Source organism: Sphingobacterium mizutaii (assembly GCF_900187125.1).
GTDB classification, from domain to species: domain Bacteria; phylum Bacteroidota; class Bacteroidia; order Sphingobacteriales; family Sphingobacteriaceae; genus Sphingobacterium; species Sphingobacterium mizutaii.
In genome coordinates this window covers 634,388-692,058 of the sequence record NZ_LT906468.1, presented here as the reverse complement: position 1 = coordinate 692,058, position 57,671 = coordinate 634,388, and the positions used below count along the sequence as shown (strand labels likewise).

Here is a 57,671-nt window from a genome sequence, read left to right as displayed (position 1 = left end):
GCAGGAACAAACACTGCAAAAGCAAGGACCAAAATCCCTACCGCCAAAAATAATATCGAAACCTTAAACATAACGTTGATTTCCAACAAAATAATAAAATCTCCGCGATTTTTAAAATACGATTATGATCATAAAATTGTATAAATTTTGAATGTTTGACAATCAAAAGGGCATTACGGCATAAGTATTTGCCTTTCCTTTTCCATAGTTCTTTGGAACGAACCCCTTTATTATTATCTTTAACAGAAGCAATTAAAACATAATGACGACTTATAAACTCCCTCTTCCTAAAGACTTTGAAGGTAAATTGAATGGCAAAAACACCCATCTCATCACCCTTACCAACCGAGCAGGAATGCAAATCGCATTGACCGATTATGGTGCTAGACTGGTAAGCGCATTGGTTCCCGACAAAAACGGCGACCTCATCGATGTGGTTTTAGGGTTTAATGGCATACAAGAATACCTTCAAGCAAAACAATATTATCATGGAGCAACAGTCGGAAGATTCTGTAACCGTATTGCCAATGGTAAATTCGCCATTGATGGAAAGGAATATACCTTAGCGCAGAACAATGGCAGTAATTGCCTGCATGGCGGAGTCGATGGTTTTCACAACCGTGTATGGGACAGACAGGTCAGCTTCAATAAACAAGTCGATTTCTATTATGTTTCTCCAGATGGAGAGGAAGGATTTCCGGGTGAATTAAAAACAACCATTTCCTATGAATTGAGCAATGAGAATGAAATCATTATCAAGTACAGAGCCACTACAAATGCGCCAACTGTCCTCAATCTGACCAACCATGCTTATTTCAATTTAAATGGAGAGGGAAATGGAGATACCTTGAACCACGAGGTTACCATTCTTTCGGATGAATTTCTCCCACTCAATGAAAATCAAATCCCAACGGGCGATATCTATCCTGTCGAAGGTACCGCTTTCGACTTCCGCCAACCCAAACTCTTGGCAACAGATATCAATAGCCCCGAGGAACAGATCCAAATAGCTAATGGCTATGACCATAGCTTCATCAATAAACAACCCATCAGTGAGCCAATTGCCAAAACCTTTTCCAAAGAATCTGGCATCGAACTCCAAGTCTTTACTACCGAACCTAGCCTCCACCTCTACAGCGGAAACTTCCTAGACGAAGATCAAGGGAAATCCGGCAAGAAATACTTGCGCTATGGCGGACTTTGCTTCGAAAGCCAGCACTATCCCGATAGCCCTAACCAGGAAAAATTCCCATCAGTTAGACTGAATCCAGGAGAGGTGTTTGAAAGCGAAACAAGATATAAGTTTTGTATAAAAAAGTCTTGAGACTTTTTTAGGACATTAGATAATAGACATTAGGCAAGAGATCTTTGGCGTCTTGGATTCAAGGTAAGATTTGAACCAGGATTCAAGGGATTGGAGGATGGACCAAGATCACACCGGAATGATAGCAAGGTTGGTAGACGTATTGCAAACACCCGCTGGATATTAAACCAGGATTTGCTTCACTCGATAACCATCGAGACTCGGCACAAGATTAAAGGACCAAGATCCGGATTTCAACTCAGCTTATTAATATTAATAAAAAAGACATTAGACGCTGATAGGTCTAATGTCTTTTGTCTATTGTCTTATGTCTCCCTTACGGATCCAATGGCTCATCGGCATCAATGGTCATGGACTCCAGCTTTGGTTTAAATTCCAATACGACATCATTGATACGTTTTCCTAATTCATAAGGCACATAGCCTAATTCCTTGATACATCGGTCAGCCATCTTCTCTACAAAGTCTATATGGGCCTCGCTACTGGTCACCATGGCATATTTTCCCTCTGGAAAGCCATACTTTAACATGATCCTAGCTGTATTTCTCAGGTTTGTCGTGGTATGCCTTGCATGGGGATCTATAATTATCGCTTCTTCAGGGACAAATAGGTTTTCCACCAAATACTTTTTCATTTCGATGGCCTCAATATATGGGGTCTTGTACGGATGAACCCTACCGCCTGACAGAACAATAAATGGCGCTTGCTTATCAAAATATGCTCTTGCAGCCATTCTAGCTCTTAACATCCCGCCTGGACTGATAGGTTGATCGTATACATTGGGTCCCGCTCCTAAAACCAATAAAAGACTATAGGGATATTGTTCAAAATCTACCGATTTAATTGCCTCAAAAGCCTTCTTGTTTTCTCCATCCATCAAAGGTTCTAATTGTGCTGCATCCATCCGCTCATTGATCTCCAACAGCCTAACCGCTGTAAACATGCTCATAAAAGCAAATTGATAGGGCTCCTTACAATCCTTCAACACATCTTGGCGAACATCTTTCAACAAAGTCAAAAAAACCTTGTTTGTGACATCAAAAGAAATGGAATCAATCTTGGGATAATTCGGTTTTTGACCACCTGCATAAACATCGATTACATAATTCTGGAATTTCATGTCTTGGGCAATGGCCTTCACCAAATAAGCCTTTGGATCTTCTTTCCCTCCTAGACCATAGGTATTGGAAGGAACCAATTTATCCTGAACCAACTGCCTTAGCGCTGGCATAGAAACCATTAATTTCTCAAATGCCGACTTCATGCCTTCTATCTCTCCATCCGACCATTTAAAGGCCATCAACATGCAGTTTAAATCCGCACATGATTTTGATTGGTTAAACCTTTGCTCGCGCTTGCTCAGCAGCTCCTTTATTTGGGCATCTGTGAACAGCTTTTTGCTCAGTTCAGGATCCTTTAACAACAAATAGCTAGCATAGTAATTCTTAGAAATCACCCAGTCTTGTGGGGTGGCTTCCGTTCGAATATCTTGCGCATTAGAGGTCTGCACGAAATAGACCCCTAACAGCATGATTATTATTCTGTTAACAATGTTTTTCATCCCTATTAATATCCTGGGTTTTGATACATTTTCTCTGGGTTTAATTTGTATTCATCAAATGGAATTGGATAGTAACGATCCTTCGTACTGATGTTTGACAACTTGGCATTGCCATAATCATCCTGACTTTTCTTTTTGAAATAGTTCACCAATTCCTGAGCATTATAGTTTCTTACTAAATCAAACCAACGATGGTTCTCAAAAGCAAGTTCAGCCCTTCTTTCATGCAAGATCGCCTCTTTTAAGCTTGGATATTTTGATGCATAATCAGCGTGTTTCATGGCATCCTGATACGATGGCAAACCAGCTCTAGAACGCACTTCATTCAACAAGGTTATAGCCTCCGCATTCTTACCTAAGTTCATTTTGGTTTCAGCCAATAACAACATAACATCTGCATATCGAATCAAGATCCAGTCATTTCCTCCCCATCCAGTCGTACCTGCTGCTGTGCTAACATCCCTAAATTTGGTCACGAAGTAATCCTTCACCTGTGGGCTTTTTGCAAACTTCACAGAGAAATCCTTACGCACATCCTTATCCTCATAGTCTTTCACTAAATCCAATTTTACGACCTCTCCTGAACCAGTGGATTTAAATTGAGAGTTGATGGTCTCACCACGAGCCTGATAATTCCTGGCAATACTGGAACTATAAGTCTGATCACCTGCCAAGTATTGTACTTGGAAGATCAATTCCTTACAGGTACTTTTTTGGTTTACATCAAAGACATCCGAATAAGGGATTTCAGTCAACTTACCAAACTTTCTCAATCCATAAGAAGCAGTCAGATATTGCTCAGCCTTTTGGAAATTCGCTTGCTTGTTCTCCGCCATGGTGGACCCCATGGTTAAATAGACCTGACCAAGAATAGCATTCACCGCCGCCTTAGAAGTTCTTCCTACAGCATAGTCATGTTGTGTATCTGGTAAATCTGTAGCCAAGGCTTCAGTGAGGTCCTTCACAATCTGATCATAGACCACTTTTTCTTTTTGTCTGAAGGCCAACTCCTCTGCTTGTTCTTTCGTCGTGATCTCCACCGTCGACAAAGGAATATCGCCAAACTTCCTAACCATGTGGAAATACAAAAGTGCACGGACAAACTTCGCCTCGGCTTTGTATCTTTCTTTCAGATTCGCGTCAGAAAACTCCACCTTATCAACATGCGTCAACAGCACATTACATCTCGAAATCGCGTCATACATTGCTGACCAATGCGTTTTCAGATAGGTATTACTAGGGAGAATCGAAAAATCATTGAATTGAAAAGGTTCACCAGCAGAAGATTGGTTATCATTCCTTCCTGAATTATCAGATCGTTCTTCATTATACATTGTACTGCCTTCTCCGATCGTCGATCCCAATCGAAGACCTTGATAAAGCCCATTGACAGCTAGTAAAACATCATTTTCAGTTTTATAATAATTTTGAATAGTAACGGCATTGGGGTCATCTTGATTCAAAAAGTCTTTCGAACAAGAACTAAACAACAACAACGCTAGGGGCAATAAATATCTCTTTTTCATAAAATTCTTTTTAAAAGGTTACTTTCAATCCAAGGTTATAAGTGCGCACCAATGGGTACAAACCATAATCAACCCCAGGTGTCAAATTTCCACGTTGATCATAATCCGGCTCAGGATTATATCCCTTATATTTTGTTAGGGTAAATGGGTTATCCACACTTGCATACACCCTAACTCCAGCTAAGGTCCATTTTTGAGCAACTGCTGATGGTAAGGTATAGCCAAGGATAATATTGGTCATCCTCAAATAGGATCCGTCTTGCAGATAAAATGTAGATAGGCGGGTACTGTTACTTTGGGTACCACCACGAGCAGCACGGTAAACCTTTCCATTTCCAGGGTTTTGAGCTGAGCGATAGCGTTGTGCCACATCGGCATATTGGTTTCCTGATCCTTCCATGTTGTATAGATAATAATCATATCCATCAAGCACCTTGTTCCCTTGCGAACCATTAAAAGAGGTCCTGATATCAAAATTCTTATAGCGCGCATCCAATGCAAATCCATAAGTGAAATCAGGATGTGGATTTCCTATTATTCGTTTATCCTCATCGTTTACTACGCCATTTCCGTCCACATCCTCAAAATATAGATCACCCGGTTGTAACGGAGTGGTTGAAGCGGATGAAGGGGCAACAGTTTTGTAATTCTCCTCAGTAGCAATTCCCGCTACTTTAAATCCGTAGAACATCCCGATTGGACTACCCTCTTGTGTGATGTGCGTCAAATACGAACGTTCAGCACCATTGGTCATAATGGTTGAAGCGCCACCTAGATCCAGTACCTTATTTCTGTTGACATTGATATTTCCGCTAAAGCCAAAATCAAAGTTTTCTTTTCTAATGATTGCCGCATCTAGCTGCACATCAAAGCCTTTGTTTTCCACCTTACTGTTCGGTAGGTTGGTCAAAATTGTTGTTGTACCGGATACCGCTGTGGTTGGTTGGTTAAATAATAAGTTCGACGATTGACTTAAATAGAAGTTGGTCATCACATTCAGCGTTCCCCTTAACAATCCTATATCAAGACCCACATTGGACTGCGAAGTGGTTTCCCAACTTAGGTTCGGGTCGCGCATGGCATCTGGCCAATATGCGGTAGCCACTTTATTTCCAATAATTACGCCACCTGGATTGCTGTAAACAGTAATGGCTCTATAATCTCCAATATTGTTGTTCCCGCTCTGGCCCCAACTTGCACGCATTTTCAAGGTAGACCCTGCACCTAACCAATTATCATAGAACTCTTCATTTGAAATGGTCCATCCTGCAGAAAAAGAAGGGAAATCCGCCCATTTACTGTTCGGACCAAACCTCGACGAAGCATCTCTACGATAGGTTGCCGACAAGAAATATTTTGATTTGTAGGAATAGTTTACCCGACCAAAATAAGACATCATGGTCGTCCTACGCTTAAAGGTATTATCTGCCAATAATTGAAAATTAGAAGGATCAGCACCTTTATTGGTAATCTCGTCTATGGCATCATTTTGAAAACCCCTTGCTCTCACCCCTACATAATCTAAATCTGTTTGCTGTGCTGAATAGCCTAGTAAACCCATGATATGGTGTTTCTCTCCAAAAGTTTTATTATAGTTTAAAGTAGCCTCTAATAATTTATCTATTGAACTTTTGGTCAATGCATCGGCATAAGCAGCTGTCTTAGCTTGATCACTGTATGGCGCATAGTTTCCACTTGAAATGCTGGTCGGACGGTAATAGTCATATTTCTCATCGTAGGTAGACAAACCACCATTCAATTTGAAATTCAAACCTTCCATAAGCTTAAAGTCTGCAAATGCATTATAAAGCCCTCTTTTTCCTTTACGGTTATTCTTTACTTCAGACACATAAGCCATTGGGTTTTCAGGGTTTTGGATCCCATAATTATTGGCGCCCAATTCAGCCATCAGGTATTTGGCATAGGATCCATCCTCGTTGTATGCTGGCAAGGTAGGCAGATAGATCAGCGCCGCCATCGATGGACTACGGTCATAACGACCCGTGGTTACTTCATTATTATCATTATACGTGAAGGATACGTTCGCACCGATATTCAACCAATTGGTCACTTTAGAATCCACATTGGTTCTAAAATTGAATACTTTTTGGCCAGTAGCCAACATGATTCCATCTTGGTTCTGATATGATCCACTTACAAAATATCTGTTGTTTTCATTTCCTCCAGATACTGAAACATTATGTCGTTGAAAAGGCGCATTTCTATACAACTCATCTTGCCAATCTGTATCATACTTTGCTTTTTTGGGCGTCCCAGTAGCAAAATCATAGTACTCTTCAGGAATAGTGATGGCGCCTGCATTTCCGACTTTGGATACCCGAAGTTCATTACTGTCAAACCTCATATTATCGGTCCAAGTTTGTCCCCTTCCCAATACTAGATCTTTGTAGGTATTGTTTCTACCATCAATCAATAAGTCGATAAACTCTTCTGAATTCAACAAGTCTACTTTCTTCGACAATTGACCGAATCCAGCAAGAACTTCATAATCTATATTATTCTTTCCTTGCTTTCCTCTTTTGGTTGTGATCAATACAACCCCGCCTGCCGCTCTAGATCCATAGATGGCAGCAGATGCCGCATCTTTCAAGACATCAATGGATTCAATATCATTAGGATTTATGTTTAGGTTGTTCCCAGCAGGGTATCCATCAATGACATATAAAGGATCGGAACCCGCATTTACGGAACCTACACCACGAACACGGATTTTAGTACCATCATAAGGCGCACCAGAAGTCTGGGAAACTTGAACCCCTGCAACCTTTCCCACCAAAGCTTGCGATAATTTAGGCGAAGTCAAGTTTAACTCATCAGCTTTCACACTGGCAATCGCCCCGGTCAAATCAGACTTACGGATCTTTTGGTAACCAATGGAAATCGTAATCTCTTCCAGTGCATTCTCTGCACTTTTCATCTCAAATAAGTTGCCTGAGGTTTTGCTGATCGTTTGAACCAAGCTTTCAAAACCAACATAGGTTACTCTAATTTGGTCCCCCTCTTTTCCCTCAATTGAAAAATTACCGTACTCATCAGATTGAACCACCTTTTGATTGGTAAGATTAGAAATTGATGCCCCAGCTACGGGGTTGCCATCCTGGTCTACCACACGACCACTGATCTGGTTTTGCTTTACTACCTCGGTTTGGTTGGAGATCGGTTTTAGGCCTGCCTCTGCAAAAGTTGGAGTAATAGCAACGGCGCACAAAAGCCAAAAAAGCTTTGTAAATTTTGGTTGCATAAGAATATTAATAATTGTAAATATTGTTGCGCAATGTTAAACCTCTTATGTTAATCGAACTTTAAGCCATGATTAATAAAAGAACAAGTTTGCTAGGAAACTAATGGGGGAATTGGGGGGATTTGAACCAGGATTAAAGGGATAAGAGGATGGACCAAGATCTGGGAAAGAACCAGGATTCATGGGATAGGAGGATGGAACAAGATTATACCGGAATGGTAGCAAGATTGGTTGGTGAGTATTGCATAAGCCGACTGGATATTGAACCAGGAGTGGAATCGACGGTTATCTAGCGAAGCCGAGATGCCGCTCAGCTTACAAAAAAAAGACATTAAACCTTTCCAGGTCTAATGTCTTATGTCTTGTGTCTTATGTCTAAATCTAATACCTACTCTGCTAAAAGGCTTTCCAAAGCAGCTTCTACTTTTTCAAAACCGAAATCTGCTTTCACTTCTTTAAACATCCTTTCGATCTGGTCATTGCAAAGGTTGCCGATACTGCCTTCGTGGGTATGGTTTACTTCTTTAGCTGGTTGGAATTTACCTTCTTCGATATCCAGACCGATTTTGCGGTAAGCTTCGCGGAATGGCACTCCGTTCAACACTTCATTATTTACCACCTCCACCGAGAATAAATAATCGTATTTCGGATCATCCAGGATATTATTTTTGATGGTAATATTCTCCAACATATATTTTGCTATTGCCAAGCAATCATTCAGGGATTGGAATGCTGGGAATAGATTTTCTTTCAATAACTGCAGGTCACGATGGTAGCCAACCGGAAGATTGGTGGTCATCATCGCAATTTCATTAGGCAGAGCCTGTATCTTATTGCAACGCGAACGGATCAATTCAAACACATCGGGGTTCTTTTTATGTGGCATAATGGAAGAACCTGTTGTCAGGTGTGCCGGAAAGGAGATAAACCCAAAATTCTGGTTGATGAAAAGGGTAACATCCATGGCAAATTTTGCCAATGTTGCGGCAATCGAACTCATGGCTTGCGCAAGGATCCTTTCGGTTTTTCCCCTACCCATCTGTGCATAAACCACATTATAGTTAAGGTCTTCAAATCCCAATAAATTGGTGGTCATCGTTCTGTTCAATGGAAAAGATGATCCATAGCCTGCTGCTGAACCCAGAGGATTCTTGTTGCAGACATTCCATGCCGCTTTCAACAGTTGCAGATCATCCACCAGACTCTCCGCATAAGCACCGAACCATAAACCAAAAGATGATGGCATAGCGATCTGAAGGTGCGTATAACCGGGCATCAGAACAGCTTTGTACTGATTGCTCAGGCTGATCAATTGATTGAACAGTTCTTCGGTATTCTTAAAGATGCTTTCGATTTCGGACCTGAAATACAATTTAAGGTCAACTAGAACCTGATCATTCCTGGAACGGCCTGAATGGATCTTTTTACCGGCTTCACCAATGCGTTCGGTCAGCATCATCTCCACTTGGGAATGCACATCTTCAACGCTATCCTCGATCATGAAATTTCCGGCCAATATTTCTTTGTAGATATTCTTGAACTCTTTTTGCACCTCGACTAAATCTTGTTCGGTCATTAAGCCTATGCTGTTGAGCATTTTGGTATGAGCCAACGAACCAAGTACATCGGCGGCTGCCAAGTTCATGTCCATTTCACGGTCTTGTCCTACGGTAAAGGTTTCCACAAAGGAATCTACATCAATATTTTTTTGCCAAATCTTCATGTTCAAAATCTTGTCGAACAAAAGTACCAATATCTAAGGAAAATGCAAGGCAACAAGCCCTTTGCATTTTTAGTATTTCCAACAATAATTACAATTACTTATTCATTTCAGCAATTTTATTTTTCCGACTTTCAATAATTTTTTAAAAAAACCTTGTGAATTTTCTGTTCTTTTTTGGTTAATTTTTGGAGAACTCCGCTAGAATTTCCCGCAAAAGCAAAATGTTAATTATTGTTAAAGCTTTTCCGTTTTAGCATAGTGTTAAACAAGCATTTACAGATTTTCAACCGGAAAATTTTCAGCGCTTTTTTATTAAGAAACGATGAATAAATCATGAAGAAATAGGACAAAAAATCCCTTTTTACAATTAAGTAATCACTTACTTTTTTTTAAAAAACATCTTGTGTCATCGTAATTAAAGCTCTATGTTTGTGATGTAAAGGGGAATGAATGATATTAATAAGTGAGCTTCCACTCACGGTTAATAGCCAACTACAAATTACTAAACATGATAGACCGGAAAGTCTTAAAACTACGAAAAGAATTATTCTATCCAATTATAAACTAATTTTGATTAAAGACTTGTCACCATGCCCACGACAAGTCTTTTTTTTGTGCTTTTTTTTCGCATTAGCGATGATAATTTTCAATGTCAATATTCGGGACAAGTCTTACTCTCATTCGAGACATATTCGGGGAATCAGCAAAAAATAATCGGCTCGAATTGCGAAAATTCGGAATGAGTCTCGAATAAGGTCAATATTGTATCCATAATGTGTCTTCTGTTTTTTTATTAGGCCAAGGCAAGCTGGATTTTAGGGGATTCTAAGGTGTGGTAGGGAGATTTAAACATTGGATTGGTTTATTAAGAAGTAAAAACAAGGATTGCATTGGCGTACAGGTCCTGCACCTTCGGTGCAGCATGACAGGATCAGTGTGGGAGAAACGCACAGATTCTTCACGAATCGTTCAGAATTAAAAATGTGTTTGGGAGGGAATTGGCGCAAGAAAAAGGAAGAACAGGCACTTTTCTTCAGTGCCACCCTGAGAAGTAAAAATTTGAGCTAAATTTATTGAAAGGTGATAACAGGAAAGTGGAAGGCAAATTTTTTTTTAAATTTTAGAGATACAACCCCTTTTGGGGTTCCATTATTTTAGCAGACATGGCACGTTAGCCTGAAAGTCGCGCAAAAACGATGTTCGATTAATCGAACATCGTTTTTGCATTAGCCCTATATTGTTCGATACCATTGCTAAAATAATTCTGCCCTTCCAGGGCAGTATGTCGAAAAAAGAGATTTTTCTGGAAAATAAATATTGGGCTAAATACCTAGAAACATAGATTTAACAAACTTGCCATTGGTAGAACGAAAAGCCTCAGGACAATACAAATAATGATTGCATTGGCGTACAGGTACTGCACCTTCGGTGCAGCATGACAGGATCAGTGTGGGAGAAACGTACAGATTCTTCACTCATCGTTCAGAATTGAAAGTTTCCAGAGAGGGATTCAGAGCGCAGCGAAGAATCTATTTTTTTATTTTTTTAAGGGATTGTTGTCATCTCGAATCGTAAGATGAGAGAACCATTTTTTATTGTTTTATGCTCGTAATGGGGATTCGTAGAAAAATATTTCAATCCCGCTAGGGGTTATACGTTATAGCAATTCATTTTCTACAAAGATTTCACCCACGCTGTGGGTTCTCCATGGGGAATCCCTTGGATCTACAAATATTTCACCCCTTCCAGGGGTTCCCAATTTTACAAACATCAATCCTTCCGCAGGAAGTCTTTAGCCTCCGGCTCATTTCCTTGGCGGAAAAATGGATAGAATGCCGATGACCCGTGCGATGGGATTGGCCTTGGAATGCTTTCAATAGATCATCCCATTAAAAGGGATGATCTATTGAAAGATATTCCCGACAACAAGGCATTCTATCCATGTGCGGATGATTGTGCGAAAAGCCACCTTAAATGGGCCGAAGCCTTTTGGTTACTTTTGGGCTTCAAAAGTAACGAAGGGAATTGATATCCCTGAGCTCCTTCGTCGGTTTTGGTTACTTTTGGGCTCCAAAAGTAACGAAGAGAATTTGCTTATCAACCAAGCAAAGCTTCCACCCTGCAATATATTAGTTCATAGAAAAGCCCTATATTTGTAATAGGAAATGCAATGCAGCTTTCCACAATCAAATCACAAGATGGGAACAGAAAGTAAAAGACAACAACGATTTGCTGGAGTAATACAACAAGACCTTGCAGAAATGTTTCAACGTGAGGGCAACTCTTGGGCTCCCGGTGCTTTTATTACCGTTACCAGGGTACGCGTCACTCCTGACTTAGCCATTGCTAGGGTTTATTTGAGCTTCTTGAACACCAAAACTGCCAAAGCAGACATGGACAGCATCAAATCTAAAACCAACGAAATCCGCTATAAACTAGGGGCACGTATTAAGAATCAAGCCCGCATCGTTCCACAGTTGGAATTCTTCTTAGATGACACCAACGAATACGTTGAACATATGGACAAGATCTTTGATGAGATCAGCAAGGAACCAAGACAGCCTGAATAGGCCAAACAGCATAGCATGCCATACGTATTGGATGAAAACAGATTGGTTTTCCCCCACCCTTCACTAGCCGACGAAGACGGCCTTTTGGCAATTGGCGGCGACCTGCGTACAGATAGGTTGATGCTGGCCTATGAAAACGGCATCTTCCCATGGTACAATGAGGACAGCCCCATCTTATGGTATGCGCCATTAGAAAGATTTGTTTTACGGCCTTCGGAACTGAAGGTTTCCAAAAGCTTGAAACAGGTCTTAAAGTCAAACAAATTTCAGGTCAGCTTTGACAGGGATTTTAAAGCTGTCATTGAGGGCTGTGCCAATATCCCTAGAAAGGACCAAGATGGAACCTGGATCATTTCAGATATGCAGGAAGCCTATCTACAGTTGCATGAGGAAGGATATGCGCATAGCATAGAAGTTTGGCAAGAGGATGATTTAGTGGGTGGACTTTATGGTATAAAGATAGGCAATGTTTTCTGTGGCGAGAGTATGTTCTCCATGGTCTCCAACGCTTCAAAGGTTGCGCTATACCACTTAGCCAAAAATTTTGGACTTGAATTAATCGATTGTCAGATCCCCTCAGATCATTTGCGTAAAATGGGGGCAGAAATGATCAGTCAGCAAGAATATTTATCCATTCTAAACGAACAAGAAATTTTGCCTTATGACTTTGAAGGAACACTTTAACCTTCCAAATGATGTTGTTTACTTAAACACTCCTGGCAATGGTTTGTTGCCTAAGGTTACCTTGGATTGGAGAAAGACCTGGGAACAGGAATTCTTTGATATCAACTCCAATCTAAGGGATGAACAACCGGAATTTATCAATGGAGTGCGGGAAACCGTCGCTGATTTTTTCGCGACGAAAACCGAAAACACTTTCTTGACACCGAATTTCTCATTTGGTTTCTCCAGCTTGGTAGACTTGCTACCAAAGGACCTGACCTATTTGGTACTGGAGGATGAATATCCATCCCTTCAATATCCCATAGTCAACAGAAAGCTAAATTATACTTCAGTTGCTGTATCGGCACAAGTTGAAGAAGACCTGCAGAAAGCAATAGAAAAAAACAAGCCTGATGTTCTGATCTTGAGCATAGTGCAATATATATCAGGTCTGATGATCGACTTGGATTTTATTAAGCGCATAAAAGCTGCCCATCCAAACCTTTGGATCATTGCTGATGGCACCCAATTTTTAGGGACATGCCCCTTTAATTTTCCAGAGTCAGGTATTGATGCCTTAGGGGCTTCAGGTTATAAATGGCTATTATCTGGATTTGGAAATGGTTTTTTGCTGATCAGTGACAGCTTCAAACTGATGCTGGAAGACTTGAAAGCTGAGGTTCCATTACCGAAAGTAGCCATGTGGAAGCAAAAGAGCATCTTGGACACCTTTTTTGAGCCGGGCCATCAGGATACCTTAAGCCATGGGACCTTGCAAAGCAGTCTAAAGTTCTTGAAAGCACAAGGGCTGGAAAATATCCAGCAGCATATCAAAGAATTAACGGATGAAGCGTATCGACTGCTATTGGAAAGGGATCTGATCCTGCCATACATCGCAGAGCGTAAAGTGCGTTCTTCGTTGATCAATGTCCAGATCCCACAGGAACTTTATCCGAACCTGATGAACATGGGCGTGAAATGTTTTCCCCGTGGAACAGGGATTAGGATAGGAATACATCTTTACAATGATTTAAGGGATATTCATAATTTTGTTAATATTATTGAGAGTTTACGATGAAATTTAAAATAGGAGATTTAGTAAGGTTTGTAGATGAACCAATTGAGGGACACATCACTGCATTTTTGAGTAATGGCCTAGTTGGGGTTACCGATGACACAGGATTCGAGATTCCAGTGATGGAAGACAAGATCACACTGGTGCATGGCAACATGCGCATGGAAGAGGACGAGGAACCAACGAATGTGGTGCAAACAGGCAAGTTTCTAGAAAAGGGCATTTTCTTGGCCCTGACCGGTGAACAGAAAGAAGGATTGGTGAAGTTCTTTATCGTTAATGAAACTTCCTTTGAATTGTTGGTTACGGTATCTGACTCATCCGGAAACAAACGCACAGGGATCTTTGCCAATATCGTCCCTGCTCGGGAATACAATCAGATCTATACCGGTAATTTTTCTGCCATCAACAAATGGCCGAATTTGGAGTTCCAGATCTTGCGGACCTCAAGAAGGCAACACAATGCCTTCCCACCAATCGAGAAAACCATTAAGGTGAAGCCTCTAGACCTGATCAATTCCAAAGAAAACCTGGAGGTCTTACCAGAGAAAGCCTGGGTTTATGAATTGGACAAAGTGGAAGAAAACATTGGTCTAGATAAATTGAAGCAACATTTTATCTCGCATAGACCGGGGTAGAGATAAGACTGGAGACCCCAGAGCATTAAAGGATTAATTCTTAACCCTAGGTCGTTGAAGGGATGAATTGCGTTTTGAACCAGGATGGAAGGGATGGGAGGATAGACCAAGATCAAAATTCCTGGATATATTCGGCATATTTGGTAGAGTGTATCGCGGGGGCCTGCCACCTACTAGCCAGTAAAGCATTATTTTGCCCCTATTTCTGCTGTCATTCTGACGAAGGGAGAATCTCGGAAAATGCAGGCATAATTGTAAAAAGATAAGGATTATATCAACGTACAGTTCCTTTACCTTCGGTAAAGGATGACAACTTCTAGAGTAAGAGAACCGTACAGATTCTTCACTATTCGTTCAGAATTGGAATGTACTAAGAGGGATTCAGAGCAAAGCGAAGAATCTATTTCTATTTTTTTAAGAGGATTTTGTCATCGTGAGCACAGCGAACGAACTATTTTTTTAAAGGTCTTTCAGAAAAATATTTCACCCTCTCTGTGGGTTATCCGTTTGAAGATTCGATTATCTACAAATATTTCACCCCCGCTAGGGGTTCTATCCCTTAACCGACCCAGTATCTATTACCCTTTCAAAATCTATAATAAATCCTACCAAATAAACAGCATTCAGGTAGGCGCAAGAAAATTCTTATGCCTATTGTCTTTCTTCCACTGTCTTATGTTTATTCTTTCCTACGGAAAATAGGATCAACAATGCACCTAAAAACAATACTCCCCAACCCCATTTGATATTTAGGGTTTTAGATAGCAGGCCATCGATTAGTTTGAAACCGAGGTAATTGTTGATTTGGAAGAACACCAATATAAAGGACAGGATAATCCATGCGATGAGTACCCATGCGGAGATGCGGAAGGCACTTAATTTACGCATAAAGAAAAGCAGGACACTGAGTCCAAGCAAACCGTTGGTGATCATGAACAAGGCGGTATCAACTTGATAAAGGTTCCAATTTGCCTGAAGGGGAACTTTAAGGAATGGGCAGAAAATTGCAGAAAAAAACACCACAAAAAATCCTATTAATGCCAAAGGTTTGTTTAAACTTCTCATGATTCAAAATATAGTTCAAAGATGAGCATTTGATGGGATTTAGGAAAGTAAATTTTGGGATTTAAACGGATTAAAGGCGGAAAAAACCAATAATTTATCGATAATCGTTAAGTCTAAACTGTAATTTATGTCATTTATTATCAACGCAAGATATGATTGTTATCACAATATTAGCGCTTTAACAAACCTATAACACTGTGCTTCAATTCATTAACATATTTTTAACACTATTTATAATCGTTCTAAATTCACTGTATTGACACATTCTTGACAATAGCAACGTGGTTTTAATCTACATTTGCAGTACAAAATTATTGGAGAAATAATTAGGCTTTGAAGAATTTAAAAGTTATAGCGTTTACCCATAAACATGTCGATCTAAAAGATTTGGGGAATCTGGTGATATGCAATGAAGAATTGGATAGTCGCCTTATTAACCTAAAAAACAATTTAGATATTCCTGAGATATTCTACATCGGTACTTGTAACCGGGTGGAATTTGTGTTCTATGGTGCGCATGAGTTGAACGATGATTTTGTAGTGCAGTTTTTGGACAGCATGAATTTCTGTGTTCCAGCGGAGCGTATGCAATGTTATTTGGGACAGGTAAACAGATATTCAGGTCTTGATGCCTTGAACCATCTATTCCGCACTTCATGTTCGATGGAGAGCTTGGTCGTTGGGGAGAAAGAAATCTTAGCACAGATCCGTCGTGCATACGACCGTTGTAAAGCGGCAGGATTTACTGGGGATTTCTTGAGGCTGATGATGGACCGTCTTGTTAAAACGGCAAAAGAAGTATACACCTACACCAATATTTCACGCAACCCTATTTCGGTAGTATCTCTAGCTTACCGTAAGCTTCGTGAAGTAAAATTAAAGGATAACCCTAGGATCTTGGTGATTGGATCTGGGGAGACCAACCAAAATTTAGCAAAATACCTTAAAAAACATAAGTACAGCAATTTCACTATCTTCAACAGAACAGTTGCCAATGCGCAGGCATTAGCGGAAGAGTTACAGGCACCTGTTTATCCTCTGAGCGAATTGAAAAATTACAAAAAGGGATTTGATATGATGATTACCTGTACCGGTGCGCCTGAAGCCATTATCCATGAAGATCTATACGAATCTCTATTGAATGGTGAAGAGGATAAAAAGGTAATTGTTGACTTAGCTATTCCAAACGATATTGATGCAGCGGTGATTGCAAAACACCAAATCCACTACATCGAAGTCAGCAGTTTGCAGCAGATCGCAGAGAAGAACATTCAAGAGCGTTATGCGGAATTGGATAATGCTGAAAAGATCATTGAGCAAAACATCAAAGAATTCTTACCGATCTTGAAACAACGTCGTGTTGAGGTTGCCATGAAAGAAGTTCCTGAGAAAATCAAGGAAATCAAAGCAATGGCGCTTTCGGAAGTCTTTGCCAATGAAGTTGAGCAATTGGACCCACAAGCACGCGAAGTGTTGAACAAGGTCATCAACTATATGGAAAAGAAATATATCAAAGTTCCGATGGTGATGGCGAAAGAAATCTTGGTTAAATCTGCCGAATCAGAAAGTAATTAATAATAAATTTTCTTAAAATTATCTGATTCTGACATTAAATCATCAGAATTAAGAGGCTATTTCCTTAAATTTGCCTCCGGATTATTCATTTGTAAATCTTTGAACGTGAACAGAAAACTAATTATCGGTACCCGAGGAAGTGAATTGGCACTATGGCAAGCAAACTTTGTAAAGGACCGATTAGCCGAGATATCAATAGAAGCTGAATTAAAAATCATCAAAACCCAAGGGGATATTGTTCAGCATTTAAGACTAGACAAACTTGAAGGAAAAGGATTCTTCACGAAAGAATTGGAAGAAGAATTATTGTCTGGGCAAATTGATCTTGCCGTTCACTCCCACAAAGATTTACCGACGGTCAATCCTCCGGGATTGATCATTGCAGCGGTTTCAGAGCGTGAAGACCCTTCGGAATTATTGATCGTCCACAAAGATTGCGTGGACATCACCAAGCGTCTTTCACTGAAGCACAATGCCACTGTTGGAACTTCTTCAAACAGGAGAAAAGCTCAACTCCTTTCCTTGCGTCCTGACCTAGAGTTTGAAGACCTTCGTGGAAATCTTCAGACCCGTGTTCAGAAACTTCGTGATGAAAAATATGATGCTATCGTATTGGCCAAAGCTGGAATTTCCAGGATAAATATGGAGCTTTCCGATTTCCACTTGGAAGAGATCGCACCAGTAGAGGTTGTCCCTGCACCTGCACAAGGGGTATTGGCGATACAGATCCGCGAAAGTGACCAAGAATTGTTCGATATCTTACAACAGATCAACGATAAAGAAGTGGCTGAAGCCATTTCAGTAGAGCGTAAAGTATTGAACCTGTTTGATGCAGGCTGTCATGCTCCTTTAGGTAGCTATTGCCGTAAAAAAGATGGTGTATTCCAATCATGGACCTCCATTGCTGATACCAACGAGGATTTCCCTGACCGTGTATTCTTGGAGTCTGACAGCACAGAAGGAATGGCAGAGAAGATTTTCTCCAAATATCAAAAGGATAGAAAACTACCTTCTTCGGTGTTTATTACCAGAGACCTTGCTGAAAACTCGTATTTAGCTCGCTTCTTAAAGAAACATGATATCTCGGTTGATGCAAGATCATTGATCCGCATTTTCCCGACTATCAATAAATTGGACTCCTTTATCCTTAAGAGAGCGGATTGGATTTTCTTCAATTCAAAAAATGCCATTGAGCATTTCTTCAAATTAGACCCATGGATCTTGAAAAAAACAAAGATTGGTGTTCTAGGAAGAGGATCTGAAGATACTTTGCGTAAATTCAACCGTATTGCAGATTTTTCAGGTGATAACCTTGGAATTGATACGGAAGGCATCGCACAAGAGTTTGCTAAATTGGTGGATGGTCAAACGGTATTGATCCCACGTGCAGAAGGTTCTTTGCAAACCATCCAAAAAGCGTTGACCGAAAACACTAAGATCATCGATATGCCGATCTATGAAACGGTAATCGAGGAGGAAGTGGACAAGAGCAATGCGCAGGTATTGATCTTCACCAGCCCGAGCAATGTGGAAGCTTATTTCCGCGAGAACTTAGCAGACCCTGACCAGAAGATTATCTGTATCGGTTATTCTACAGCTAAGGCTATTGAGGCATTAGGTTTGAAATATACCCTACCATACACGCCAGACGAAATCGGATTGGCGGAAGCTGTATTCGGATTAGATTATTAGAAAAAATATAGCGAAGGGGGAATTATCCCCCTTTGCTCTTACATAAAAAAACAAAAACATGTTACACCGTCCTAGAAGAAACAGAAAATCAGCAGTGATCCGCGATATGGTTCAAGAGAACCATTTGTTTGCTGCAAACTTGATTTTCCCATTGTTTATTGTAGATGGAGACAACCAAAAAGTTGAAGTATCCTCCATGCCTGGTATCTACCGTTACTCGATCGATAATTTATTGCGCGAGGTAGAAAGCTGTATGAATTTGGGTTTGAAAGCCTTTGATTTATTCCCAGCAGTGGAAGAGTCCTTAAAAGACAAATACGCAACAGAAAGCTATAGAAAAGGAACCCTGTACTTAAAAGCTATTGAGGCGGTTAAGAAAAACTTCCCTGAGGCTTGCGTTGTTACAGACGTAGCAATGGACCCTTATAGTTCTGACGGGCATGATGGCATCGTTGAAAATGGCGAAATCCTGAATGATGAAACCTTAGAAGTATTGGGTAAAATGGCATTGGCACATGCGGAATCAGGTGCTGATATCATCGCTCCATCGGATATGATGGATGGCAGAATTGGTTACCTACGTAATATATTGGACGAAAATGGATTCAGCAATGTTTCCTTGATGTCCTATACAGCGAAGTACGCCTCGGCATACTATGGTCCATTCCGTGATGCATTAGGTTCAGCTCCTAAAAAAGGGGATAAAAAAACCTATCAGATGAACCCAGCGAACAGCAAAGAGGCTTTGATCGAAGCACAATTGGATACCCAAGAGGGTGCTGATTTCTTGATGGTTAAGCCCGGTTTGCCTTATTTGGACGTGATTAAATTATTGAGCGATAATTTCGATCTACCTATTGCGGCATACAATGTGTCTGGGGAATATGCGATGTTGAAAGCAGCAATCGCAAACGGTTGGTTGAGCGAGCAGGTGATCTTGGAAACCCTAATGAGTTTCAAGAGAGCTGGAGCGACATCGATCTTGACCTACCATGCAAAAGAAGTTATTGAAAAAGGCTGGGTAAAATAGACCATAAATCAATTATTTGGCTATTTTTGTAAGCCTATAAAGCGACCATTAAAATATTTTTTCTACAAAATGGAACATACACGAATTAAAGAATTATTAAAATCAGAGGATTTCGGAAGAGAAGTTATTGTTAAAGGATGGGTTCGTACCTTCCGTAACAATCAATTTATAGCTATCAATGACGGGTCTTCAATCAATAATATTCAAGCGGTCATTGATTTTGAAAACACTTCGGATGCAATCTTAAAAAGGATTACTACGGGTGCGGCTGTGCGTGTAAAAGGAAATTTGGTAGAATCGTTGGGTAAAGGACAGAAAGTAGAGATCAAAGCAACGGATGTATCGATCATCGGTGACTCGGATCCTGAGAAATTCCCGTTGCAACCTAAGAAGCATAGTTTGGAATTCCTTCGCGAGATTGCACATTTGCGATTCCGTACAGGTACTTTCAACGCGATCTTCAAAGTTCGTAATGCCTTGGCATTTGCAGTGAACAAGTTCTTCCAAGAACGCGATTTCGTATATATGCATACACCGATCATTACTGGATCAGATGCTGAAGGTGCTGGAGAAATGTTCCGCGTGACGACTTTGGACCTGGACAATATTCCACGTACTGAAAACGGTGAGGTAGATTTTAAAGAAGATTTCTTTGGTAAATCCACTAACCTAACGGTTTCCGGTCAGTTGGAAGGTGAGTTGGCAGCATTGGCATTTGGAAATATCTATACCTTCGGCCCTACCTTTAGAGCTGAAAATTCCAATACGACTCGTCACTTAGCTGAATTCTGGATGATCGAGCCTGAGATGGCATTCTATGAATTGGAAGACAACATGGATCTTGCTGAAGATCTATTGAAATATGTTATCCGTTATGCTTTGGAGCAATGTCCGGAAGAAATTGAATTCTTGAACAACCGTTTATTGGAAGAGGAGAAATCTAAACCACAGAACGAGCGTTCTGAATTGAACTTGATCGAGAAATTAAACTTCGTCATCAACAATGATTTTGAACGCGTGACTTACACGGAAGCGATCGAAATCTTATTGAGAAGCAAGCCTAACCAGAAGAAACAATTCAAATACCTGATTGAAAGTTGGGGTGCCGACCTGCAGTCAGAGCATGAACGTTTCTTGGTTGAGAAGCATTTCAAAAAACCTGTAATCCTGACTGATTACCCTAGAGAGATCAAATCTTTCTATATGAAACAGAACCCTGTAGATGCTAACGGTAGACAAACTGTTCGCGCTATGGACATCTTGTTCCCGGGAATCGGTGAAATGGTTGGTGGTTCACAACGTGAAGAAAACTTGGAAAAACTGATCACCAGAATGGGTGAAGTTGGAATTCCTACGGAAGAGATGGAGTGGTTCTTGGATACGCGCCGTTTTGGCTCGGTTCCGCACTCTGGATTTGGAGTTGGATTTGAAAGGTTGGTATTATTTACCACCGGAATGACCAATATCCGTGATGTAATTCCTTTCCCAAGGACACCGAATAACGCAGAGTTTTAAAAACTAAATAATATTAAAAACCGTCAAAACAAACATTATTTTGACGGTTTTTGTTTATTCAGTAATATTGAAACAATTTAATGAACTAATCCATGTTACTAAAAATCTATAATGACAATCCGAATCCAAAGGCTATTGAAGAGGCTGTGGAGATATTAAGAAAGGGAGGCGTGATTATCTATCCAACAGATACGGTATATGGTATTGGTTGCGACATTACAAACCAGAAGGCCATAGAGCGCGTCTGTTCCATCCGCGGACTGAAACCGGACAAGGCTAACCTTTCCTTTATTTGCTATGACCTGACGGATATTTCACAATATACCAAGCCCTTTGACACCACCGTGTTCAGGGTATTGAAGAAAGCATTGCCTGGTCCCTTTACTTTTATCTTCAATGCGAGTTCGCAAGTCCCAAAACTATTGAGCTCGAAGAAGAAAACGGTAGGTATCCGTGTTCCTGATAACAACATCGTGCGTGATATTGTCAAGGAATTAGGCAACCCTATCGTCACGACTTCCATCCACGATGATGATGAAATCATCGAATATTCTACCGATCCGGAATTGATCTATGAGAAATTTGAGGAAAAGGTTGATTTAGTGATCGACGGTGGATATGGCGACAATGTCCCTTCGACGGTGGTTGATGTGACTTCAGGTGACTTTGAAATCATCCGTGAAGGAAAAGGCGATCTAGAGCAATACCTATAGTCTAGATTCTACCCTCTCTTTGATCGCTGCATTGAACAGCTCAAAACCTTTCTTGGTATTGCCATGGATCATTTTCTTGAAGAGAGGCACCAATATGCCCGAGAACTTTTCGCCTTGAATGAGCTGGGTTTGCTGGCTTGAAACCCTTTTCAAGATGAAGTAATGCTCACCATCAAATATTCCATTGATCAGCAACTTTCCTTTCCAACGCAGTTCTTGATTGGCATCTATCTTTAAGAAGATGGGATTCATCTTCATACTGGTGCCTCCAGGTTGGGTGAGCAAGACTTGGGTCCTCTTTCCTACTTGCGGGGTTCCATAAAATTCAGCGATACTTGGACTCCATTCTGGATAAGCTTGGAAGTCGGATAATACGGCCCATACAGCTTCTGCAGGTGCATTTATAATAATCTGTGATTCTATCTGTTCTTTCATACCTCAAAGTTAGGCTGCTGACAGATAGATCCACTTGACATTTATCAAGAAGATAATTTATTGCGGATCCGGCTTAGGGTTTCTGGACTCATGCCCAATACCGAAGCAATGTATTGCAAGGGAACTTGGTTGAAGAGCTGCTTATTCAGTTCAAAGTACTTGAGATAGCGTCCTTCGGCAGATAAGGCTATGAAATCGAATACCCGATGTTCGATCTGCATGAAACATTTAGCAATGAATCGCTTTTCGATTACATTCCAATTGGGGATGGACTGCTGGATATCGAGGTAATCGGATTTATTTAAGGTCCATAACTTTGTTGGAGTCAATGCCTCAATGGACCAGTTGGATGGATTATCAAAAAAGAAAGAAGCTAAATCGGTGATGAAATACCCCTCTCCTCCTATCCATTGGGTTACTTCCTTGCTATCCGTCCATTTGAATACCCGACATATTCCCTCTTCGATAAAACTCAGCTTTTTACAGGCTTTACCAGCTTCCAGAAATAGTTCATTCTTGGAGAGCTCTTCTGGGACGAACCTGGAGATAATTAAATCTGCTTGCTCATCAGAGAGTTCGAACATCTGTAATAACTGTTGCTTGAATTTCATTTTCCTTATGCTTTAAGTTGAGTTTGACGTCTCCTTTCATAAATATAAGCAATATTAAAAATGACTACAGCAATAAAGATCATCCCAAAGGCAATGATTTGAGCAGTATTGATGGATTCCTTGTAATATAACACCGCAAGGAAGAAGCTGATAATGGGGTTGAGGTACAATAAAATACCCACTACAGATGAGTCTAGCCCTTTGAGGGCATAGATGTTCAAAAATAGTGGAATAATGGTGTATCCAATGGCTATAATAAGGATGTAGGTATAAAACTCATCCGTCTTTGGAGCGGAATTGTCTACAACAGCAAGGATGGGCAATAGCAAAATGGTACTCACCAAGATATGGATGGTGAGGGTAAAGAATTTATCGAGTTTGAATTTATTCTTTTGAAGGACGAGATAGCCAGCATAGGAAAGCGCTATAATAAAGCTATAGAAAAGGTCGATAAAATGCCCATAGGCTAATAAGATGCAACTCAGGATACTCAGACCAACGGCAAACCACTGCCCTTTGTTGAGTCGTTCTTTTAGGAAGATACTTGCCAATACGGTGGTCAGAATGGGGCAAATCAGGTAAGCTAGCGAGGTTGCATTGACACTGACTGCATTCATCACATAAATGAATAGGAACCAGTTCATCCCCAAAAGGACTGCGCTTGCCAAAACATTGACAAGGAGTTGTTTTCTTTCTGTGGAACTGCTGGTTTTTAGGTATTGAATGCTAGCTAGGGTTTGTTTTCTACGAAAGATAAAACAGGCCAATAGGATGCAGACTGAGGCAAATAGGACACGGTGAATTAATATATCGAGGGCTCCATAGTCACTGAGAGGCTTCAAGACCAAGGCAAAGGTTCCCCAGATAATAAAGCCTGTCAATGCTGACAGGTAATATTTCATATTATAGATAAAGAATAAAAAGCCTTAAAGAATAACAAACTCTTCGATGACCACCTTACCAACGTATTCATTGACACGTCCGATAATCTGTCTGCGCATCATAGCCAGTTCATTCTTGATGACCGCTGATTCTACGCGTACAAACAATTTCTTATCTCTAATATAGATTTGTTGGGTTCGGTTGGCAATTGCACTTCCAATAAGCTCAGGCCAGGCGGTAACAATTGAGGTTTCATCGAATTTACGTCTGAGACGATATACATCCAATAATTTCTCCACTGCTTGTTTGATGGTTACATCATCACTTCTCCTAAATGCATCATCATTATACTTCGCCATTGATCTGACCTCCTTGTATGTCAAAGATACGAATTGGCTTTCCTATTTCTTGAAATATTTTCCTAATTCTAGCAGAGTCGGTATCGGTCAGGAAGATCTGACCAAATTCATCTTCAGACACCAATTGCATTAGTTTTTTAGTCCTTTGATCATCTAGCTTATCGAAGATATCGTCCAATAACAGAAGCGGCTTATATTGCTTCCTGTTCTTTAGAAAAGCATATTGAGCTAACTTAAGAGCGATCAAGAAAGATTTCTGCTGTCCTTGGGACCCAAACTTCTTCAATGGCATCCCTTCATGTATGGTGAATTGCAGATCGTCTTTATGGATACCTACAGTCGTTCGTTCGAGGGCTCTATCCTTTTCAAGCTGTTTATTGAGTAAATCCAGAAAATCCTGTTCTTGGAGTTGGGATTCATAGACTAAGTCCACCTGTTCGACATCATCGGAGAGAAATTGGTAATAACGACGGAACTCCGGCAGGAACTCTTCCATGAACTTCTGTCTGCGGGAAAATATCCTTTCCCCCGCTTCCACAAGCTGAAGATTCAGGACTTCCAATAGCCCTTTGTCAAAGACTCCAGTCTCACGGATGTTCTTCAGAATGATATTCCGGTTCAAGAGAATCCGGTTGTAAGTAATTAGGATATCCAAGTATTGATTATCGGTTTGGGAGATTACATTATCGACAAATTTCCGTCGCTCCTCACTCCCATCCATGATAATAAAGCTATCATTGGGCGAAATCATCACCAAAGGAAATTGCCCGATATGATCCGCTAAACGGCCGTATTCTTTTTTATTCTTCTTGAATTGCTTCTTCTGATTTCTTTTGATGCTACATGAAACAGCATCCAAGACGGTTGCCTTATCAAATTGCCCTTGGACCATAAACCAATCTTCCCCCTTTTTGATATGCTGAGAGTCAATCGGATTAAAGTAGGATTTGCAAAGTGAAAGGTAATGGATGGCATCCAATAGATTGGTCTTACCGGAACCATTCTGCCCTGTAAAGGCATTAGTTTCTGGTAGAAAATCTAAGGAAGATTCAGTGTAGTTCTTAAAATTTAAAACGGATAGATGTTTTAGCCACATAGCAATGCAAAGATATGCTTTTTCGTTGGGCTATGCTTTATTTTACCTCTTCAAAGTCAATAAACTCACCTGCAGTTTCAGTACCTTTTCTGGAACTGTTTTCTTTTGGAGGAGTATATTCCACACGAACTTTCCCATCTGGGCGTTGCTGTTGCTTAAACTGCGAAAATGGATCGTTATAGTTCTGTTGATTAGGGCCTTGATTAGCATATTGTCCTTGAGCGCCATTCATGATTTTCTCTGCCACCTTCTTCATAAAGAAAGGCATCAGAAGACGCACACCAATTTTAAATAGGTAGTAAAATATAACTGCTGATATAAGGAAATATATAAATGTCATTTTTAAATGCTTTTCATCAAATTTAACAAATAATCGAAATGAAAGTTTAGGAGATTGTCAAGTAAATCTCAGTTAACATTTTTTTACTTTTCAGATTTAGCTTTTAAAACAGCCTGAAGAAGCTGAGCAGGGTGCTGTGAACCAATCACATAGACCAATCCATCATTATCGGTGAGCCATAAAGCCTCTTTCCCACCTGAATAGAACCTGATTTTTCCATTCTTGTGCAGATTATAAACGGGATTGTTAAAAAAGAAGGTTGAATATCTATCCTTTTCAATCTTTTTGATTGAATTGAGATCAATCTTAACCAAACTGGTTGTCCAGAGACCGCTTAAGATAATATGTGTTTTGGTGACTGTGGTCCGGTAACTGACCATATAGAGCATGATGATGGAAACGATCAAGATTCCCACACCTACAATAAAGAACAGCTGTTGAGAGACAACGTGTTCCCAATTAATATAGTAGGCAACAAAGCAAAACAATGCTAAGATCAATCGCACGCTAATCCAAGTCCAATCCCTTCCTAGATATTGTTTTTCTTGAAATAAGATTTGTTCTTCTTCCATATTTGCTATTTGTATACTAAAGTAAGTACTTTCTTTGTATTTTCTGTCACTTTAAAGCGATTATCTAATCGCATGCCAACTACCCAAATCAATTGCCCGTCGGCATTGACCAAAATAGGGACCTCCTCTTTTTGGAAACGGTTCAGTTTTTTTTGGATGAAATAATCACTCAGCTTCTTAGACCCCTCCATTCCCAATGGTTTAAAGGTATCTCCAAGCTGCCAAGACCTCAATACCAAGGGGAACTTGATCAGATCCGCATCCACTTGCACCTGGCTTTCCTCATGCACTATTTCCTTTCCCTGCGTTTCGAGGATATAAAAGTCCTTGCTCTTGTAGTTTACTTTTGCTGTTAGGTTTTCGATAGTAATTTCAGATGGTCTTTCATCCATCTTCTGCCTGAGGATTAAGTCATCACGGTCCAATAAGAGCTCATGGCTTGTTGATTCAAAGATCTGCCCCATACCCCTATCCAGAACGGTGATTAGGTCCTCAATTACATTTCTCTGGAAGTTATAGGGCTTGAAAAGTTCAAAAATCAGAAAGTGATCGCAGGCATAGTCTTGCAAGGCCATAACTTTGATCTTTATTTGTTTCCCTTCTTTTTGAAACAGCGAATTTCGGATTCCTTCTACCTGATTCTGAATAAAGCGCTGGCTTTCATCAAAATGCTTGATATTATGTTCTAGGATGGATTCAAAGTCGGGCTGGATCTCCTTAAACTTCGGAATGATCTCCAACCTTATTTTATTTCTGGCATATTTAGTCGAGAAGTTTGACTGATCATCTCTATACGGCACTTTCAGTCTCTGCACCTCCTCCGCTACCTCATTGGCAGAAAGAAATAGGATGGGTCGAATTATTACCCCACGCTTAGCTTGAATTCCTAACAGTCCTTGAATCCCGGTTGATCTAGTCAAATTAAACAACATGGTTTCCAGATGGTCATTGGCATGTTGGGCAATGGCAATGTATTGGCATGCTTGTTCGGTTCGCAGTTCTTCAAACCATTGATATCGCAATTCACGGGCAGCCATTTGGATGGATACCTTATGCTGCGCTGCATAATCTTCCGTTTCAAATCGCTTTACAAACACTGGAAACCCTAAATCCTCAGCATATTCAACAACCAAGGCTTCATCCTTATCAGACTCATCAGCTCGGAGTTGGAAATTACAATGGGCGATGACGCAGTTAATCTCCAAATCATGAAACAATCTAGCCATCAACATGGAATCCTTTCCACCACTCACGGCCAAGAGAACCCTATCTTCTTGGTCAAGGAGTTCCTTTTCAATGATAAACTGTTTTAATCTTTCTGAAACTGACATAGTCCAAAATTACAGATTATAAATAATCTTGTGTTAGAGGCATTAAAATTTATTGTTTAACAATTTTTTGCTAATTAATTCTATATTTTTGCGCTTGTGAGATACCTATTAGTACTATTAATAAGCATGATATGCCTGTCTACCTATGCACAGGACGAGTTTACACCCGTGAATGCAGGCACGGACAATGCACCTATGCGCTTGGTATCTTCATCCAGCAGTAGATTTATCAATCAGAAAATATTAAGAAGTTACAACGCTGTCTACGAGCATAAAGGCTCAACCTTAGCTGCAGATAGCGGCGACCTTTATAAGGATGACATTGGAAATGAGTTCTTTGAAGCCCATGGTAATATCGTAATCACCCAACCTTCGGGAACTGTAATCCAAGGTACGCATCTTCATTATGATGCTTCTTCTCAACATGCTGTGTTGACTAAAAACGTAAAGATGGTCGATGATCAGAGCACGCTGACCACAAACTATCTGACGTACAACTTAAGGAGCCAACAGGGTACTTATACCGGTGGAGGTAGGATAGTAGGACAAGGAGACACCATCACTTCCCAAAGGGCTTATTATTTCGAAAACACCAAGGATGCTTATTTCAACAACAAAGTCGTTGTAAGAAATGAAAGCACTATCATCTATACGGATTCCATGCAGTACAATACCATGTACAGGGATGCCTTTTTCTTTGGCCCTACTACCATTAATGGCAGAAAAGGCGAGAAACTTTACACGGAGAAAGGAACCTACAACACTGCTTTTGGAGTTGCAAAATTCAACAAGAACAATCTTTATACAGAAGGAAGCCGCTTTTTAAAAGGTGACAGTTTGTTCTATGATCGTAATACAGGCTTAGGTGAGGCTTTCCGAAATGTATTGTTTGTGGACACTTTAGATAAGTTCTATGCCAGTGGCGAATACGGAAAATACCTAGAAAGCGACCAGTCGATCCTGATGACCAATAAGCCTTTGATCAAATACGTGGTCAGGACAGATTCTACGGATAATTCCCAAGATTCAGTACAACTTGATACTGTCAATCGGGAAAACCTATCCAGAAGAGAATTAAGAAGACTTGAAAAGGCTGAGGAAAAAGAACGCGAGAAACTAGAGGAAGCTGAAAAAGAAAAACAGGCAGAATTAAAGAATGCCGCAATAAAACCAGTTGAAACTGACAGTATAGCTCCTCCACCGGTTCGGCAGAACAGCAAAATAGATACCGCCTATATGACGGCGGACACCTTATTTTCCAAGGTTATTTTTGTTAGAGATTATAGGCCTTTGGACCTTAAGCTCGATAGAAATGGTGGTCAGTTGGAGGACACAACTGAAGTGGATTATGGCGACATCGATCAAGTTGATCTATTTGAAACCGGCGATTCTTCCGTAGTAGAAGAAGTAAGGGCCAAAGAATTGACGCAAGTCGGACCTGCTAGAAAAGAAGCCGCCACCCTAAAACCAGCTGTGAAAAAAGCAGCAGGTAGACCAGCTGCGAAACCCAAACCTGTGGATTCAGCGACCATTCAGGCCACAACCAAGGCTGATAGCGTATTGAGAAGGAATGCCGTAATGCCTACCGGACAGGAACAAGATAGTTTGATGCGGAAAGCCCTGCAATCTGCCCAAACCGCTGATACTTTACTGAAAGACTCCACTGAAATATATGCTGATACGGCAAGGACCCGGATCGTAAAAGCCTATTACAATGTGAGGGTATTCAAATCAGACTTACAAGCCGTAGCAGACTCTGTATACTATGGCATGGTGGATTCCATGTTCCGATTTATGGGTTCGCCGATGATCTGGTCTGAAGGGTCACAGATCAACGCAGACACCATCTTTATGCAGATCAAAAACAATAAGATGGACAATGCCCTATTGAAGGACAATGCCTTTATGGTGAATGCAGTATTGGACACCCTGAAATTCAATCAACTGAAAGGCAGAAAAATCACAGCCTTCTTTGCAAATAATAATATTGACCGGCTATTCGTTGATGGGAATGCGGAAAACTTGGTCTTTAGCACCAATGACAAAACCAATACGATTACGGAGATGTTCCATGACCGAAGTAGCCGTATTAAGGTCAAGATGGAGGGCAAGAAAGTAATTGATTATGTATCCATCCGGAAAGTTGACCAAAAAGTCTATCCATTTAAATTGGTTACCCAAGAGATAGAGGTACTACCTGGATTCCTCTGGAAGCCGGAGGACCGCCCGAAATCAGTAGAGGATATGTTGAACCGCAAGAGGACCAAAGCGGCACCTGTTGCCGATCAAAAGGGTAATAAAGATGGAAGTGCTAGTTCAACTGGTGAGACAATTTCAGACCCTGAAGGAAAGGTCGAGGAAACGAAAGCTACTCCAGAATCTAATCCGGACAAGAAACCTTTGGCTCCAACTAAGGAAACAAAACCTGCGGAAAAGCCTCAAAACAAACCGACAGCAGTACCCGATAGCACCTTGAAATCGAAGCCAGATAGCACCTTGAAAGTTATGCCTGATTCTACTTTAAAGTCAAAGCCTGACACTATTAAAACCAAATAATATAATTGAAAGAAGTTGCCCGTAGGCAGCTCTTTTTTTGCACGATTTTCTTTAGACATTTTATGCAGATCCAGAACTATTAAAAGGCAAATTATCCAAAAACCTTCCCTCTTATCAGCAAACCCGTTGCAATATTTTTAACAATTCCAAAAAGCCAACCTATTTATCAACCTCATTGTTACAATTGAGACCCACTTTTATTAAATAATGGAAAATTGAGCTTTATTCTAAATATTTTTTTAGGAAACTATTGCATTAATTACAAAATTAATCTAGTCGATTTAATTTATTTCTTTAATTCATTAAAATTAACCCAAATACATATTTGATGGTAAATTTTAAAACACGTCAATTTATATTATTAACATACATTGAGTCGTTTTAATTATTTATTAATAAAAACCGAAACTTTTCTAATTTTTGCTTTATTTTCGTGAATGCACACGTTTGTTTAGTTGGAATAAATAAACATCTTCATCCTGCGGAGAAAATTCTAGAGTTTCTTTGCAAACCAGTAAGTTATGGTCTACTTGGCATCATTTACTAACTAATATTAACTAAACAAACACATGAAACAAAGATTACTTAGCATGCTTGTGCTGTGCGTGCTGCTTATTGGCAGTTCCTATGCGCAAAATCGGCAGGTTACCGGTAAGGTAACGTCTGCTTCAGATGGCGCTCCGATCTCTGGAGTGTCCGTTCGAGTTGTAGGGTCATCCGTGGCAACTCAAACCAGCGGGGATGGTACATATTCCATCGCAGTTCCCGACAACAACGGTTCCCTTTCCTTTACTTACATCGGATACCAAACTTTCCAAGTCTCCATTGGAAACAGAGCGGTAATCAATGTAGAATTGGGCTCAGATGATCAAACCTTGGATGAGGTCGTAGTAACCGGTTACTTGGTTCAATCAAGAAAAGACTTTACAGGATCTTCCGCTAAAGTAGGTGGTGAAACCGTAGCCAATAGACCTTTGCAAAGTTTTACACAAGGTCTTACCGGACAAGCTACCGGGGTGAACATCGTTCAGCCTTCAGGGGTATTGAATAACCCTCCAGTGGTACGTGTTCGCGGTTTAAGTTCACTTTCCTTAAACTCCTTCCCATTGGTCGTTGTGGATGGTATTCCCATTTCTACAGGTGATGTTTCTGAAAACTCTTCAGCGAATAACCCTTTAGGAGATATCAACCCAGAGGACATTGAATCCATTGACATCTTGAAAGATGCTGCTTCAACAGCTATTTACGGATCACGTGGTGCATCTGGTGTATTGATCATTACGACCAAAAAAGGTAAAACAGGAGCGGCAAAGGTTGCTTATGATGGTTGGTTTGGTACTTCCAAAGCGGTACGTCTTCCTGAAATCATGAACGCTGCTCAATATATTGCCCATAAAAATGGTGCAATCGCAAATGCTAGGGAACTTAACCCTAAACTGCCTGTAGCATCTTTTCCAGTAGGCGGTGGTTTCTTCCCAACTTTAGACGAAAATGGCAATCCAATAGATACTCGCTGGTATGACTATGTATATAGAGATGGATTCTCGCACAACCACAACTTAAGTGTAAATGGCGGTACAGAAAAAACCAAATACTTCTTCTCAGGTAACCTATCTGATCAAGATGGTATTTTATTCAACAACACCTTCAAACGTAAGGGGGTAAGAGCAAACCTTGAACACAGACTTAATGACTGGATCAAATTAGGAACAAACTTAACTTTCACCAATAGCGACAACAGATCGCCAAACTCGGGTTCTGTCGAAGGTGCTGCCTTCAACACTTCGGGCCTTGGCCGTATCGCCATGGTACAAGCTCCAAACGTTCCAGCCTTCCTTCCTAATGGTGATTACAACGTTTCAGGTAGTTCGATCGGAAAAGGAGCCAATGTATTAGCCCCTAACTATCCTAACCCTCTACCTATTAGAGATTTGGATAAAAACTCTTCAGAAACTAGCCGCTTCTTTGCAAATGTGAGTGCTGAAGTGAAATTATTGGATGGACTAACCTTAAACAACAATTTCAACTGGGATTTAAGAAATACCACCAACCAGCAATTCTGGAACCCAATCAATGGTGATGGATATTCCTACAATGGATATGCTTACAACAACCAAGCGAAAAACAACAACTGGTTACTTTTCAACGCTTTGGTCTACAATAAAGCTTTTGGAAACCACAATCTTACCGTATTGGGAGGTCATGAGGCACAAAGTACTCGTACCGAGAACTGGGGTGCCGTTCGCTACGACCTAACTGATGGTTTCTTCGATCAATTCCAAGGTAACTACCTAACCAACGATGCTGGTGGCAATGGAATTGGCGAACTTAACCTTGATTCTTATTTTGCTTCATTGAACTATAACTATGCTAACAAGTACTTCTTCACGGCTAACTTCAGACGTGACGGTCTATCATCATTAGCACCTGGTAAAAAATGGGGTAACTTCGGCGGTGCATCCGTTGGATGGACTGTTTCTGAAGAAGAATTCTTTAAATCAAGTTCTTTAAGCAATGTATTCTCTAATTTCAGGTTAAGAGGAAGCTGGGGCCGAGTAGGTAACAGTTCCCTTTCCAATCTTTATGGTTCTTTTGACACCTATGACCCAGCAATCTATGGAAGCGTGGGTGGTATGGTATTCTCGCAAACCGGAAATAAAGAACTGACTTGGGAAACTGCAGACCAAACAAACGTAGGTTTAGACTTAGGATTTTGGAACAATAGAGTTTCCTTAGAAGCGAACTACTACAACAAAAACCACAATGGATTGATCCTAGCCGTTCCGCAAACACCTTCAAAAGGTATCCCGGGTAACAGTATCTTGATGAACATCGGCTCGATGTACAACAGGGGATTTGAGTTTGCATTGAACGTGAGAGCAGTAGAAAAAGAGAATTTCAAATGGACAACTTCATTAAACTTCTCCACCAATAAAAACGAGGTAACAGCTTTGGACAACCAAGGCAGACCATTGATCGCAACAACTTCTGGTCTTGAAACAACAAGTATCACCGAGGTTGGAAAATCAGCAGCACAGATCTATGCTGTACCTACAGTTGGAATCAACCCTGAAAACGGTAGAAGAATCTTTGTCAATTTAAAAGGAGAGCAAGTACAATACTTACACAATGCGCCTGACACAGAAGGAAACTACAATTACACCTATATGAATGGCGAAAAAGCAAACTCTGTTGCAGGCCAAGCCGTGGCATCAGGTAATACCTTACCTACTTACTTCGGTGGTTTCAACAACAGTTTCCAATACAAAAGCTTTGATGCAACTCTTAACTTCACCTTCTCTGGCGGTAACTATATCTACAACGGTTCTAGAGCTGGTTTAAGAGACCAACGTATCTGGAATAACTCTGTAGACATGTTGAATGCTTGGACACCAACGAATAAGAACACGGATATCCCAAGAGCTATCTATGGAGACAATATTTCAAATGGTTCTGCATTCGCAATCGGATCGAACATTGAAAAAGGTGACTTCATCAGGTTACAGACCGCATCATTAGGATACCGTCTTCCAGGAAGCGTTTTTGGAAACTCTGGTATTTCAAGCTTAAGGATCTATGCAGCAGTAAACAACGCTTTCTTGATCACCAAATACACTGGTGTTGACCCTGAAATCTCTTCCAATGGTAATGGAAACTTAAACTCAGGGGTAGAGCGTAACTCTATGCCTAATGGACGTACATTCACTTTCGGTATTAATCTAGGCTTTTAATTAATTGTGTCATGAGAAGATTTAAAATCAAAAATAAATTAGCAGGGCTATTAGTTCTAACGCCACTGTTGTTCAGTACCGTCTCTTGTAAAAAAGACTTTTTGGAACTATCCCCTGAACTATCGATACCTAGTGAATTCGTGTTCTCTAGCGCAGACCGTATCGAATCCCAAGTAGTAGGTATATATTCATCGATCAAGAATGGCCAATTTTATGGTGGCCGCTACTTAATCTATAACGATATCCGTTCGGAAGAGTTTGTCAATGAAAGGACTAACAACGTTACAGGTTATTCAACCTACCAATTCTCCAATGATGAAACAGATAGTTATGTTTCTGACTTTTGGGTAAGAGGTTATTTAACCATTAACCGCATCAATATCTTTTTGACTGATATCGAACCTGTCGGCACCGATATCCTAGACGCCAATAAGAAAACCCAATTGATTGCAGAAGTTAAGTTTATCCGTGCGCTGACTTATTATTCCTTGGTGCAGTTATTTGCTAAGCCTTATGCAGCAGACAACGGTGCCTCTAGAGGAATTCCTCTGCGTTTATTGGCAGAAAGAAACTCGGAAAACAATGATTTAGCAGCAAGCCCTGTCAAAGACATCTATGCCCAAATCCTAAAAGATTTGAATGAAGCGGAAGCAGCAGTACCTGCAACCTATACTTCTCAAGATGATCAGAGCACACGTGCGCATAAAAACACGATCATTGCATTCAAAACCCGTGTCTTACTAGCCATGAAAGATTATGCAAAGGTCATTACAGAAGCTAATAAAATCGTAAGTGCTACAGCGCCATTCAGGGCTAGCTCAGGTGTTCCGCATCAACTGGCTCCTGCCATTACCGATGTGTTCTCGAATTTCAAAATCAACGAACGTATCTTAAGTTTCCCTTTTGAAGCCAATAATGCCCCTGGTACGCAAAACCAATTGGGTTATTATTACAATGAAGGAAATATTGAGTATTCATTAGCAGAAGGAGGTATCTTTTCGAATCCAGCCTGGCCAACAACCGATGCCCGCAAGAAAGATTTAACAGGAAAATCATCCAAAGGTGATATGAATATCTTAACAAAGTTCTCGGCTGCTTCTCCTTATTTGGATTGGATTCCTGTAATTAGATATTCGGAGGTTCTTTTGAACTTGGCAGAAGCTGAAGCAGAAGCTGGTTCCCAAACTAGAGCCTTGGCTTTATTGAAAGCGGTTCGCAATCGTTCCGATGCGGCTTACACCTTCCCTACTTTTGCAAATAAAGCGGCTTTGGTAGATGCTATCTTATTAGAACGTAGAATTGAGTTCTTAGGCGAAGGTCTTCGTGTTCCGGACTTACAACGCAGGAATATGCCGATCAATTCTGTAGGTGCAGGCCGTTTGATACAGCCTACGGATGAGCGTTATATATTCCCAATTCCACTAGGCGAAACAATCACGAACCCTGGGGTAAGTAAATAATAAATATTAAGTTAATTGTAATGAAGAAGAGGCTGCGTCATGCAGCCTCTTTCTTATTTTTAATAAATCTTATTGCTTATTATCTCACGATCCAGCGGTTCAAGGTATTGTCTTTACCTTCAAATACCACCTTTAGCATTTTGCTGTCTTTCAATTCCTTTGGCAGTTTGACTTTCACGGCCCCTGAGCTTTGCTCATAATCCCCTAAATCAATATACTTATCATTTCCCTTTACGCCATGTTGCTTGAAGTTGTTCGTTCCTGATACCAAAATCTTCACCTTATCATTTCTTTGCAGACTGGTCCAGCTCAGAACCAAACTATCATCTTTCAGCATAGCCTTTGGATGCGCAATGGAAACTTCACCAACAAATGGCACACCATCTAATTCATACTGCTGCTCTTTTGAAATATTTACCCCTAAATGTCTAGCCATCGAAGGTAAAATATCGACGATCTCAGGAGTATGCGCATAAAAATGCTTGTTCAATCCCTTTTTGTTGGTTGCAATCCATATTCCTCTCTCCCGGTCAGTCTGTCCACCATGGCTTTCACCGGTTGCTACATCCCTACCATGATCGGTGATCACGACAAACATCCAATCTTCATTAAAATACTGCTCCCTATATTGCACGGCAGCAAATAAATCTCCAACCTGACGGTCCGCAATCTGTACTGCCTTTTCCATTTCAGGACTATCCCCAAAGTGGTGTCCAATATCATCAGTATACTGAAGATAGACCCAACTGAAATCAGGTGCATCTTTTCTGATACTCTGACTGGCTTCCTTCACCACCTCCTCATCAATATTATTAATATACTTCGACTGTTTATCATGCGGAAAACGAGCTGTATCCAATTCATATCCATCATAATGGTAATCAAACTTCAATTGTTCGGTCTGTGGCAAGCCCTCTCCGATCAATTTTGTCCTATTATCTAACCAAGTGGAATAAATCCCGATCTTCCTGTCTTTTTGATCATGCTTCAGAAACCTGAACAAAGTCCAATAGTTATAGTTTGGATCTTCCAAGCTATTATCCCAAACATTGTGCTTGTTCCCCCAAGTACCAGTGATCATACTGGTGTAGCAAACCGCCGAAATGGTAGGAGTCTGCGAATATCCCGCCTTTTCTCCACCCATGGTCGCACGGGTATAACCTCCAATTTGACTTACTGCATCAATAAAAGGCGTGCTAACCTTTTCCTTCACATCTGCAGGAATACCATCTACGATGATAACGATTGCTTTTTTAGTTTTCGGAGCTTGCGCAAAAAGTAAGCTGAAGCTACATAGGCAAGCAAGGATTAAACTGATTTTTTTCATAGTGTTTAATTTATTCAATTACCATCCAAAGATTTGTTCAAGACTCGGATTGATATCCCTATCGTTTTTAGGAATTGGTCTATAGTAATATTTAGGATCTTCAAAAGTACCGACTTTATCGACCACATCAATATATCCAGAATTTCCTTCACTTAAAAACACAGATACATCTTGCCCAATTCTTCCGACCTTATAATATCTTAAGGTCACACCTAAACTGTTCTTTTCTCTTACCTCCGGCAAGGACTCATTGCTCGGGATCAATTTGATGTCAGCAATACCGTCACCCGTAACGTCATGATTCCCCAAACCTTTGAAATAGATCCCCTGTGGTTTTCTTTCCAATAGTTTACCTGCTTTCCAACGCATCAAATCATTAAAACGGAATCCTTCAAAAGCCAATTCCACCCTACGCTCTCTCCTGATTTCCAGGATCAAACTTTGGTTAGGGCCAGCCGTCTCCTTGAAATCATTGGCCATTTTAGGATCCAATACTGGGTTCAGGGTCATATCCGGCATCCCCGCTCTCTTTCGCAATAGGTTAACGGATTTATCTAAATCTCCTTGATTGTTCAAGATCCCCAATTCGGCCTTAGCCTCTGCAAAGGTCAATAACACTTCCGCATAGCGGTAAAGTGGGATATCTACATTGTATCGCTCTTCTTGAACACTGGTATTTAAGAAACCTTTGATCTGGTGGTAACCTGAAAAGTTCTTGCTCAATTGCTGTACATATAAACCTGGCCCCTGTGAATAGGTACTGACATATACCAGATTCCAACCCGGTGCAGCATAGGTTTGGGCCAACCTAGGATCTCTATCCTTAAACTCTTCCACAAAGGAAAACTTTTCATAGCCCGGCTTGTTGGTATAGATCGAACCATCCTTCATCAGATAACTCTGCACCACATCTCGAAGTGGATAATACTCATAATTTCCAAACATCCCCGGCCAATCCGAACGATTGATGACATTGTTCGCATAAAATCTACCAAGGACAACCTCACTATTGTTTTCCAGATTGGCATTATTGTACAATGAAGCATAATCCGATTCTACCTTGCCGGTATTGTGGATAGCATAACCTCCATTGTTCATGATGCTTTCAGCAGTCTGATAGGCAATAGTCAAGAAATTAGCGGCAGTCTTATCCAAACCTAGGTATTTATGGTATTTCCTGTAAGTACCTTCAAACAGGGCAAAGCGGCTATATTCCTGGCCTATTACCCATTTGTTTACTTTTCCTGGAATCTTGGTCGTTTCAACATTCTCAAAAGCGAACTTAAAGTCTTCCATTATTTTTCCAACCACCAGTTCCCTTGGATCTCTTTTGCCAAATAAAACAGCCTCATCTTCAACTTTAACCACCTTATCTATCCAAGGCACATCCGAAAAGCGCTGAACTTTACTCACATAGAACCTTGCCCTGAAATATCGAGCTAAACCTTCATAATGCTTCAGCTTAGCTTCAGAGATGTTTGCTTTCGATAGGTTTTCCAACATAAAGTTGATATCCCGTAGCTTCTGCCAGTTCCAACCTTCTGTAATGTTGGATTCAGAAGCTGTACCCAACAAGATGTTTTTGATTTCCTTATTTCCGGTGGTACTTGCGTTATCTGTTGTCGCGTCTTGTTCGTAAAATCCATTGTCCAAGAAATCGTACAGGTTCAAGGCATACATGTCCAGATCGGATTCGGTCTTGAAGAAGTTCTCCTTCTGAACCATCGTTTCAGGCAATTGATCGAGGTAACTGTCATTACACCCTGCAAACGTTAGCAAGGAGGCAGTCAATAAACTTAATTTGATATATCGTTTCATTATTTTAAAAAGTTAATTGTAGACCAGCAGAGAAACTTCGTTGGAATGGATACATCGCTCCATTACCCTCTCTCTTTCTTGCTACGGTTGGGTCTGTATAGGTGTTGATGTTCAAGACCTCTGGGTCAAAATAGCGTTTCACCGCTGACCATTCCATCAGGTTTTCTGCACTGACATAGACTCTAAGGTTCTTAACTCTGGCTTTCTGTAATAAATGACTTGGAATGGTATAACCTATAGTTAGGTTCTTGAATCGCAAATAAGCTGCATTCAATAAATACCTGGTCTGCGGAATGGCAGCACCTTGGGCCTCATCCACACGAGTTCCTAAGTTCAAATCCGCTAACCAAGATTGCAGTACTGGATATTTGGCATCCAAATTCTGATCGGCCAAGCCCAAGGCTAAATATGCCGCAGAATGTTTAGCACGGTCAGCATCTGAATCATTGTTAGGACGATAGAAATCCAGAAGGTGGGAATAGATATTACCATAAGGTTGTTGGTAAACACCCCAGTATAGGTAATCCAGTGGATAATAATCTCGCTTGCCAATTCCTTGTAAAAATGCGCGCACATCAAAACCTTTCCAGCTAGCATTCAAGTTCAGGCCAAAATTGTATCGCGGAGTAGAATTACCAATAATTTTCAAGTCTTTGGTATCGCCCAAGACATAGCCTTTTTCAATTTTACCATTACCGTCTTGATCGACAAATTTCGGCCATCCCGGCACAATGGATAAGGCTCCCCATGGAATGATCGAGGTTTGATCGAGCTTATTGATCTCTTCTTGGTTTTTAAAGAAACCATCACTTTCCAATCCCCAGATCTCGCCCAGTTCCATACCCTTATAGAATTGGGTAATCCTATTGTTCGGGTTATCAAATTTGGTAATCTTAGCGCGGGAGTCCGAAAGCACAAAAGTAGCCCCAAAGTTCAGGATCGATCCCGAAACATCTTTGGAATCATTATATGACAAGGTCAATTCCCATCCGTTGGTTGCCAGGTCAGCAGCATTTTCATTCGGTTCCTTTACTCCCAAGACTTTAGGAAGTTCCTTTCCAAAGGTCAACATACCGATTGTATTTCTACGGTAGATATCGAATGAACCATTAAACTTATTCTGCATAAAGCCAAAGTCCAAACCTAAGTTGTAGGTTTTCACTTTTTCCCAAGTATAATGGTTAGATACCAAGCCTGGAGCTTTAATCGATGGATTCACTTTACCTCCAATTAAATATGGAGATTCATAAGGTTCCATGGTCGGGATATAACCAAAGTTTGACACCGCTTGGTTACCTAATTCACCATAAGAACCCCTAACTTTCAATTGGCTTAACCAGTTGACATCCGATAGGAAGTTTTCCTTGTTGATCAACCAAGCCGCTGAACCCGATGGGAAAAAACCAAATCGGCTAGCCTTCGGAAATCTGGATGAACCATCATAACGGCCATTCAATTCGATGATATACTTATCATCATAGATATAGTTCAAGCGATAGAATGCTCCGCGCAAGGCATACTTGTCGATTCCCTCGCCTACTTGAGCAGTACCGGTCGCCAAGGCCACGGTTGGGAAAAGGTCAGAGATCAAACCTTGCCGCTCAGCAATAATGTTTTCTAATCGATAATCCTCTTGGTTGAAACCTAGTACCGCTGTTACCTGATGCTTATCAAAGGTCTGGCTATAGGTTCCAAAAATATTGTAGACATTATAGTAAGAAAACCCTGCTTCACGATAGGCTGAAGAAATCCCTTCCTCACGGATATCGCCTGGACCATATCCAATCTTATACCTGGTCGTATACCTGTTTAAGTTCCTTGTATTTCTTTGGAAGGTATAGTCTGCATTGATCTTAAACTTGTTTTCGAACAATCTTAATTCAGCATTGAAGGTAGATTGCAGATCATTACGTTTTGTCCTCATCTGTCCCCCGTCGACCATTTTAGCCGCAATTCGGCCTGCACCAGTATTACGTTGTTCATCGGAATATGCCCAACTTCCATCAGGATTTTTCAAGGTACTGGTTGGAAATACATGGTAAATTTCCGCCATGGAACTTGGGGAATCATACAGGGATGGATTTACCCTTTCGTTCAATCCAATTACAGTATTATTACCTACTGAAAGGTAATCGTTCAGTTTATAATTCACCTTGGACCTGATACTATATCGATCAAAATAGTCCTCTGCGATTTTAATAGGAGAATTTTGACGATTATAACCGGTACTGATATAATAATTGACTTTATCACTCGATCCAGAAATCGATAAATCATGGTTATGGGTATTGTTCCAGTCGGAAAGAAAATAACGGGTCCAATCCCTATTACCCATATACTCCCATTGTTTTGGATTACTTGGATCGATCCTTACATCAGCGATGCTTGGGTTGTCCGATCTTTCCTTCGCATATTGATAGTATTGTTCAGAGAAGTTCACGTTATCCCAAGGTGTATTATCCGTGGAAGTTTCCAATAAACGGGAGAACACATAAGGGTCGGTAATCTTATCTGGGATTACCGTTGGGGTATTCCATGTAAAGTTATTGCTGTAATTGATTTTAAGGGCACCTTTACCGGATTTGGAGGTAATCAGAATTACCCCGAAGGAGGCTCTTGCCCCGTAAATAGCAGCGGCAGACGCATCTTTGATCACCGACATGGATTCGATATCCTGTGGTGAGATCCTGTTCAATTCTGCGGAACTGATAGGCACGTTATCGAGCAAGATCAAAGGATCACCACCATTGATCGAAGTGATACCACGAATATTGATCTTGGCGGCTTCACCTGGAGCACCAGAGTTGAACTGCACATTCAAGTTAGGCACTAAACCCTGCAAACCTTGGGACACATTGGCAATGGGGCGGCTCTCGAGTTCCTTACCACTGACATAATCTACGGCCCCTGAAAGGTTGACCTTCTTCTGGGATCCATAACCGATGACCACCAGTTCCTCTAAATTGGATGAATTGGAATTCAAGGTAAAACTAGTCTGTTCATCGATGACAAAGATTTTGCTGTCATAACCGATCGAACTGATCTGGATAGACTCTCCTTTGGAAACCCGTAAACTGAATTGACCATTTTCATCCGTTTGGGTAGAAATTCCTGCGTTTAAATTCTTAACAGTGGCACCTTGGATAGGGCGAGCAGATTCATCCATGACTTTGCCCGTAAAGACCTGTTGGTCCTGGACAATGGATAAAACCTCAGCCATACTATGGGAGCTTGGGATTTGAAATCCTGCAAGCAAAAAAGCCGCTAAATACAGCTTTGGAGCTTTAATTAATCTCATTGAAATGTGGGTTAATATTTGGCGTAAAAGTACCCCCGTACATTTAAGGAAACATTAACACAACAAAAAGATTAAGTAACTAAATAATGAGAAAATTGTTAACTATTACTTATTAGTTAAATGAATTCGTTAACAAAACGATATTTATCCAGCAAAAAGGAGACATTATGCAAGCTTCTGTTAACCCAATGTTAACTAAAAAGAAAACCTAAATTATTAACATTGCCTGAATTCGTCAAATTTCGTAAATTCAAATTTATTGTTGGGAATTCAGAAATTCAACCAATTTGGATACAGCCTTCGAGCGATGGCTGATTTTATTTTTTTCCTCCAAGCTCATTTCCGCAAAAGTCTGATCATAGCCATCCGGAATAAAGATCGGATCATAGCCAAATCCCGCTGTTCCGGTCCTGCCAGCAATGATCCTTCCCTCCACAGTACCTTCAAAGAAATACTGCTCACCTTGTAAGAATAGGGAAATAACCGTCTTGAACCTGGCCTTGCGATCTTCTTGACCTTGCAGCTTTTCCAAAACCAGGTCAATGTTCTTTTCCATATCCCTAGATCCAGAATAACGTGCAGAATACACCCCCGGTTCACCATTCAAGGCATCTATTTCCAGTCCTGAGTCATCCCCGAAACAATCAATGCTATATTTTTGGAATAGGTAATCGGTTTTTTGCTTGGCATTCTCTTGGAAAGTAACCCCAGTCTCCGGAATATCATCATCACAGCCTATGTCAGCCAGAGACTTCAAGACAAATTTATCTCCGACCATCTGTTGTACTTCTTCCAGTTTATGTGCGTTGTTTGTAGCAAATACCAATTCCATAGCTCAATGATTAAGCTCCAAAAATAGCATTCTATTTAAGCAATCAAGAAAAGAAGGAAGATAAAATCAGAAAATTAGGACTGAATAAAGGTCTTGAACTCATTCCAGAACAATTTCTTTTTCTGGACATCGGCAAACATCTCTTCAAAACTAAAGGTATTGAACACTGTCGCGATCTTTCCTCGCATATAGGAGTTATGGCCGATCTCTGGGAGTTTCAATGAGGTAGGTTCCACGCCTAGAAGCGTAATTTTCTTGGGTTGGAAAAACTGCATGATCTGCTTCCATTCATTTGGATTGTGTGGATTTGCCAAATTGACCACCGCTACGTTACCTGCATTCAATTGTAGGGCGCCGATGGTTTTTAGGAAAGCTTCTTCTGCCTGTGGCGAGAAGTAAGGGTAGTCGGGATAACGAAGGATAAACAATATCCCAGTCGACTTGTCCCCTTGATAAACAAACTCTTCAGCAGAGGCATCAAAATGCCCTTGCTGAAGAGTTGTATGTTGGGATCCAACGGTTTGGGTCTCTACGATGGGCATTACCGAACCAGGGATAGCAAATACCGTTTCAGACATCAAAGCCTGAATCGCAATTGGATTATCTGTTGTAAGGTTCTTGTCCACTATGATTCCTTCCGCCGTTGTTATATTCTTATTGACCTAATACCCAAGCAAAAATCAATGGTGCCACGATAGTAGCATCAGATTCTACGATAAACTTAGGTGATTCTACATCCAATTTACCCCAAGTGATTTTCTCATTTGGCACAGCACCTGAATAAGAACCGTAGGAAGTAGTTGAATCCGAGATTTGGCAGAAGTATGACCAGAAAGGAACGTCATGCCATTCTAGATCTTGGTACATCATTGGAACCACACAGATTGGGAAGTCACCAGCGATACCACCACCGATTTGGAAGAAACCTACTCCTTTGCCACCTGAGTTAGCACGGTACCATTCTGTCAAATAGATCATGTATTCGATACCTGTTTTCACAGTATGTGCTTTCAATTCGCCTTTGATCACGTATGAAGCGAAGATATTACCAGTTGTAGAGTCTTCCCATCCCGGTACGATGATAGGAATATTTTTTTCTGCAGCAGCCAAAATCCAAGAGTTCTTAGGATCAATTTCATAGTGTTGCTCCAATACGCCAGATAATACCACTTTGTATAAGAATTCATGTGGGAAGTAGCGTTCGCCAGCAGCTTCTGCATCTTTCCATACTTTTTCAAGGTGAACTTGCAATCTTCTGAACGCCTCTTCTTCAGGGATACAAGTGTCCGTTACGCGGTTGTAATGGTTTTCTAACAGATCCCATTCGTCTTGAGGAGTAAGATCACGGTAGTTAGGGACACGTTTATAGTGTGAGTGCGCTACCAAGTTCATCACGTCCTCTTCCAGGTTTGCACCAGTACAGGAAATGATAGCCACTTTATCCTGACGGATCATTTCGGCCAATGAAATTCCAAGTTCAGCAGTACTCATCGCACCTGCTAATGAAACCAACATTTTACCACCTTCTGCTAGGTGGGTTTCATAACCTTTTGCGGCATCAACTAAGGAAGCGGCATTGAAGTGAAGATAGTTTTTCTCAATAAATTGAGAAATAGGACCTCTTTGTGTACTCATAATCTTATATTCAAATAAATGTCCACAAAGGTACTGATTTATTCAAGAATTACTGAGCGCAAGGCCTGCTAATCGCCCCAAATCTCCTGCAATCAAAGAAATTTGAGCAATAGTCAATATAATATCCATCTAAAAGGACCTAAAAAAAGCAGTTATTCCCCTTAAAAAGCCTGTTTTTTAACAAATGTTAAAAAATTCTCTTTATGTAGGCTGGAAGCTGAAAAACCGAGCTCGAGAATGCTGGAAACCTCGATAGTGCTTTTCTTTTGTTATCGACTCCAAATCGCACCTGAAACATTGGAATTCATGGATCGGAAATTAAATTAGAGAGCATTAGGGCAATACACTTTTACCTTATTCGAGACATATTCGGAAAATTCGCAAAATGGCCAAAAATCTTCTACTCATATGCTGCTCTGATTTTTGAAGCTTTTCCGAATGAGTCTCGAATGAGTCTCGAATGAAACCCCTAAAAGAAGGATAGAAATTTTGGATGGAAATTGCTACTTAGGAAGCATTCTATTGGGCTGAAAACTCTATAAAATAAAACAACTCCGAATCCATGGATTTCGGAGTTGTTTTGTTTTCGTAAATATTGCTGCTTACTTTCTCTTTAATAGCTTTGAGAAAAGCCAAAAGAAAAAAACGACAATCACTAATAGGATAAACAAGATGATGATCTCGTTCGTCCCAAGGTCCCAAGAGTCATTATTTAGCATATCGATTTTATTTTAGGAAACAGTCCATTTTTCACATTTCTCTAAAAATGCAGGATCAATGTCGGCCGCAATCCCAGGCCCCTCCGTAATCTTGATGGAATAGCCATCGTACTGAATACCGCCGATAACCGGATCTTCTAGGTGACCGACCATGCAGGTATCCAAGTCAAAGAATTTTACATTAGGTGCAGCGTATGCAAAATGCGTTTTTGCTGCAAGTGCCAATCGGCTCTCCAACATTCCCCCGATCATACAAGGGATACCAAATTCTTGAGCAACAGCTTGGATCTTTAAGGATTCTGCAATTCCAGAAGATTTAGAGAATTTGATGTTGATATAGTCGCAACTGTCCGTCCTGCAAAGGCGTTCAGCATCATGATGGTCATAAACAGACTCATCTGCCATGATCGGAACGATGGTTTCAGATCTTAATTGCGGCAACAAATGGTCGTTATACGTACGCATGGGTTGTTCGCAGAACTGGATTTTCAAGGCTTCAAGGCCTTTTAATGCTTCCAAGGCCTCTTCATAGCTCCAGCCCTGATTAGCATCGATTCTAATTGGGATATCAAAGCCAACTGCTTGTCGGATAGCTTTAATACGGGCAATATCATCCTGTGGTTTCTTGCCCAGTTTCACTTTTAGGGCAACGGCACCATGATCATGCAGGTCCTTGGCTTTGGCAGCCATTTCTTCAGGGCTTGCGATACCAATGGTAATATCCGTTACGATTTCCCTTGGTTTACCCCCTAAGAATTGATAAAGTGGTACCCCTGCTTTTTTAGCGGCAAGATCATAAAGGGCCATATCAAAGGCAGATTTAATAGTGGCATTCTTGGCAATGTACAGATGCAGTTCCGCCAATCTCTCTTCAATGGCCAAAGGGTCTTTACCGATCCAGATCTTTGCAAAATCCTGTGCCACTGCGATACAGGTATTTTGCGTTTCCCCAACAATCATCGGAAAGGCAGAACATTCCCCCACCCCATATAGGCCCTCATCCGAGATGACCCTTACGAAAGTGTTCTGAGCAAACTCCATAACCCCCGTTGCGATGACAAAGGGTTCCATGGGAATACTCAACCTATAAATTTCAATTTCTTTGATCAACATAATTTATTAGTTCAAATAGCAAATGTAACGAATGATATTCCATTTTTATAAGCAAATAGCGAAACAAATACAATTTCAATTACCAAACAGCATTAAATTTATATTAACCTCAACGTTTTTGATTAATTTTTATCATTATTGCAAATATTTTATGTTTTTATTCATATATTAGCAAACTCGTTTGTTATTTTATCTAATTATCATATTACAATGCAGCAAGAAGGACTTTACAACCCAGCGTTTGAGCACGATGCCTGTGGTGTTGGATTTGTAGCCCACATCAAGGGTCAGAAGTCACATCAACAGGTTAAAGATGCACTTACCATGTTAGAGAACATGGAACACCGTGGAGCTTGTGGTTGCGATCCAGAGTCGGGCGATGGCGCCGGGATCATGATCCAGTTACCACATGAATTTCTATGGGAAGAATGTATTGAGTTGGGTATCCAGCTCCAAGAACCAGGATATTACGGGGTAGGCATGTTGTTTCTTCCGAAGGAGGAAGAGATGAACCGTATTTGCCGTCAAGTCATTGCCGAGGCTGCAAACGAAAGGGGCATGGAATTATTAGGGTTCCGAGCCGTACCCGTAAATCGAGAAGGCATCGGTCCGACCGCCTTAGGTGCAGAACCAGAAATCGTCCAGTTCTTTATCTCTAGGCCAGCAGGTGTTGCCAACACCGAAGATTTTGAACGGAAATTATTTGTCTTAAGACGCTTAATCATCCAAAAAATCAAAAATCACCAAGAGTACCCCCTTCCACTCTACATCGCTTCTCTATCTTGCAAAACCATAATTTATAAAGGACAATTAACTACTTATCAGGTAGGATCATATTTTAAAGATCTTAGAGATCCGCGGGTGGTATCCGCATTCGGCTTGGTTCACTCTAGGTTCTCAACCAACACTTTCCCTTCTTGGTCTTTGGCTCAACCCTTCCGCATGATTGCGCACAATGGTGAGATCAACACCTTGACCGGAAACTTAAACTGGTTTTACGCAGGGGTAAGGGCTTATTCATCGCCTTTCTTTACGGAAGAGGAGATGGAAATCCTACTACCGGTGGTAGACCGCGGACAATCGGATTCTGCATGTTTGGACAATGTGGTGGAGCTCTTGCTCCATAGCGGCCGCAGCTTACCGCATGTAATGTTGATGTTGGTACCTGAAGCATGGGACGGCAATGAACAAATGGACCCATTGAAAAAGGCTTTCTATGAATACCATGCTACTTTGATGGAGCCATGGGATGGTCCAGCTGCTCTATGTTTTACCGATGGAAAAATCATCGGCGCTACCTTAGACCGTAACGGTTTGCGTCCATTGCGTTACGCAGTCACATCAGATGATCGCGTGGTAGTTGCTTCAGAAGCCGGTGCATTGCCTATCGATGAAGCCTTGATCATCAAAAAAGGAAGACAGCAACCCGGAAAGATCTTCGTGGTGGATATGGAAGCTGGAAAGATCCGTTCAGATGAAGAGGTAAAAGGCGAACTGATCCGTCAACAACCTTATGGCGAATGGATCAACAATTATAAAATCAAATTGGAAGAATTGGCAGAACCAAGGGTAACCTTTACCTACCTGTCCAAGGAATCCGTATTCAAATATCAATTATCATTTGGCTACTCTAGGGAGGATATCGAAACGATTTTGACCCCGATGGCCTTGACAGGCTATGAGCCGATCGGTTCCATGGGCACGGATGTGCCATTGGCAGTCCTTTCTGACCAGCCACAGCATATCTCCAGTTACTTCAAGCAATTCTTTGCCCAAGTAACCAATCCCCCAATCGATCCGATCCGTGAACGTTTGGTGATGAGTTTGGCAACCTTTATCGGAAACTCAGGCAATATTTTGGTGGAAGACAAGAAATTCTGCCATTGTGTAACCTTGGAGCATCCGATCTTGACCTCAAGTGAACTGGAAAAATTGCGTTCCATCGATACAGGTGTATTCCAAGCAAAAACCATCCAAAGTTATTTCCGAGCTGATGGAAAGGAAGGTTCTTTAGAAGCTGGTCTTGAAAGACTATGCCGTTATGCAGACGACGCCGTTCGTGATGGCTTTGAGGTAATCATTCTATCCGACCGTGCCATCGATTCACAACACTGTGCCATCCCTTCTTTATTGGCAGTGTCCGCTGTACACCACCACCTGATCAAAACGGGCAACCGTGGCGCTGTAGGTTTGGTTGTGGAAGCAGGAGACGCTTGGGAAGTTCACCATTTTGCTTGTCTATTGGCATTCGGAGCTACCGCCATCAACCCTTACATGGCATTGGCGAGCATCCGGACCATGAAAGAGATCGGGCACTTGGAGACTGATCTGACTTGGGATGACCTGAAAAAGAATTATGTAAAAGCGGTATGTAATGGTTTGTTGAAGATCTTCTCGAAGATGGGTATTTCAACCTTGCAATCTTACCATGGCGCCCAGATCTTTGAGGTGCTCGGTATAGACAGCCAAGTCGTGGACCGTTACTTCTGTGGTGCCGTATCTAGAATTGGCGGCTTGAACCTCGATGATATCGCGAAAGAAGCATTGGCAAAACATTGGCGCGGGTTTGAAAACAGCCGTTCAGCTCCTACGCTATTGCCGGAAGGTGGTCTCTACCAATGGAAAAGAAGAGGTGAAGGTCACTTATGGAACCCGCAGACCGTACATCTATTGCAACAGGCCTGCAGAACAGATGATTTTGCAACTTACAAGAAATACGCAACACTGATCAATAACCAAAAGGAACGTATGTTCACCTTGAGGGGATTGTTAGATTTTGCAAAACATAGAAGTCCGATTTCCATCGATCAGGTGGAACCAGCGAGCGAAATCATGAAACGATTTGCCACTGGGGCGATGTCCTTCGGATCGATTTCGCATGAAGCCCATAGCACCTTGGCCATTGCGATGAACCGCATCGGCGGAAAGTCCAATACCGGCGAAGGGGGCGAAGATGAAATGCGCTACCAAAAATTACCGAATGGCGATTCCATGCGTTCGGCAATCAAGCAGGTTGCATCAGCACGCTTTGGGGTAACTTCCAATTACCTGACCCAAGCGGATGAACTACAGATTAAAATGGCGCAAGGCGCTAAACCAGGAGAAGGTGGACAACTACCGGGACATAAAGTAGACGATTGGATCGCTAAGGTGCGACATTCTACTCCCGGAGTAGGTTTGATCTCCCCTCCTCCACACCATGATATTTATTCCATTGAGGATTTGGCGCAATTGATATTCGATCTAAAGAATGCCAATAGACAAGCTCGTATCAATGTGAAGTTGGTATCAAAAGCAGGGGTTGGAACCATTGCAGCAGGGGTTGCCAAGGCACATGCCGATGTCATCCTGATTGCAGGTTATGATGGCGGAACTGGAGCCTCTCCAATCAGCTCCATCAAACATGCTGGCTTACCTTGGGAACTGGGATTGGCAGAAGCCCATCAGACTCTTGTTCTGAACAAGCTTCGTAGTCGTGTGGTATTGCAAGCAGACGGACAGATGAAGACAGGTCGAGACTTGGTCATTGCCACTTTATTAGGTGCTGAAGAATGGGGCGTAGCCACAGCAGCCTTAGTTGCTGGCGGCTGTATCATGATGCGCAAATGCCACTTGAACACCTGTCCGGTTGGTGTAGCAACCCAAGACCCAGAATTGAGAAAGCTATTTACCGGTAAACCAGATGATGTCGTGAACCTATTCCGTTTCTTGGCAGAAGAGATGCGCGAGATTATGGCAGAATTAGGATTTAAATCCATCAATGAAATGGTAGGTAAAGCTCAATTCTTGAAGAAAAGAGAAAACCTAGCCCATTGGAAAGTCAACAAGATTAACTTCTCGGGCATTTTACATGTGGCTCCAAATGCAAATGGAGAAACCCTGTACAATACCGAAGAGCAAGACCATGGCATGAGCATGATCTTGGATTGGGGCTTATTGAACCAATCTAAATTGGCTCTAGAAACCAAAACACCAGTGTTTGGAACCTTTAAGGTCAAAAACACGGACCGTACCATCGGAACTTTATTATCCAATGAGATTTCGAAGATCTATGGTTCAGAAGGGCTACCTGACAATACGATCAACTTTAAGTTCGAGGGTTCTGCAGGCCAGTCTTTTGGTGCATTCAACACCAAGGGAATCTCCTTTGAACTGGAAGGAGAAGCCAATGACTATGTAGGAAAAGGATTATCAGGGGCGCAATTGGCAATCTATCCGGCGAAGGAAAGCAATTTGGTACCTCAAGAGAACATTATCATCGGCAATGTGGCACTTTACGGTGCAACCTCCGGCCATCTATTCATCAATGGAAAAGCTGGAGAGCGTTTCGCAGTAAGAAATTCAGGAGCGACAGCCGTGGTTGAAGGTGTAGGAGATCACGGATGTGAATACATGACCGGAGGTAGAGCCTTGATCCTAGGGGAGACCGGAAGAAACTTTGCTGCAGGAATGAGCGGTGGTATTGCATGGATCTATGACCTGGCAGGTACTTTCAAAGAGAATTGCAATAAGGAAATGGTAGACCTAGATCCTTTAGAAACGGAAGATGAAACTGCCATCATAGCCTTATTGAAACGCCATATCCACCTGACCAAGAGCGAGCGCGCAAGCTTTATCTTGGACAATTGGGCTACGGAAAGGAACCGTTTCATCAAAGTGTACCCAAGAGAGTACAAGAATGTGGTGAACAAGAAATTAGTAACAGCATAATCAAGGAGGAACATCATCATGGGAAAACCAACAGGATTTTTAGAATTTGAAAGAGCGCTTCCTCAGAAAGATGCTGTGGAAAGCAGAAAACAGAATTATCAAGAGTTTGTTCATTCGTTTACCGATGAGCAATTAAATAAACAAGCGGCACGCTGCATGAACTGCGGGATTCCATTCTGCCATTCAGGCTGTCCGCTGGGGAACGTGATCCCGGAATTCAACGATGCCGTTTATGATGGCAATTGGGAGGAGGCTTACCAAATCCTTTCCTCTACCAATAACTTCCCGGAATTCACAGGTAGGATCTGTCCGGCACCTTGCGAATCGGCATGTGTATTGGGAATAAACAAAAACCCGGTCGCCATTGAGGAGATTGAAAAACACATCATCGAGATTGCCTACAAAAAAGGCTATGTAAAACCGAACAAGAGCTACCTAAAGACGGGAAAACGCGTCGCAGTGGTCGGTTCAGGACCTTCTGGCCTAGCCGCAGCCGCACAATTGAACAAAGCTGGGCATGATGTAGTCGTGTACGAAAGAGATGATAAAATTGGTGGCCTATTGCGATATGGGATTCCAGATTTCAAATTGGACAAATCAGTGATCGACCGTCGTGTCGAGATCATGGAGCAATCTGGCGTAGAATTCAGGACCAATGCTGAAGTTGGAAACAATGTTCCGGCAAGTGAACTGGAGGCCTATGATGCCATTGTTTTAGCTGGAGGGTCAACCATTCCAAGGAACTTGAATATTCCCGGCAGGGAACTAAAAGGAGTTCATTATGCCATGGAATTCCTAAAGCAACAGAATAAACGCGTAGGAAGTTCTCCAATTGAAGTGGAGGAGATCCATGCTAAAGATAAAAACGTACTGGTAATAGGCGGTGGTGATACAGGATCAGACTGTGTCGGCACATCCAATAGACATGGTGCCAAATCAGTGACCCAATTTGAATTGATGCCAACCCCTCCGACCGCGCGTACGGAAGCTATGCCTTGGCCAAGTTATCCGATGTTGTTAAAAACAACGACATCACATGAAGAAGGTTGTCAACGCCATTGGAGCATCAGCACCAAGGAGTTTTTAGGTGATGCCGAAGGAAACCTGAGAGCCGCATTGATCGTAGACCTGGAATGGGAATTGGATCCTAGTGGCAGACCGATATCCTTTAAGGAGGTTGAAGGTTCTGTTCGTGAAATCCCTTGTGAGTTGGTGACTTTGGCGATGGGTTTCTTACATCCACAACATGAAGGTCTATTGACCCAACTGGGTGTAAAAACTACCGACAGAGGGAATGTAGATGCTACGGAAACGGAATACAAAACCAATGTAGACAAGGTTTTTGTGGCAGGGGATATGCGAAGAGGACAATCTTTGGTCGTATGGGCTATTTCCGAGGGCAGAGAATGCGCTAGAAAGGTCGATGAATACTTGATGGGCACTTCGGTGTTGGAAAGCAAGGAAGCGGTATATGCTACAGCATTTTAGACATTAGACAATAGACTGGAGCAGTTTCAGATATTTTGATTGAATATTGCTAGGTTTTCAAAACATACAAGTGTATTTCCATATTTTTTAGAAGGGGCTGTAAAAACAGCTCCTTTTTTTGTGAGGAGGATTTTTTTTTGGGAATTGGGAGTGGATTGTTAGATCCCTTGAGATAATTCTAATTCTGAACGGAGTGAAGAATCTGTACGGGAATGGATCTAAGGATACTGTCATCCGCAATCTAGGATTGCGGAACTGTTCGTAAAGGCGATAAGTTTTTAATGGCTTTGTTTTGAGAGGGATCTTACCACGATATGGATGATGGGTACGACTGGAATACAGCGGGCGGGCTTATGCAATAAGCCCCTACGGACCTGGACGATCAGATCGCTATAATCTTGATCAATATTGTAAGTGGACCTCGACTCCGCTCGGTCATCATATATACCCGGTCATCATATATATAGACACTAGAAAGTTCTTATGTCTTAAAAAAACAAAAGGTTCCAATCTTTCGATTGAAACCTTAGTAGTAGCGGGGACCAGACTCGAACTGATGACCTTCGGGTTATGAGCCCGACGAGCTACCAACTGCTCCACCCCGCAATGTATTTTAGAATGTCTTTTGGATTGTGCCTCGCGCACAATCCTTTTTTGTTTTTAGTAGCGGGGACCAGACTCGAACTGATGACCTTCGGGTTATGAGCCCGACGAGCTACCAACTGCTCCACCCCGCAATATATTTTCTAGAAATCTACGTTGGTATTTGTTAAAAGTAGATTATACTATCTCCGAATTGGAGCACAAAGATATTATTTGTTTCTTTGTAAAACAAATAAAAAAGCAAATAATGTCACATAAAGCAGGATTCGTGAGTATCATCGGTAAGCCTAATGCGGGTAAATCGACCTTGATGAATGCCCTAGTGGGTGAAAAGATGTCCATCATAACCCCTAAGGCTCAGACAACTAGACATCGTATCATCGGAATAGTTAACGATGAAGATTATCAGATTGTTTTTTCTGATACTCCCGGAGTAATTAAACCGAATTATGACCTTCAAGAGTCGATGATGAACTTCGTGATGAGTTCCTTGATCGATGCCGACGTTATTTTATTTGTTACAGACATCCATGAAAAATACGATGAAAACGATGTATTGGAAAAATTAAGGAATACTAGTTCTCCAGTTGCGGTCATCATCAATAAAGTCGACAAGTCATCCGAGGAAGAGGTGAAAGCGAAGATTGCTTTCTGGGAAGAAAAGATCAATCCAGATACAGTATTCCCTATCTCTGCTTTGTTGGGTTATAATGTGGAAGCTGTAATGGCTTACATCAAAAGTAAACTACCGGTTCACCCACCTTATTATGAAAAGGATGAATTGACCGATAAGAGCATGCGTTTCTTTGTTTCTGAGATCATCCGTGAGAAGGTATTCAAACTATATGACAAGGAAATCCCTTATAGTACGGAGGTGGTGGTGACTTCATTCAAGGAAGAAGCACATATTACCCGTATCGCGGCAGAAATCATAGTAGAGCGTGATTCGCAGAAGAACATCATCATCGGAAAGGCTGGAGCCATGATCAAGAAAGTCGGAACCTATGCGCGTCAGGATATTGAGGAGTTTATTGGCGGAAAGGTCTTCTTGGAACTGTTCGTGAAGGTGCTACCCGATTGGAGAAGCAAGAAAAACTACCTGAAGAGGTTTGGATATGAAGATTAAACGAAAAGGCTACCCGAGGGTAGCCTTTCGTCCTTATTACAATTTTACCATTTAGGGTTTTGTTCAATTTTATTGTTTATAGCTATTTCATTAGTTGGAATAGGCCATAAATAATCTTTTTCAGGGTCAAATTTGCGCAGGTTGGCTTCCTGTAAAATAATATGCCCTTTGCTGTCAACCGGCGTATCACTTGCCCATTTTTCTCCTGTTGTGGTCAGGAATTCGGTGAATAGATAACTACCGATCAAAGGTTTCTTCATTTCTACTTCAGCGGTTTTCCAACGGATCATGTCCCAATAAGCCAATCCTTCGAAAGCCAATTCCACGGAACGCTCTCGGCGGATTTCTTCGCGCATATTGAGGCCATTGATGTTCAAAAAATCATTGCTGAGCTTTGGCATATCCACAAAATTTGGAGCTTCTGCTGTCCCGATATTCACCTGAGGAAGGCGTGCTCTCAACAGATTGATGGATTGGTCCAGGTCAGCATCGGAGATGCTTTCGTTGAGCTCATAGCTTGCCTCTGCATAGATCAGAAGGACCTCAGCATATCTCAAGACCGGTTTGTCAATATAGGAGGCCTGAAGGGCCCAATATTCCTTGTTGGCATATTTGCGGACTCCGTAACCACTTCGGTGCATCCTTGGGTTAGGAATGGTATAGTCGCTGCTGGCGATAAATTCGTCTCCCGTTTTGAATAGCGTGAAACTCATGCGAGGATCCTTTTTGTTGAAATATGCATTATATTTCATATCCTTGGTCGGTTCCACGTATAATTTTGATTTACTGATAGGCAAACCATCCGCCATCAAATAATTGTCTACAAAATTCTGGGTTGGCACCGCGTTACTACCTTCATAATAGCGCTGAACAGGGGTACTGGTGACACTGTTCTCGCGATTGACACCATACTGCCTTACAATGACATTTTCTTTGTTGGCACTGCCCTCTCCTGCCATTTGGAACAGATTATAATAGGCTTCATCGGTTCTTTGTCCATTCGCTCCTGTTTTGGCTTGCGAGAACAAAGCATATTGTTTAGAATCCATTACTTCTTTGGCAGCATCCCTTGCGATGGTCAGGTGTTTCTTGGCATCGCCATATTTATGGAATTTCTCTCTCGTTCCTTCAAATAATGCGACCCTAGCCTTGAAAGCCAAAGCAGCTGTTTTTGAAATGCGACCATACTCTTTTGCTGCGATTAGCTCATCATGTCCCCTTAGGTATTGGGCAGCGATATCCAGATCTTTCAAGATCAGATCTAGGATTTCTGCGCGGGAAGCACGCGGAGCGAAAACTTCAGGATCGTCCACTTTCAGGGTCTTGGTGATCATAGGAACACCACCGAAACGGATGAACATCTTGTAATAAGACATCGCACGGAAGAAGTGTGCCTCACCAACATACCAGTTTACTTCTTTCTCTGTAGCTCCTTTTTCTAAGACAATGGGTGCATTTTCAATCAGCTTGTTCGCTTGGAAAATGGAGAAATAATCATAATCAGCACTGGTAGCTGGAGTGGCTCTTGAACCGTCGCTGATACGTGTGGCATCGCCACTATTGGAAAAACCGTAGCTAGACCAGACATCTTCTGACACATCGCCGGATGCTAAGCCAGGTAAGGTGGTGTAGAAATAGTTGGCAGCCATTTTTAAGTCGTTTACTGTATTCCAGTAATTGACGTCGTTCATGAAAGTCTCCGGAACCTCATTGACTTCGCAAGAACTTAACCCTGAGAAGATCAGGGAACCTATCATTAAATATATAAATCTCTTTTTCATGATGTCAATTTTATAAGTCGATATTCAAACCAAATGAAACAGTCGTCGCGAATGGATAAGGGGAAACCTTACTGTCTTCGGGTCTGATCTCAGGGTCAATTGCACCTTTAAATACGCCTAATTTTGAAATGGTCAGGATATCTTCAGCAGATACATAAAGTCTAATCCTGTTGACAGGAAGTTTCGCAACTTGGTCTTTGCTCAAGGTATATCCTAACTGTACATTCTTTAATCGGGCATAAGCACCGCTCAAGTACCATTTATCTGAATTTTGGAAGTTATGGCTTCCTTCTAGGTAAGGTCTAGGGAAGGCTGCATTTCTATTGTCCTCGGTCCAATAATCCATCTGGAAATCCATAGGTAGGTAGTAGGAATACAACTGCGGTTGGATCAATTCATTACTAGGTTTCAAGAAACGCTTGCCGATACCTTGGATAAAGAATGAAAAATCGAAATGTTTATATCCTAAATAGGCATTGATTCCATATTGATAGCGCGGATTGGTATCACCTAAATAAACCAAGTCTCCTGTTTTTCCGACGATGTTTTCTCCTGGCGTAATGATTCCATCATTGTCAATGTCCAGGTACTTCACATCACCGATTCCCGGCACGCCGGTTTTGTTGATGAAGCGCTCGTAACTCGGTGCATTTTCCAAGTCTGCTTCATTCTGGAAATAACCATCGGTTTTGTAAGCCCAGATTGAATTCATGGCATAGCCTTCAACCAACTTGTTTGATCCGGAATAAACGATGTTATTTGCACCACCGTAACGCACTAATTTGTTTTTATTGTCAGCTAAGCTAACGCCGATGTTATAGTTAAAATCATCTCCAACTTTATCACGGTAGCCTATGCTTGCTTCCCAACCCCAAGTCTTTAATTGCCCTTGGTTTGATTTTGGAATATTGACCCCAATCGTTGCTGGCATACTGATACTCACCAACATATTGTTGTTGAACTTTTGGAAGTAATCAAAAGAACCGAATAACTTGCGGTCCAATAGACTGAAATCTAGACCTAAGTTCCTGGTTTCAATGGTTTCCCAAGAAAGATCTTTAGCCGGAAGAGCTCCCTGTGTGATATAAGTTTGTTTGATATCATTCAAGAGCACATTGGAACCGGTCCCCAAGAGGGCGATGTAATCATAAAAACCGATACCTATCTTGGAACCTACCTTACCCCAAGAAACTCTAGGTTTCAACTCGTTGATATAAGTTGTAGCGCCTTGGAACCAATCTTCTTTTGCCACATTCCAACCTGCAGAGAATGAAGGGAAGACTTTTACACGCACATTAGGAGAAAGCCTGGAGCTTTCATCGCTACGGATAGTCGCTTCGAACAGGTATTTTTCTTTGTAGTTGTAATTGAAACGACCAAAATAAGACTGCATTTTCTCACGCTCACCATATTGGCTATGTGATTTATTCAATGGGTCTGAGGTGAAGTTCAAACTCGGATTATCATTTACATATAGATTTTTGGAAGAAGCCGATACAAACTGGTATTCATGGTCATAAAACTGATAACCTCCCATTAAGTGGAAATTATGATTCTCAGCAACCGTTAAATCATAATCAACTACCGCTTGCACATTTTGTTTCAAGGTCTTGTAATTGGTAATTGAATAATTGTTAGGGTTATTCAATTGAGATTTTGTGTTTGGTGTTGGCCCAGAATAATAATCTACCGTTCTTCTGAAGTTTCTGTTCTGAAGATCGATGCTTTCACGGCTGTACATCAACTTAACCTCTAAGCCTTTCACAAAATTGTTGATCGTAGCGGTTACATTGTTGAAGTAAGTTCTCTTGAGGTCATCATTGAAACCACCGTCCTTCATCATGGCATAACCAAAGGCCGATGAAGTTCCACTTCTGTAGTAGGTGCCATCTTCATTATAGATCGGGAACCTCATC

General features: G+C 41.3%; 42 protein-coding genes and 2 tRNA genes (2 of these 44 running past the window's edge). 19 read left to right on the top strand and 25 right to left on the bottom strand.

Going from position 1 to position 57,671, the window contains the following annotated elements:
* A protein-coding gene (locus CKW03_RS03015) for a hypothetical protein (RefSeq protein WP_093100853.1) crosses the window boundary here: on the bottom strand, positions 1 to 71 show its start. 400 nt of this gene lie to the left of the window's left edge; only the first 71 of its 471 coding nucleotides appear in the window; the start codon lies at positions 69 to 71; its stop codon lies off the left edge, out of view.
* A 191-nt stretch (positions 72 to 262) separates the two neighbouring features.
* Between CKW03_RS03015 and CKW03_RS03010 the strand changes: the two genes are divergently transcribed.
* Entirely contained in the window at positions 263 to 1,324 is a 1,062-nt protein-coding gene (locus CKW03_RS03010) for an aldose epimerase family protein (RefSeq protein ID WP_093100855.1), read from the top strand.
* Positions 1,325 to 1,640: 316 nt separating this feature from the next.
* Here the strand turns inward: CKW03_RS03010 and CKW03_RS03005 are convergent, their stop codons facing one another.
* From CKW03_RS03005 to CKW03_RS02995, 3 genes are read right to left on the bottom strand one after another with little or no spacing between them, the layout of a single operon-like run.
* Positions 1,641 to 2,885 (bottom strand): YdcF family protein, encoded by a 1,245-nt coding sequence (locus CKW03_RS03005; RefSeq protein WP_093100857.1) that lies wholly within the window; start codon positions 2,883 to 2,885, stop codon positions 1,641 to 1,643.
* A 5-nt stretch (positions 2,886 to 2,890) separates the two neighbouring features.
* Positions 2,891 to 4,411 carry a RagB/SusD family nutrient uptake outer membrane protein gene (locus CKW03_RS03000; RefSeq protein ID WP_093100859.1) on the bottom strand — a complete coding sequence of 507 codons (1,521 nt, stop codon included), beginning with the start codon at positions 4,409 to 4,411 and terminating at the stop codon, positions 2,891 to 2,893.
* Between the two features lie 10 nt (positions 4,412 to 4,421).
* Complete coding sequence (locus CKW03_RS02995; RefSeq protein WP_093100861.1) at positions 4,422 to 7,673, bottom strand: SusC/RagA family TonB-linked outer membrane protein; 3,252 nt, start codon at positions 7,671 to 7,673, stop codon at positions 4,422 to 4,424.
* A gap of 149 nt (positions 7,674 to 7,822) precedes the next feature.
* On the opposite strand from CKW03_RS02995, the gene CKW03_RS20260 reads away from it, so the two are divergent.
* A complete protein-coding gene (locus CKW03_RS20260; RefSeq protein WP_157739383.1) occupies positions 7,823 to 7,966 on the top strand; it encodes a hypothetical protein in 144 nt (47 codons plus the stop codon).
* A 95-nt stretch (positions 7,967 to 8,061) separates the two neighbouring features.
* Here CKW03_RS20260 and argH read toward each other — a convergent pair whose 3' ends face one another.
* Complete coding sequence (gene argH, locus CKW03_RS02990) at positions 8,062 to 9,396, bottom strand: argininosuccinate lyase (RefSeq protein ID WP_093100863.1); 1,335 nt, start codon at positions 9,394 to 9,396, stop codon at positions 8,062 to 8,064.
* Between the two features lie 885 nt (positions 9,397 to 10,281).
* Here argH and CKW03_RS20255 point away from each other — a divergent pair.
* The 6 genes from CKW03_RS20255 to CKW03_RS02970 all read left to right on the top strand — a co-directional run bounded on the left by CKW03_RS20255 (position 10,282) and on the right by CKW03_RS02970 (position 14,342).
* Complete coding sequence (locus tag CKW03_RS20255) at positions 10,282 to 10,464, top strand: hypothetical protein (RefSeq protein WP_139185525.1); 183 nt, start codon at positions 10,282 to 10,284, stop codon at positions 10,462 to 10,464.
* 799 nt (positions 10,465 to 11,263) lie between these two features.
* On the top strand, positions 11,264 to 11,425 hold the full coding sequence (locus CKW03_RS20250) for a hypothetical protein (protein WP_157739380.1): 162 nt from the start codon (positions 11,264 to 11,266) through the stop codon (positions 11,423 to 11,425).
* Between the two features lie 169 nt (positions 11,426 to 11,594).
* Entirely contained in the window at positions 11,595 to 11,966 is a 372-nt protein-coding gene (gene rbfA / locus CKW03_RS02985) for a 30S ribosome-binding factor RbfA (RefSeq protein WP_093101568.1), read from the top strand.
* 15 nt (positions 11,967 to 11,981) lie between these two features.
* On the top strand, positions 11,982 to 12,650 hold the full coding sequence (aat, locus tag CKW03_RS02980; RefSeq protein WP_093101531.1) for a leucyl/phenylalanyl-tRNA--protein transferase: 669 nt from the start codon (positions 11,982 to 11,984) through the stop codon (positions 12,648 to 12,650).
* Positions 12,628 to 13,707 (top strand): aminotransferase class V-fold PLP-dependent enzyme, encoded by a 1,080-nt coding sequence (locus CKW03_RS02975; RefSeq protein WP_093101533.1) that lies wholly within the window; start codon positions 12,628 to 12,630, stop codon positions 13,705 to 13,707. Before aat ends, CKW03_RS02975 begins: the two co-directional genes overlap by 23 nt.
* Positions 13,704 to 14,342 carry a DUF8465 domain-containing protein gene (locus CKW03_RS02970; protein WP_093101534.1) on the top strand — a complete coding sequence of 213 codons (639 nt, stop codon included), beginning with the start codon at positions 13,704 to 13,706 and terminating at the stop codon, positions 14,340 to 14,342. Before CKW03_RS02975 ends, CKW03_RS02970 begins: the two co-directional genes overlap by 4 nt.
* A gap of 651 nt (positions 14,343 to 14,993) precedes the next feature.
* Here CKW03_RS02970 and CKW03_RS02965 read toward each other — a convergent pair.
* Positions 14,994 to 15,407: a hypothetical protein gene (locus CKW03_RS02965; RefSeq protein ID WP_093101536.1), complete on the bottom strand. Its 414-nt coding sequence runs from the start codon at positions 15,405 to 15,407 to the stop codon at positions 14,994 to 14,996.
* Between the two features lie 333 nt (positions 15,408 to 15,740).
* Here CKW03_RS02965 and hemA point away from each other — a divergent pair, with 333 nt between their 5' ends.
* From hemA to CKW03_RS02940, 5 genes are all read left to right on the top strand, one after another.
* The gene (gene hemA / locus CKW03_RS02960; RefSeq protein WP_093101537.1) at positions 15,741 to 16,982 is read left to right on the top strand and encodes a glutamyl-tRNA reductase; all 1,242 of its coding nucleotides are present in this window, start codon (positions 15,741 to 15,743) and stop codon (positions 16,980 to 16,982) included.
* 105 nt (positions 16,983 to 17,087) lie between these two features.
* Positions 17,088 to 18,674: a hydroxymethylbilane synthase gene (hemC, locus tag CKW03_RS02955; protein WP_093101570.1), complete on the top strand. Its 1,587-nt coding sequence runs from the start codon at positions 17,088 to 17,090 to the stop codon at positions 18,672 to 18,674.
* Positions 18,675 to 18,732: 58 nt separating this feature from the next.
* Entirely contained in the window at positions 18,733 to 19,704 is a 972-nt protein-coding gene (gene hemB, locus CKW03_RS02950; protein ID WP_093101539.1) for a porphobilinogen synthase, read from the top strand.
* A gap of 69 nt (positions 19,705 to 19,773) precedes the next feature.
* Positions 19,774 to 21,219 (top strand): asparagine--tRNA ligase, encoded by a 1,446-nt coding sequence (gene asnS, locus CKW03_RS02945; protein ID WP_093101540.1) that lies wholly within the window; start codon positions 19,774 to 19,776, stop codon positions 21,217 to 21,219.
* A gap of 92 nt (positions 21,220 to 21,311) precedes the next feature.
* Positions 21,312 to 21,932: an L-threonylcarbamoyladenylate synthase gene (locus tag CKW03_RS02940; RefSeq protein ID WP_093101542.1), complete on the top strand. Its 621-nt coding sequence runs from the start codon at positions 21,312 to 21,314 to the stop codon at positions 21,930 to 21,932.
* Here the strand turns inward: CKW03_RS02940 and CKW03_RS02935 are convergent.
* The 8 genes from CKW03_RS02935 to tilS all read right to left on the bottom strand — a co-directional run bounded on the left by CKW03_RS02935 (position 21,927) and on the right by tilS (position 27,558).
* The gene (locus CKW03_RS02935; protein ID WP_093101543.1) at positions 21,927 to 22,367 is read right to left on the bottom strand and encodes an SRPBCC domain-containing protein; all 441 of its coding nucleotides are present in this window, start codon (positions 22,365 to 22,367) and stop codon (positions 21,927 to 21,929) included. The two genes, CKW03_RS02940 and CKW03_RS02935, sit on opposite strands and share 6 nt — an antisense overlap.
* 44 nt (positions 22,368 to 22,411) lie before the next feature.
* Positions 22,412 to 22,978 (bottom strand): Crp/Fnr family transcriptional regulator, encoded by a 567-nt coding sequence (locus tag CKW03_RS02930; protein WP_093101545.1) that lies wholly within the window; start codon positions 22,976 to 22,978, stop codon positions 22,412 to 22,414.
* Between the two features lie 5 nt (positions 22,979 to 22,983).
* A complete protein-coding gene (locus CKW03_RS02925) occupies positions 22,984 to 23,880 on the bottom strand; it encodes an EamA family transporter (RefSeq protein ID WP_093101546.1) in 897 nt (298 codons plus the stop codon).
* A gap of 24 nt (positions 23,881 to 23,904) precedes the next feature.
* The gene (locus CKW03_RS02920; RefSeq protein WP_093101548.1) at positions 23,905 to 24,219 is read right to left on the bottom strand and encodes a DciA family protein; all 315 of its coding nucleotides are present in this window, start codon (positions 24,217 to 24,219) and stop codon (positions 23,905 to 23,907) included.
* Positions 24,206 to 25,315 (bottom strand): DNA replication/repair protein RecF, encoded by a 1,110-nt coding sequence (gene recF / locus CKW03_RS02915; protein ID WP_093101549.1) that lies wholly within the window; start codon positions 25,313 to 25,315, stop codon positions 24,206 to 24,208. The genes CKW03_RS02920 and recF overlap by 14 nt, the downstream gene beginning before the upstream one ends.
* Before the next feature lie 37 nt (positions 25,316 to 25,352).
* Complete coding sequence (locus tag CKW03_RS02910) at positions 25,353 to 25,655, bottom strand: DUF4834 family protein (RefSeq protein WP_093101551.1); 303 nt, start codon at positions 25,653 to 25,655, stop codon at positions 25,353 to 25,355.
* Positions 25,656 to 25,738: 83 nt separating this feature from the next.
* Positions 25,739 to 26,227, bottom strand: a complete 489-nt coding sequence (locus CKW03_RS02905; RefSeq protein WP_093101552.1) for a hypothetical protein — start codon at positions 26,225 to 26,227, stop codon at positions 25,739 to 25,741.
* Between the two features lie 5 nt (positions 26,228 to 26,232).
* Positions 26,233 to 27,558 carry a tRNA lysidine(34) synthetase TilS gene (gene tilS / locus CKW03_RS02900; RefSeq protein WP_093101554.1) on the bottom strand — a complete coding sequence of 442 codons (1,326 nt, stop codon included), beginning with the start codon at positions 27,556 to 27,558 and terminating at the stop codon, positions 26,233 to 26,235.
* Between the two features lie 96 nt (positions 27,559 to 27,654).
* On the opposite strand from tilS, the gene CKW03_RS02895 reads away from it, so the two are divergent.
* The 3 genes from CKW03_RS02895 to CKW03_RS02885 all read left to right on the top strand — a co-directional run bounded on the left by CKW03_RS02895 (position 27,655) and on the right by CKW03_RS02885 (position 35,305).
* Positions 27,655 to 30,114, top strand: coding sequence for an OstA-like protein (locus tag CKW03_RS02895; RefSeq protein WP_337975703.1), 2,460 nt, complete (start codon positions 27,655 to 27,657; stop codon positions 30,112 to 30,114).
* 569 nt (positions 30,115 to 30,683) lie between these two features.
* Positions 30,684 to 33,845 (top strand): SusC/RagA family TonB-linked outer membrane protein, encoded by a 3,162-nt coding sequence (locus CKW03_RS02890; RefSeq protein WP_093101555.1) that lies wholly within the window; start codon positions 30,684 to 30,686, stop codon positions 33,843 to 33,845.
* Positions 33,846 to 33,856: 11 nt separating this feature from the next.
* Positions 33,857 to 35,305, top strand: coding sequence for a RagB/SusD family nutrient uptake outer membrane protein (locus CKW03_RS02885; protein ID WP_093101557.1), 1,449 nt, complete (start codon positions 33,857 to 33,859; stop codon positions 35,303 to 35,305).
* A 79-nt stretch (positions 35,306 to 35,384) separates the two neighbouring features.
* Here the strand turns inward: CKW03_RS02885 and CKW03_RS02880 are convergent, their stop codons facing one another.
* The 7 genes from CKW03_RS02880 to CKW03_RS02850 all read right to left on the bottom strand — a co-directional run bounded on the left by CKW03_RS02880 (position 35,385) and on the right by CKW03_RS02850 (position 46,047).
* Positions 35,385 to 36,632, bottom strand: a complete 1,248-nt coding sequence (locus CKW03_RS02880; protein WP_093101558.1) for an alkaline phosphatase family protein — start codon at positions 36,630 to 36,632, stop codon at positions 35,385 to 35,387.
* Positions 36,633 to 36,650: 18 nt separating this feature from the next.
* A complete protein-coding gene (locus CKW03_RS02875; protein ID WP_093101559.1) occupies positions 36,651 to 38,450 on the bottom strand; it encodes a RagB/SusD family nutrient uptake outer membrane protein in 1,800 nt (599 codons plus the stop codon).
* Positions 38,451 to 38,454: 4 nt separating this feature from the next.
* Positions 38,455 to 41,748, bottom strand: a complete 3,294-nt coding sequence (locus CKW03_RS02870; RefSeq protein ID WP_236736593.1) for a SusC/RagA family TonB-linked outer membrane protein — start codon at positions 41,746 to 41,748, stop codon at positions 38,455 to 38,457.
* 256 nt (positions 41,749 to 42,004) lie between these two features.
* Positions 42,005 to 42,580 (bottom strand): non-canonical purine NTP diphosphatase, encoded by a 576-nt coding sequence (locus CKW03_RS02865; RefSeq protein WP_093101560.1) that lies wholly within the window; start codon positions 42,578 to 42,580, stop codon positions 42,005 to 42,007.
* Between the two features lie 74 nt (positions 42,581 to 42,654).
* Entirely contained in the window at positions 42,655 to 43,206 is a 552-nt protein-coding gene (locus CKW03_RS02860) for a hypothetical protein (RefSeq protein WP_236736594.1), read from the bottom strand.
* A gap of 28 nt (positions 43,207 to 43,234) precedes the next feature.
* Positions 43,235 to 44,215: a deoxyhypusine synthase family protein gene (locus CKW03_RS02855; RefSeq protein ID WP_093101563.1), complete on the bottom strand. Its 981-nt coding sequence runs from the start codon at positions 44,213 to 44,215 to the stop codon at positions 43,235 to 43,237.
* Positions 44,216 to 44,946: 731 nt separating this feature from the next.
* On the bottom strand, positions 44,947 to 46,047 hold the full coding sequence (locus CKW03_RS02850; RefSeq protein ID WP_093101564.1) for a mandelate racemase/muconate lactonizing enzyme family protein: 1,101 nt from the start codon (positions 46,045 to 46,047) through the stop codon (positions 44,947 to 44,949).
* A gap of 210 nt (positions 46,048 to 46,257) precedes the next feature.
* Here CKW03_RS02850 and gltB point away from each other — a divergent pair, with 210 nt between their 5' ends.
* Both gltB and CKW03_RS02840 read left to right on the top strand, forming a co-directional pair.
* On the top strand, positions 46,258 to 50,757 hold the full coding sequence (gene gltB / locus CKW03_RS02845; protein WP_093101565.1) for a glutamate synthase large subunit: 4,500 nt from the start codon (positions 46,258 to 46,260) through the stop codon (positions 50,755 to 50,757).
* An 18-nt stretch (positions 50,758 to 50,775) separates the two neighbouring features.
* Complete coding sequence (locus tag CKW03_RS02840) at positions 50,776 to 52,245, top strand: glutamate synthase subunit beta (RefSeq protein WP_093101567.1); 1,470 nt, start codon at positions 50,776 to 50,778, stop codon at positions 52,243 to 52,245.
* Positions 52,246 to 52,778: 533 nt separating this feature from the next.
* Here CKW03_RS02840 and CKW03_RS02835 read toward each other — a convergent pair.
* A tRNA-Met gene (locus CKW03_RS02835) sits at positions 52,779 to 52,851 on the bottom strand.
* Between the two features lie 58 nt (positions 52,852 to 52,909).
* Positions 52,910 to 52,982 (bottom strand) — tRNA-Met (locus tag CKW03_RS02830).
* 113 nt (positions 52,983 to 53,095) lie between these two features.
* Here CKW03_RS02830 and era point away from each other — a divergent pair.
* Positions 53,096 to 53,974 (top strand): GTPase Era, encoded by an 879-nt coding sequence (era, locus tag CKW03_RS02825; RefSeq protein ID WP_093101620.1) that lies wholly within the window; start codon positions 53,096 to 53,098, stop codon positions 53,972 to 53,974.
* A gap of 44 nt (positions 53,975 to 54,018) precedes the next feature.
* Here era and CKW03_RS02820 read toward each other — a convergent pair whose 3' ends face one another.
* Both CKW03_RS02820 and CKW03_RS02815 read right to left on the bottom strand, forming a co-directional pair.
* The gene (locus CKW03_RS02820) at positions 54,019 to 55,755 is read right to left on the bottom strand and encodes a RagB/SusD family nutrient uptake outer membrane protein (RefSeq protein ID WP_093101622.1); all 1,737 of its coding nucleotides are present in this window, start codon (positions 55,753 to 55,755) and stop codon (positions 54,019 to 54,021) included.
* Between the two features lie 10 nt (positions 55,756 to 55,765).
* On the bottom strand, positions 55,766 to 57,671 hold the 3' portion of the coding sequence (locus tag CKW03_RS02815; RefSeq protein WP_093101623.1) for a SusC/RagA family TonB-linked outer membrane protein. It continues 1,322 nt past the right edge of the window; the window shows 1,906 of its 3,228 coding nt (coding positions 1,323-3,228); its start codon lies off the right edge, out of view; it ends in the stop codon at positions 55,766 to 55,768.

Coding starts and splice junctions, on each gene's coding strand:
- recF (WP_093101549.1), bottom strand. CDS start 25,315: ATGTGGCTAAAACATCTATCCGTTTTAAATTTTAAGAACTACACTGAA.
- CKW03_RS02965 (WP_093101536.1), bottom strand. CDS start 15,407: ATGAGAAGTTTAAACAAACCTTTGGCATTAATAGGATTTTTTGTGGTG.
- CKW03_RS02940 (WP_093101542.1), top strand. CDS start 21,312: ATGTTACTAAAAATCTATAATGACAATCCGAATCCAAAGGCTATTGAA.
- CKW03_RS02935 (WP_093101543.1), bottom strand. CDS start 22,367: ATGAAAGAACAGATAGAATCACAGATTATTATAAATGCACCTGCAGAA.
- CKW03_RS20250 (WP_157739380.1), top strand. CDS start 11,264: ATGCTTTCAATAGATCATCCCATTAAAAGGGATGATCTATTGAAAGAT.
- rbfA (WP_093101568.1), top strand. CDS start 11,595: ATGGGAACAGAAAGTAAAAGACAACAACGATTTGCTGGAGTAATACAA.
- CKW03_RS03005 (WP_093100857.1), bottom strand. CDS start 2,885: ATGAAAAACATTGTTAACAGAATAATAATCATGCTGTTAGGGGTCTAT.
- tilS (WP_093101554.1), bottom strand. CDS start 27,558: ATGTCAGTTTCAGAAAGATTAAAACAGTTTATCATTGAAAAGGAACTC.
- CKW03_RS20260 (WP_157739383.1), top strand. CDS start 7,823: ATGGACCAAGATCTGGGAAAGAACCAGGATTCATGGGATAGGAGGATG.
- aat (WP_093101531.1), top strand. CDS start 11,982: ATGCCATACGTATTGGATGAAAACAGATTGGTTTTCCCCCACCCTTCA.
- gltB (WP_093101565.1), top strand. CDS start 46,258: ATGCAGCAAGAAGGACTTTACAACCCAGCGTTTGAGCACGATGCCTGT.
- CKW03_RS02885 (WP_093101557.1), top strand. CDS start 33,857: ATGAGAAGATTTAAAATCAAAAATAAATTAGCAGGGCTATTAGTTCTA.
- CKW03_RS02905 (WP_093101552.1), bottom strand. CDS start 26,227: ATGGAAGAAGAACAAATCTTATTTCAAGAAAAACAATATCTAGGAAGG.
- CKW03_RS02910 (WP_093101551.1), bottom strand. CDS start 25,655: ATGACATTTATATATTTCCTTATATCAGCAGTTATATTTTACTACCTA.
- CKW03_RS02925 (WP_093101546.1), bottom strand. CDS start 23,880: ATGAAATATTACCTGTCAGCATTGACAGGCTTTATTATCTGGGGAACC.
- CKW03_RS03010 (WP_093100855.1), top strand. CDS start 263: ATGACGACTTATAAACTCCCTCTTCCTAAAGACTTTGAAGGTAAATTG.
- CKW03_RS02880 (WP_093101558.1), bottom strand. CDS start 36,632: ATGAAAAAAATCAGTTTAATCCTTGCTTGCCTATGTAGCTTCAGCTTA.
- CKW03_RS02870 (WP_236736593.1), bottom strand. CDS start 41,748: ATGAGATTAATTAAAGCTCCAAAGCTGTATTTAGCGGCTTTTTTGCTT.
- CKW03_RS02995 (WP_093100861.1), bottom strand. CDS start 7,673: ATGCAACCAAAATTTACAAAGCTTTTTTGGCTTTTGTGCGCCGTTGCT.
- asnS (WP_093101540.1), top strand. CDS start 19,774: ATGGAACATACACGAATTAAAGAATTATTAAAATCAGAGGATTTCGGA.
- CKW03_RS02820 (WP_093101622.1), bottom strand. CDS start 55,755: ATGAAAAAGAGATTTATATATTTAATGATAGGTTCCCTGATCTTCTCA.
- CKW03_RS02920 (WP_093101548.1), bottom strand. CDS start 24,219: ATGGCGAAGTATAATGATGATGCATTTAGGAGAAGTGATGATGTAACC.
- CKW03_RS02975 (WP_093101533.1), top strand. CDS start 12,628: ATGACTTTGAAGGAACACTTTAACCTTCCAAATGATGTTGTTTACTTA.
- CKW03_RS02850 (WP_093101564.1), bottom strand. CDS start 46,047: ATGTTGATCAAAGAAATTGAAATTTATAGGTTGAGTATTCCCATGGAA.
- era (WP_093101620.1), top strand. CDS start 53,096: ATGTCACATAAAGCAGGATTCGTGAGTATCATCGGTAAGCCTAATGCG.
- CKW03_RS02865 (WP_093101560.1), bottom strand. CDS start 42,580: ATGGAATTGGTATTTGCTACAAACAACGCACATAAACTGGAAGAAGTA.
- CKW03_RS02890 (WP_093101555.1), top strand. CDS start 30,684: ATGAAACAAAGATTACTTAGCATGCTTGTGCTGTGCGTGCTGCTTATT.
- hemB (WP_093101539.1), top strand. CDS start 18,733: ATGTTACACCGTCCTAGAAGAAACAGAAAATCAGCAGTGATCCGCGAT.
- CKW03_RS02855 (WP_093101563.1), bottom strand. CDS start 44,215: ATGAGTACACAAAGAGGTCCTATTTCTCAATTTATTGAGAAAAACTAT.
- CKW03_RS02970 (WP_093101534.1), top strand. CDS start 13,704: ATGAAATTTAAAATAGGAGATTTAGTAAGGTTTGTAGATGAACCAATT.
- CKW03_RS03000 (WP_093100859.1), bottom strand. CDS start 4,411: ATGAAAAAGAGATATTTATTGCCCCTAGCGTTGTTGTTGTTTAGTTCT.
- CKW03_RS02930 (WP_093101545.1), bottom strand. CDS start 22,978: ATGAAATTCAAGCAACAGTTATTACAGATGTTCGAACTCTCTGATGAG.
- CKW03_RS02840 (WP_093101567.1), top strand. CDS start 50,776: ATGGGAAAACCAACAGGATTTTTAGAATTTGAAAGAGCGCTTCCTCAG.
- argH (WP_093100863.1), bottom strand. CDS start 9,396: ATGAAGATTTGGCAAAAAAATATTGATGTAGATTCCTTTGTGGAAACC.
- CKW03_RS02875 (WP_093101559.1), bottom strand. CDS start 38,450: ATGAAACGATATATCAAATTAAGTTTATTGACTGCCTCCTTGCTAACG.